The organism is Uliginosibacterium sp. sgz301328 (genome assembly GCF_041807905.1).
In the GTDB taxonomy this organism is placed as follows: domain Bacteria; phylum Pseudomonadota; class Gammaproteobacteria; order Burkholderiales; family Rhodocyclaceae; genus JBGVSA01.
Map to the genome: position 1 here is coordinate 1 of NZ_JBGVSA010000015.1, position 57671 is coordinate 57671.

The window sequence follows — 57671 nt, forward strand, 5'->3', positions numbered from 1 at the left end:
ACTCCCGCGACCTGACCGGCCTCACCGACAGGCTTCGCAGCTCGCTTCGCTCGTACGCCGTCTCTCGACAGAGACGGCGTTAGGTTGTGGCTTCGCCCCCTCCGATCGTTACCGCTGCTTACCGCGGAGAGCTTCGCAGCTCGCTTCGCTCGTACGCCGTCTCTCGACAGAGACGGCGTTAGGTTGTGGCTTCGCCCCCTCCGATCGTTACCGCTGCTTACCGCGGAGAGCTTCGCAGCTCGCTTCGCTCGTACGCCGTCTCTCGACAGAGACGGCGTTGGGTTGTGGCTTCGCCGCAACCCCGACTGCTACGCCTGCCTACTGGCAGGCTTCGCAGTCGGGGTTGTCAATGGAACAGAACTTCGCCGGTTCAGAGAGCTCGGCGTTGCTCGGCGTGGCTGCTGCACTTGAGGCTGCGGCAGAGACACCGCCAGAGACCGGCACGGCGTTGAGTTCGCCGCCGCGACCGGTCGACTTCTCAGCAGCGGTGGCCGACAGCGCGCGCAGGTAGTACGTCGTCTTCAGGCCGCGCAGCCATGCCAGCTTGTAGGTGTCGTCGAGCTTGCGACCGGAGGCGCCGGCCATGTAGATGTTCAGCGACTGCGCCTGGTCGATCCACTTCGAGCGACGCGATGCGCACTCCACGAGCCACTTCGGTTCGATCTCGAACGCGGTGGCGTAGAGGCGACGCAGGTCTTCCGGCACGCGGTCGATGCGGGCCAGCGAACCGTCGAAGTACTTCAGGTCAGCGACCATCACCTCGTCCCACAGGCCGAGCTTCTTCAGGTCGCGCACGAGGTTCTCGTTGGTGACGGTGAACTCGCCCGACAGGTTGGACTTCACGAACAGGTTCTGGAAGGTCGGCTCGATACAGGCATCCACACCGACAATGTTGGAGATCGTCGCCGTCGGCGCAATCGCCACGCAGTTGGAGTTACGCATGCCGACCTGCTTGATCCGGCTGCGCAGCGCGTCCCAGTCCATCGTCGAGGAACGGTCGACTTCGACGTAACCGCCGCGCTCCTGCGCCAGCAGTTCGAGCGAATCCAGAGGCAGGATGCCGCGATCCCACAGCGAACCTTCGAAGGAACTGTAGCGACCACGTTCTTCGGCCAGCTCGGTAGACGCCCAGTAGGCGTAGTAGCAGACGGCTTCCATCGAACGATCGGCGAACTCCACCGCCTCTTGCGAAGCGTAGGGAATGCGCTGGGCGTGCAGGCAGTCCTGGAACCCCATGATGCCCATGCCGACCGGGCGGTGGCGCAGGTTGGAGTTACGCGCCTTGTCGACGGCGTAGTAATTGATGTCGACCACGTTATCCAGCATGCGCATGGCGATGCGGATGGTGCTGCGCAGCTTGCCGTGGTCCAGCACCTTCTTGCCGCCCTCGTCCTTGAGGTGGGCAATCAGGTTCACCGAGCCGAGGTTGCACACGGCGATTTCGGTGTCCGAAGTGTTCAGCGTGATCTCGGTACACAGGTTGGAGCTGTGGACCACGCCAACGTGCGACTGCGGCGAACGGATGTTGCACGGGTCCTTGAAGGTGATCCACGGATGACCCGTTTCGAACAGCATCGTCAGCATCTTGCGCCACAGCGACAGCGCCGGCACGCGACGGAAGAGCTTGATCTCGCCGGCGTCGGCGCGGCGTTCGTATTCGACGTAGGCCGCCTCGAATTCCTTGCCCCACTTGTCGTGCAGATCAGGCACGTCGGACGGCGAGAACAGCGTCCAGTCGCGCGCTTCCATCACGCGCTTCATGAACAGGTCGGGAATCCAGTTCGCCGTGTTCATGTCGTGGGTACGACGGCGCTCGTCACCGGTGTTCTTGCGCAGGTCGAGGAACTCCTCGATGTCCAGGTGCCACGTCTCGAGGTACGCACACACCGCGCCCTTGCGCTTGCCGCCCTGGTTGACCGCCACGGCGGTGTCGTTGACCACCTTCAGGAACGGGATCACCCCCTGGCTCTTGCCGTTGGTGCCCTTGATGCGCGAACCCAGCGCGCGCACCGGCGTCCAGTCGTTGCCCAGGCCACCGGCAAACTTCTGCAGCAGCGCGTTTTCCTTGATCGCCTGGTAGATCCCGTCGAGATCGTCGTCGACCGTCGTCAGGTAGCACGACGACAGTTGCGAGTGCAGCGTGCCGGCGTTGAACAGCGTCGGCGTCGAGCTCATGAAGTCGAACTTCGACAGCACCGTGTAGAACTCGATGGCGCGCGCTTCGCGATCCTTCTCGCCCAGCGCAAGGCCCATCGCCACGCGCATGAAAAACACCTGCGGCAGTTCGATGCGGCGCTCTTCGATGTGCAGGAAGTAACGGTCATACAACGTCTGCAGGCCGAGGTAGCCGAACTGCAGGTCGCGCGAGTAATCGATGGCCGACGCCAGGCGGGCCAGATCGTATTCGGCCAGACGCGGGTCGAGCAGTTCCGCCTCGATACCCAGCTTGACGTACTTGGGGAAGTACTCGGCGTAACGGGTCTCCATCGCGCCCTGTGCGACTTCCTCGCCCAGTACCTCCAGGCGGATCACGTGCAGTTGCAGACGCGCCGTGACGTAGTTGTAGTCCGGGTCCTTCTCGATGAGCGTGCGGGCAGCCAGGATCAGCGCGCGACGCACTTCGTCGATCGGCACGCCGTCGTACAGATTGCGCAGGGCGGATTCCAGGATCGCCGCCGGGCTGACGTGGTCACCCAGGCCGATGCAGGCCGACTCGACCAGCGCATGGAGCGCCACCATGTCGAGCGGACGACGCACGCCGTTATCGACCACGTTGAGCGAAACCTGCCCCACCTGCGAGGCCACGCGTGCACGCTCGGCCGAACGCTTCTCGCGGTACAGCACATAGGCGCGGGCCACGTCGTGTTCGCCCGAACGCATCAGCGCCAGCTCGACCTGGTCCTGCACGTCTTCAATATGGAAGGTGCCGCCAGCGGGCTGGCGACGCACCAGCGCCTTGACCACTGCGTCGGTCAGTTGAGCGACCACGTCGCGCACGCGCGCCGACACGGCACCGTGCGAGCCTTCGACCGCCAGGAACGCCTTGGTCATCGCCACCGCAATCTTGTTCGGCTCGAACGGAACCACCGAACCGTTGCGGCGAAGGATCTTGTAGTCGGCGTATTCGGAACTCCCGCCGGCCGTGGTCGGGGTGCTGCCTTCGACCACGTGATTCGACGTGGTGGCAGGGTTGGTCGCAAGCTGCATGAATACTCTCCTCGGGATCTAAGACGCTCGACGGGCCATGCGGATGCGCATCCGAATGGCCCGTCAAGACGCTTGCTAGCTGACTGTGTTTTGTGCCTTGAGCTACTAGATGTAGTAGCCGAAGGCCGATATGCAACTAATTCTAGTGACGCTCGCTCGTTCTGACAAGAATGAAATGTTCTTCACTTCTTATCCACGGACTTATCTACAGGCGGGATGACTTGCCCGCCCAGCCACCAAGCGAGATTGAGGGAAGTCGACAAAAAAAACGGGGCGGCCGAAGCGGCACGCCCGTTGTGGATAGCTTTGGATCACGGCCGTCGATGCTGCGCCGCGAAATCAACGATCGGATTTACACCTAGACACCCGCGTAACGACTGAGCAGTTCCTCTCGCACGGCCAGCAACGCACGGAATCGTTGCCATTCAAAACACGGTCCGGGGTCGGTCTTGCGCCCAGGTGCGATGTCGCTGTGTCCGGCGATGTCGATCAGCGATGGATGCGCCAGGCGCAAGCGGGCCACGAGTCCGGCCAGCGCTTCATATTGAGCGGCCGTGAATGGCAGCGTGTCGCAGCCTTCCAGCTCGATGCCGATGGAAAAGTCATTGCAGCGCTCGCGCCCTTGCCAGGTCGACACCCCCGCATGCCACGCGCGTTCGGCGGTCGACACGAACTGCACCAGGGCGCCATCGCGCCGGATGACGAAATGCGCCGACACGCGCAACTGATGGATGCCTTCGTAATAGGGATGCTCGGCCGGATTGAGCCGGTTGGTGAACAACTGTTCGATGCCGGGGCCGCCGAACTGATCGGGCGGCAGACTGATGGCATGGATAACGATGAGGCTGGGTTCGACGCCATCCGGGCGCGCATCGAAATTCGGCGAATCGACGCGATGTGCGCCGGGGAGCCACCCATGTGATTCGGTCAATGCGAGGGACATGTTGGCAACGCCGCTCGATGGGATAACGCGATTATGCCTCGCGTCGCCCGCATGTGCCGCGCCCGATCGCCACCGCGCCGCCCATCGATCAGAAAACTCCCACAATCACGAGACGACTGCCGCAAAGCGCGTACTCTGGCAGCCGCCTAGCATCATTCCTTTTGCGCAGGCTCCATCATGAAACGTATCGCCCTCCTTTTCGGCGCCCTTCTTCTTTCCGCCTGCCAGACGCTAACGCCGCAGAGCACCGACGATCGTCTTACCGCCCGCCCCTATCGCGGCTACATCGAAAGCGGCGGCACCCTGGTCCCGGCTATCACGCGCTTCACCCAATCGGACGACGGCTCCATGACGGGCAGCTACTCGGCGCAGGAAGAAGACGAAGACGAACCGACGCCGGGTACGCTCACCCAATGCCGCGCCGTAGGCGAACGCCAACTCCAGTGCATCTGGAAGGACAAGTACGGCGATGGCAAGGCGAGCTTCGTCTTCGCCCGCGACTACTCGCAGTTCTTCGGTGCCTGGACGGCCGATCACGACGCCAGCGACACGCCGGGGCTGTACAAGTGGATGGGACGCCAGCGCTCTTCGTGCTGCGCCTGTGGTTGTGGCGGATAATCTGCCATCGCTCACTCGCCGGAGGCCTTCAATGAAACCCGTCGTCAGCATGATCACCCTCGGCGTCGCCGATCTCGAACGTGCCACGCGCTTCTATCAGGAGGGTCTGGGCCTGCCACGCCACCCGGTGGACTCGGAAGGCGTGGCTTTCTTCGAGCTGGCCGGCGCATGGCTGTCGCTCTTCCCTTGGGACGAACTGGCGCGCGACGCACAGGTCGCGGCCGACGGCTCCGGCTTCCGCGGCATCACCCTGGCGCACAATGTCGGCAGCCCGGAAGAAGTCGACGCCGTTCTCGCGCAGGCAGTTGCTGCCGGCGCAAAACTCATCAAACCCGGGCAGAAAGTGTTCTGGGGCGGTTACTCGGGCTACTTTGCCGACCTCGACGGTCACCTTTGGGAAGTCGCCCACAACCCATTCATGCACATCGGACCAGACATCGGTTGATGTCGGCCGACGCGCGCTGGACGAGATGCCTCAGACCGCCCGCGCCGCGATCCACGCATTGAGCAGGCGACGGCCGGCGTCGGCCAGTTCTCCCGCTGTCAGGCCGATCGGTCCGACGCCCTCTTTCAACAACAAGTCCGCGGCGGCGCCATGCAGATGGACCGCAGCGGGCAATGCGGCCTCCGCCGGCCAGCCCTGCGCCAACAGGGCCACGATAAAGCCGGCCAGCACATCTCCCGTACCCGCCGTCGCCAGTCCGGCATGACCGCTGGTGTTGATGGACCAGCCCCCTTGCGGCGTGGCGACGATGCTGCCGCACCCCTTGAGCACCACGTGCGCGCGCAAGCTCTGCGCGATCTCCACCGCAGCGGCGATACGACTCGCCTGCACGGCATGCGTATCACGTCGCAACAGGCGTCCCGCTTCGGCCGGATGCGGCGTCAACACCGTCGGCCGTCGCCGAGCCTGGAGCAACGTGACCAACGCCGGCTGCGCCCCCAGCAAATTCAGGCCGTCGGCATCGATGATCAGCGGGCCGTCGAAGGCCAGCGCCCGCCGCATGATCTGCAGCGCCGCCTCGCTCTGCCCCAGCCCACAGCCGACCAGCAGCGCACTGGCCAGTTGAGGCACGTCGCCCGCCGGCCGCAGCATCAGCTCCGGCTGGAGCACATCGACACTCAGCACTTGCGCATCGAGCATACCGACATACACGCGCCCCGCCCCCAATCGCAAGGCCGCGCGACCAGCCAGCAAGGCTGCGCCAGCCATGCCGGCGGCGCCGCCGACGATGCCGGCTTCGCCATGCGTGCCCTTGTGCGAATTGCGCGCTCGCGGCTTGAGCCAGGCTGCGAACGAATCCGGCTGGATCACCCGGCCGCCGCCGGCCTTGTCCAGATCGAGTTCGAGGTCGTGCACGCTGCACGTGCCGCAATGGTCCGGGCCATCGAGCGTGAGCAGTCCCGGTTTGGCGGCAATGAAAGTCGCCGTATGCGTTGCGCGTACTGCAACGCCGTACACGACGCCGGTATCGGCATCCAGGCCCGAAGGCACGTCGAGCGACAACACCGGGCACGAGAAAGCATTGATGCGCTCGATCCATTCCGCGAGCCGCCCTTCGACGGGGCGCGTGACGCCGATCCCCAATAGCGCATCAACCACCAATGCCCACTGGCCGCCGACGAAGTCATCGACGACGCTGCCGCCTGCTGCCATCCATGCGCCGTAAGCGGCAGCCGCATCCGGCGGCAGGCGATCAGGGTCGGCCATACTGGCGACCACCACTTCGCGCCCGGCTTCGCGCAGCAAACGCGCCACCACATAACCATCGCCACCGTTGTTGCCCGGCCCGGCCACCACCAGCACGACACCTTCACGCTCACCGAAAAGCGCCAGCGCGCACCGCGCTGCCGCCAGCCCGGCACGCTCCATGAGCGGGGGAGAAGCATTTACGCCTTGGGCGGCTTCGATACGGCGGATGTCGGCGACGGGAAGGATGCGTTGGGCAGTGTGCGCATTCACGGTGATGAGGTCCGGGCGGCTTTGATCAGGTCCTGAAGATACTTCGCCGGGACAGCATAACTGATGCCCGACGGCTGGCTGAGTGCACTTTCTCGCGTGCCCTTGATGAACACCATGTTCAGGATGCCGACCACCTCACCCGTTTCGGGTTCGAACATCGGGCTTCCGCTATGTCCAGGGTATGCCGTCGCGTCGAGCTGGAAAATGTCGAACGGGCCCGCCGACAATTGGCGCACCGTGCGTGCATCGAGATCGCGCGCGCGCGTGACAGGAATGCCGATGGGCGCGACGGCCGACACGATGCCACGATGCGTCACAGGAAAGAGCCCCAGCACATCGCCCATCGGAAAGCCCGTAAAAGCGATCGCGTCGCCCTCGTGCACCGCTGCGCTGTCACCGATCTTCAGTGCGGGCAGTGGCGCTCCACCAGCGAGCTTGAGCAGCACGAGGTCATGAGCCGGATCGGACGACACTTTGCTCACCTCGCGCACCGCGGCGACGGTTGCGCCCGCCACGGGGATCGCAATCGCGAGCGTCTCTAACCGGTTGGTATCGAGCAATTCGGGCACCACGTGGAAGTTGGTCGCCACCAGCGTGCCGTCGCCCACCGCGAAGCCTGTACCGAGTACGCGGAACTGTGGATTGCGCCCCGGTTGCACAGTGCCCACGGCAACGATGGACGCACGCATGCGCGCCACGCTCGTCGGCAGATCGGCCGCGACTGCGGCGCCACAGAGCAGCGGCAAGGACAGCGCGGCGAGCAGCATACGGCGACGGGCGAGGTGGACAATGGCAGTCATGCGGACTCCTGTCTGTATACATATAGAGGGATCGCGCGCAGCGCGTGAAAAAAGCACGCGCACGCCGGGCGATTCAGGGCTCGCCGATAGCCAGCGCAATGGGCGACGGTGTCGCCAGCGCGGCGTCGAACGGATGCGAGGACGGCTTGAAGAAGGACGTGATGCGCTTGACGTACAGCACGGTCTCCATGAACGGCGGAATGCCCTTGAACCGGTCGACCGCGCCTTCTCCGGCATTGTAGGCAGCAACGGTCAGCAACACGTCGCCCCGGTAGTACGACAACAGCCAGCGCAGATATGAAAGTCCGCCACGGATGTTCTGCCCCGGATCGTAGATCTTGCGCACCCCGAAGCGCGTGGCGGTATCGGGCATCAACTGCATGATGCCCTGCGCCCCCTTGTCCGAGCGCGCCATGAGGTTCAGGTTCGATTCCGCCACGGCCACGGCAAGCGCCAGACGCGGATTGATCTTGTATTGCGGCGCCAGCCCGCGCACCAGCTCGGCAATGCGCTGCTTGTCGCGCGGCAGGCCTGCCACGTAGGCATCCAGATCATCGGTATCGGCGAACAGTGCCGCGTTGTCCGCCGAAAGCGACACAGCACCCGGCGGTCTGGCCTTGGCCGACAGACAATCGGGCTTGCTGTCGCCGGGCGGCGGCAGATGCGTCAACGCCGTGATGGCGCCCTGGTGCCCCTGGCTCGCCGCCATGCCGAACAGCGTTGCGGCCACCGCTTCATCGCGCGGCACGCCACGGCCATTGGCATACATCCAGCCCAGACTGTATTGCGCCTCGCTCGACCCGTAGCGCGCAGCTTCGCAATACAGTTCGACCGCGCGTGCCGGATCGCGCGGCGCGCCTTCGCCGTATTCGAAAGCGGCCGCCTGCGACACCAGGCTCAACGCCAGTTGCTGCTGCACGCCCGGCGACAGGGTCGACGTCTGCGCCGAACAGGGCACCACCCACCACAACGCCGCCGGGGCGATGAGCGCTGGCCAGGAAATGCGCGAATGGGCGGCGGGGCGCATGTCGGCCTCCGGGGCAACTACAGGCGCCAGGGCACCGCGCCGGACTGCGTCAGCGCAGCCTCGTCGTACGAACTCTTCACGTCGACGAATACGCCGCCGCGCGTCAGTTTCTCCAGGATTTTCGGCAAGCCCATTTCGCGATACGCGTGGTGCGACACGGCGGCGACGATGGCGCCGGCGGTGGGCAACTCGTCCCACTTGGTCAGCGCCACGCCGTACTCGTGCTCGCACTCGGCGGACACCGCAATCGGGTCATGCACGCGGACGTCGACGCCATAGCTTTGCAGTTCGCGCACCACGTCGATGACCTTGCTGTTGCGGATGTCCGGGCAGTTTTCCTTGAAGGTCATGCCCAGCACGATCACGCGTGCGCCCTTCACCGGCTGGTCCGCCGCGATCATCTGCTTGATGGTCTGCTCGGCCACGTACTTGCCCATGCCGTCGTTGATGCGCCGGCCGGCCAGGATCACCTGTGGCGTGTAGCCGAGCATCTCGGCCTTGTGGGTCAGGTAGTACGGATCGACGCCGATGCAGTGACCGCCAACCAGGCCCGGACGGAACGGGAGGAAATTCCACTTCGTACCGGCCGCCTGCAACACCTCCAGTGTGTCGATGTTCAGCTTGTGGAAGATCACCGCCAGTTCGTTCATCAGGGCAATGTTCAGGTCGCGCTGGGTGTTCTCGATCACCTTGGCGGCTTCGGCGACCTTGATGCTGCTGGCCTTGAAGACGCCCGCCGTGATGACCGAGCCATACACCTCGGCCACCTTTTCCAGTGTGGCCGGCGTGTCGCCGGACACCACCTTGGTGATGCGGGTGACGGTGCGCTCCTTGTCACCCGGATTGATGCGCTCGGGGCTGTAGCCTGCGAAGAAGCCTTCCTTCCAGCGCATGCCGGACTCGCGTTCGATGATGGGGATGCACACCTCTTCGGTCGCACCCGGATATACCGTCGATTCGAACACCACGATGGCGCCTCGCTTGAGGTTGCGCCCCACCGACTGCGACGCGCTCACCAGCGGCGTCAGGTCCGGCTGGTGCGCCTCATCGACCGGTGTGGGCACTGCGACGATGATGAAGTCCGCAGCGCGCAACGCGGTCGGATCACAGGTGCACGACAACTGCGTGGCCGCGCGCAGATCCTGCGACGACACTTCGCCCGTGGGATCGATGAAGTCCTGGTACGACGCGACCTTTGTCGCCGACAGATCGAAACCGATGGTCGGGTGTTTTTTGCCGAATTCCACGGCGAGCGGCAGGCCTACGTAGCCCAGCCCGATAACGGCGATGGTTGTCATGCCAACTTCCCTTCTCTGCTGGCGCATTCAATGGCGCCGGGTTCGTCGTGGTAGGTGTTCAAAGCGTTTTCGCGAAAGCATCGATTTCGGTTCTGAGGGCGACGTTGCCGTCAGGCACTGAATCGGTGGCAGCCTGCAACTCCTTCCTGGCTGCGCTCTTGTCGCCGGTGTGCGCCAGCGCGCGCGCATATCCCAGGCGGATGTCCGCCGCCTTGGGCGCCAGCGCGACGGCCTGGCGCAGCAATTCGAGCCCCCGCTTTTCCTGGCCGTGCGCAACGAACACGCTGCCGGCGGTCTCCATCACTTCGGGAGCATTCGGCGCCGCAGCGAGTGCCTTTTCGGCGTACTCCACGGCGCGGGCATCGTTGGTCTGGTTGGCGATCCAGGCCATGTTGTTGAGCACGACCGGCGAATTCGGCGCGACCGCGACGACAGCCTGGTACTGCGTCATCGCATCGGCATAGCGCTTGTCGTCGGTGGCTCTCATGCCGAGGTAGGTGCGCACCGTCACGTCACGCGGATTGGCTGCGATCCACTCGTTGGCCACGCGTTGGGCGTCATCCTTGCGGCCTTCGGCCATGTAGGCGCTGTGCAATCCGATGGCCGCCGCCGCCGTCCTGGAACGCTTGTAGGCCTGTTGCCAGGCGGCCGTCGATTCGGACTTATGACCGGATTCAGCCTGCACGCGGGCTTCGAAGAGGTAGCCGCTGACATCGTTGGGATCGGCTTTCTGCAGCCCGCGTGAATAGGCCAGCGCGTCGTCATAGCGCTTGTCGGCAAGCATCAGCGCCAGCAGGCGCTGTTGCGCCTCGCGGAAATCGCCGTTCAGTTCGAGCGCGCGACGCAGGCTTTGCTCGGCGCCGGCCTTGTCGCCCGCGGCGAGCTGGGCCGTGGAGAGATCGGCCAGCAACACCGGATTGTTCGGTTGCAGCGTCTGCAACTTGCCGAACGTACTCACCGCTTGCTGCGGAACACCGGCGGCGAGCTGGGTGCGCCCCAGCAGCGCCATCACCTCCGACGTATCCGGATTGGCGGCCCGCGCCTGCTGCGCCACCGTCAGCGCCTCCTTGCTCTTGCCGCCCTTGAGCAGTAGTTGCACCAGGGCCACGCGGGCTTCGTTCTGCGTCGGATCGGCATCGACGGCCTTTTCCAGCGTTCCCTGCACTTCCTTGTCCGGCGCGCCAGTGTCTTGCTGGAGTCGCGCCAGGAGCGTCCAGGCACGCACGTTCTTCGGCTCCTTCTCGACGATGGCGATAAAGCGCTGGCGGGCCGCGTCCACTTTCTTGTCGGCCACGTCGAGACGCGCGAGCTGGATCGCCGCTTCGAGGTTGCCCGGCTGCAATTGCGCGGCGCGCTCGAACGCCGTGCGCGCATCTGCCGGCCGGTTGACCGCCAGCATCACCTGTCCCTTGATGGTGTAGGTCAGCGGATTGTCGGGCTGGCGCTTTTCCAGCGCGTCGAGCGTGGCGAGCGCCTCTTTCGTGTCGCCTTTGCGCAGTTGGGCGGCCACGATGGCGGCGTCGACCTGTACGCGCGTGGCATCGAGCTTGGTGGCCGCTTCCAGCTCATGCATGCCGGCGCTCTCATCGCCGGAATACATGCGCGCGAGCCCCAGGTTGATGCGCGCCTGGGCACTGTTGGGACGCAATTGGGCGAGCCGGGTGAAAGCTTCGGTGGAGCGTTCGAAATCGCCCTTCAGCAGGTACGCCTGTCCGACCAGATTGAGCAGGTCCGGGCTGTCCGAGGTCTCCGGCTTGAGCGGCGCCAGGGTCGCCAGCGCATCGTCGGCGTTGCGCGCAGCCACATACGACTCGGCCAGCAGGCGGCGCGGCATGGCAGCATCGGGCTGCGCCTTGACGACCTTCTTGAGCATGGCCTGTGCCTGCAATTGATCGTTCAGCCGGATGTTGGCGCTGCCCGCCACCACCAAGGCCGGCTGGTAATCGGGCACCGCACGCAGAACCTTGGCCGCGCCATCGCGCGCCGCCACCCACTTGCCCTGCCGCAGCGCCAGCACCGATTGGAAGTACACCGTCTGCAGCGTGCCGGGCGACACCTTGACCAGCGCTTCGACGTTCGTCTGTGCCTTGTCGAGTTCGTTGAGGCCGATGTACAGCGCGACCAGTCGCCCATACGCGCGCGGATCATCCGGGCGAGCCTGGGTGACTTTCTCGAACTGGGCGATGGCATCCGGCACGCGGTTCTGCACGATCAGCAATTCGGCGCGCAGCAGTTGGGGTTCGACTTCGTTCGGATGGCGTCCCATCACCATCTCGGTGATGCCGAGCGCAGTGGGCACGTCGCGATCCATCAGCGCGATGCGCGCCGCGCCCAGTTCGGCTTCGACGTTGTCGGGCTGCGCCTGCGCTGCGCGCTCGAACTGCCGGCGCGCATCCTCGCGCTTGCCGAGCATCATGTAGGCGCGCGCCACTTCGACGGCGAGGTTCGCGTTTCCAGCGGCTGTCTTGAGCTGCGTGTGGGCGAATTCGTCGACCACCTTCTGCCATTGGCCGCCGACGCCCAGCGCACGCGCGGTCAGCGGCGCCACCTGCTCCGGATCGAAGCCGGCCGATTGCGCCTTGCGCAATTCGTCGAGCGCACCGGTGGCGTCGCGCTGCTCGAGCAGGGCCTGCGCAAAGAGCACGCGGGCCTGACCGTTGCCTGCGTCCTGCTGCAGAACGTTCTTGATCTGGATGATGGCGGTCGCGTAGTCGCGCTTGGCGATCGCCTGGCGCGCCTCGCCCAGCAGCTTGTCCGGATCGCCCGATGAACATGCGGTGAGCATCGCCAGGACGGCGGTGAGGGACATCGTGCGCAGCAATGTGGTCATGGTGTGGAGGCTCTGAGAACTCATTTCATCAATCCCAGCGATTGCGCCGAGCCGGTTCCGGGATGCGGGGCTGGATGTGAGGTTCATGTCTGAGCGACGTCCTTGCGGATGCCAAAGCGGTTCATCAGGTCGTACAGCGTCGGACGCGACACACCGAGCACTTCCGCCGCGTGGGCGATGTTGCCGTTGACGCGCGCGAGCACGCGCACGACGGCGCGCCGTTCGGCCTCTTCGCGCACCTGCCGCAGGTTGAGCGCAGAGAAGTCCTCTTCGGCCGCCGTCAGCCCGACGTCCTCGGCCGCGATGCGATTGCCCTCTGCCATCACCACCGCGCGCTTGATGCGGTTTTCCAGTTCGCGGACGTTGCCCGGCCAGTCGTATTGCTCGATCGCCGCCACCGCGTCTTCGGTCAGCGTCATGCTGCCGCGACGGTTCTCCTGCGCGTAGCGCTGCACGAACGCATGCGCGATGAGACTGGCGTCGCCTTCGCGCACGCGCAGCGGGGGAATGTCCACCACGATCTCGGCGAGACGGTAGAAAAGGTCCTCGCGGAAGCTGCCGTCGCGGATCTTGGCTTGAAGGTTCTGATGCGTGGCGCATACCACGCGAACGTCTACCGGAATTTCCTCGCGCCCGCCGATGCGTTCCACGCGCCGCTCCTGCAGAAATCGCAACAGCTTCGATTGCAGCGGCAGCGGCAGATCGCCGATCTCGTCGAGGAACAGCGTGCCCTTGTGCGCCAGCTCGAACTTGCCCGGCGTCTGCTTGACCGCGCCGGTGAAGGCTCCGCGTTCGTAGCCGAAGAGTTCGGCCTCCAGCAGCGTGTCGGGAATCGCCGCGCAGTTGATGGCAACAAAGCGCTCGCCGCGACGCGACGATAGATCATGCGCACCACGTGCCAGCAATTCCTTGCCCGTACCGCTTTCGCCGAGCAGCATCACGGTGACATTGCTGGGGGCAACCTTCTCGATCGTGCGGCAGATGCGCAGCATGCCGGGGTCGCGGCTAAGCAGGCCCGACAGCGCACCAGCGCCCTGCAGAGCGGCGAGCCGACGGTTCTCCTGCTGCAGTTCGTAGTAACGATGCGCGCGCGCAATGGTGAGCTGGAGCATCTCGGGCTCGAACGGCTTGGGGAAGAAGTCGTATGCGCCGAGCCCCACCGCCCGCACAGCGTGTTCGCGGTCATGCTGGCCGGTGAGCACGATGACCTTGGTGTCGGGCGACAGCGCGAGGATTTCCTCCAGCAGGCGCATCCCCTCGGTCACATCGTCCGGCGCGGGCGGCAGCCCCAGGTCCATCGTCACCACCGCCGGCTCGAAGCGCCGCAACTGGGCGATGGCCGATTCGCGGTCCGAGGCCAGCACGACTTCGAAGTCGTCGAAGGCCCATTTCAGTTGACGCTGCAAGGCGGGATCGTCTTCGACGATCAGCAGCGTGCGCATCTTGTCGGGAGAAGCACTCATGGCGGATTCACGCAGCGAACCGCTCGACGCGGTCCGTCAAAGGCAGGTACAGGGTCACGCGCGTGCCCTTGCCGGGTGTGCTGTCGACGGCCACGCGGCCGCCCAGCTCGGATATGTATTGCTGCACCTCGAACGCGCCCAGTCCCATGCCATTGGTCTTGGTGGTCTGGAACGGCCGGAAAAGACGCTCGCGGATGAACTCGGCCGACATGCCGCAACCTTCGTCGGTCACGCGCACGACGGCCTGTGCCCCTTCGCGACGGACCTCGACGCCGACGCGTCCGCTCTCGGGTGTCGCTTCGCGGGCGTTCTGCACGACGTGGCCGATGATGCGTTCCAGCCGTTCGGCATGCGCCAGCACCGCAAGCTCCGTGTCGCACTCGAGCGAGATGCCAGGCCCGCGCGCGGCGACGATGCGCGTGCACACGTCGGCCAGATCGACCAGGCGGCGCGGCTCCATGGGCGATTTGTTCTGCAGTTGCTGCATGAGCGCGCGCATGCGCTCGGCAACGTTCTCGACCGTGAGCAGCATGTCGGCCTGGAACTCCGGGTTGTTCTTGTGCCGGTCCGCGTTCTTGAGCAGCAAGGCCAGTTGCGCCACGAGGTTCTTGAGGTCGTGCACCACGAAGGCCGACATGCGGTTGAACGAATCGAACTTCTGCGCCTCGAGCAGGGCCGCGAGTGCGGTGGCCCGGGCGAGGTAGCTTGCTGCCTGTCGACTCGCCGTCTTGAGCAGGTCGAGCACTTCCCAGTTCACGTCGACTGGCGCGCGCGCAGCGGCGAGCACGACGAAGCCGATCAATTCCTCTTCGCACAGCAGCGGCACCACCAGCCACGAATCGGTGTGCGCCACCAGCCACGCGGGCACGGCGATGCCGTCGTAGGCCTCGGGCCGCGTGCGCCATTCGTCCACGTTGACGATCCAGCCGCGCGTACGCATGAGCATGCAGAGGGGACCGTCCCCGGGTTCTTCGCCACCCTGATCGGTCTGGTACAGGAAAGCGCGCGGACGGAACATGCCGTCGGCATCGCGCTGCCACAGCACGCCGCCGGGGCTTTCGACCAGATTGGCGAGCGCCCCGATCAGCCCCTGCTCGCTCGTCTGTCCGGCCGGCGGAGAGGTGAGCGCACGGGTGAACTTGAGCCAGGCATTGCGGTAGTCGTAGCGATAGACAAAGAAATGCTTGCCCACCCAGACACGCAGCCGCGAACGAACCGAACCCGAGAACAGCACCACCATCAGCAGCAGCAGTGCGGAGAACAGCAGCACCATCTGGAGCGAACGACCCCAGTCCCCGCCGAACCAGCGCACGTAATACCCGGCGCCCGACACCAGCAGCAGGTACAGCCCGCAGGCGGCAAGCGCCGTGGTGTGGAACACCATCTCGCGCGAGACGGTGACGCGGAAGGTCCAGTCGTGGCTGCGCACCGCCGACATGGCGATCAGTGGCACCGCCAGCGCGTGCACCAATCCGCGGATGGCTGCCACGTCGGCATCGATGCGACCGAAGAGGAAGGCATCGGCAAACAGGTAGAGATCGAACGCGAAAGCGCAGCCCAGCCCGACGACCAGCGGCTTGATCCCCCAGCGCGAGGTCGGCGGAAAGTTGCGATACACCTGCTCGACCAGGGCCAGTTGCCAGATGGCGAACAGCAACGCAGGCAGCAACTGCCCCCGCCGGGACACATCCAGCGGTCCGCCAAAGAAGGTCATTGCGGCGAGCAGGCCGAACAGCACGAGGCCCGCTCCGGCAAAAATGCGCGGTGCGGCGCCCCGTGCATCGGCCGGTACCGCCACGCGAAGGAGCCCGAGCAGGAAGAGCGACCACAGCGCCTGGCGCGCCAGTCCCGCGACGGCCACGCCGGCGAGCATCGGCAGCGAAGGCGTAAGACGACCGAACAGCGCCGACAGCGCGCACCACAGGGCGGACGTCCCGACCGCGCCGAGGAGCAGGCCGCCCAGTCGACCGCCGCGCCAACCCGTTCCGAGATACAGCGCCAGCAGGCCGAACATCACCGCGGCGACGGCGAATGACCAGAAGAAGATCTGTTCGACAGCGGAGTGCATCAGTCCCCCAACGGCGCCCTGCGCGGTCGCGCCACGTCAGTGCGCACCTTCGCCCGTCATCACCACGCGCACCGTCTCGGCGAGCACCATCAGGTCGAGGAACAGCGTGTGGTTCTTGACGTAGTAGAGGTCGTACTGAAGTTTCTGCACGGCGTCGTCGACCGAGGCGCCGTACTGGTAACGCACCTGAGCCCAGCCGGTCACGCCCGGCTTGACCGAATGACGCACCGAGTAGAAGGGAATCTGCGCTGTGAGTTGATCGACGAAGAACTGGCGCTCGGGGCGCGGCCCCACCATGCTCATGTCGCCCACCAGCACGTTGAACAATTGCGGCAGCTCGTCGATGCGCGCCTTGCGGATGATGCGGCCGACACGTGTCACGCGGCTGTCATTGGTCTGCGCCCAGCGCGGTTTTCCGTCGCTTTCGGCGTCGCTGCGCATGCTGCGGAATTTGATGACGCTGAACAGGCGCCCACCCTGCCCCACGCGCTCCTGCGTATAGAGCATGGGGCCGCCGTCTTCGATGTAGATGGCGATCATCGTCAGCAGCATCACTGGCGCGGCCAGAAGCAGCAGCACGATGGCGGCCGACAGGTCGAACAGACGCTTGATCTGCGTACGCAGGAAACCCTGGCGGAAACCTTCGCCATAGATGAGCCAGCTCGCACGCAAGGTGTCGACCCGGACCTGGCCGCGCACGCGTTCGAAGAAGCACGAAAGATCCAGCACCTTGACGCCGGCGAGCTTGCAGTCGAGCAACTGCGCCAGCGGCAGTGCGCCGCCACGGCGTTCGCGAACGGCGATGATGATCTCGTCCACTTCCAGGTCGGCCACCGTCTGCAGAAGTGTGCGGCGCGCGGGCAGCACTTCGGACGGATGCACCTGCTGGTCGTCGGCACCGGGTACCGGGTAGAACCCGACGATCGACAGGCCGGCGTTGCTCGAGTGCTGCATGGTCTGCGCCACCGATGCGGCTTCCACGCCCGTGCCCATGACCAGCACGCGACGGCTCCATGGCGCACTCAAGGGTTTGCCGCGAGCAAGGCTGCGCGCCAGCAGCACAGCGCCCAGCAGCATGACCACGATGGCATCCAGCGCTTCGTGCTCCATGTGTCCCCATGGCAAGACATGGAAGACCCCGTAGGCAATGGGAATACTGATGACGAGCGTCAGAGCGACCCGCGCCAGCAAGATGCGCACGGAGCGCTCGCGTTGCGATCGATAGAATCCGAGCGCCGTACCCACGATCAGCATGACGATCGCGAAGAACAGTGCGGAAGGCCCGATGACGCCGAGCGATGCCGAACCGTCGCTGGTCGCAAAGGCAGCCACCACGATGGCCAGGAACAGGACGATCGTGTCGACCAGCACCTGGAACACCGCATTGGTTGGAAAATAGTGGTTGAACAGCCTGAGCATCGCCGCCCCCGGGAACTCACCGCAGACCTTCCGGCAACCGCGATCTGCGACGCCGCCGAACCTTCGGAAAACCGCCTTTTGCGTAGACTCCAGCATCGTTTGTCAATGCGCTGGAGCAGGCCAGACGCACCTTACGCGATGGTCGAGGATCATGCCGTGAAGTCAGTCACGCCATGCGTGGCACACCCTTCCCGAGTGGGCAGCTTGCCCGGTTGGACACGCATACCTGTCAGGCATGGCACGCTCCAGGGTGCATTCGTCATGCAATACGGCACAGGCGGTACGATGGAGAAGACGCTCGCGCGTCGAAAAGGAGCGACTTCCGGTGACCTGATGAGACGGTCACCTTCCCCGGCGGAAGCTGTAGGAGTATAGGAAGCGCGGGCAGCGGCGCCAGCCGAAATTGCGCAGCGCAGCGAAATTGCCCGAAGGTCCGCTCGGAGCGCTTCTTGCGCGAGAGACAGGTCCGAGCTGGGCGGCATGCGTTCCATCGCGAGTCTGGCGGGTACGCTCAGCGCGCCTCTTCCTCTTCAGCAGAACCTGCTGGCACGCCAGCATTCCCTCCTGGTAGATCGTGCACGCTGCTGCCGCGGGTAGAATCGGGCTTCGATGACTGCCGTCCGGCAGCCGGACCACCGATCCACTCTGACTCACGCAATGCCACACCACACCCCCGCCCCCTCTCCCACGCCCGGCAAGGTTCATCTGGTCGGGGCCGGTCCCGGTGCGGCCGATCTGCTGACCCTGCGCGCCGCGCGCCTGATTGGCGCCGCCGACGTGATCGTCTACGACAAACTGGTCGGGCCCGACATCCTCGCGCTGGCGCGCAAGGATGCGGAGTTCATCTATGCCGGCAAGCAGGCAGGCAACCATACGCTGCCGCAGCCTGACATCAACCGGCTGCTCGTCACGCTGGCGCTGGCGGGCAAGAACGTGGTGCGGCTCAAGGGCGGCGACCCGTTCGTGTTTGCGCGTGGCGGCGAGGAGATCGCCGAGCTGGCCGGGGCAGGAATCGCGTTCGAGGTCGTACCCGGCATCACTGCCGCGACCGGTGCGGCGGCATTCGCCGGTATTCCGCTCACGCATCGCGAGCACGCTCAGGCGCTTGTCTTCGTGACCGGCCATGTCAAGGACGGCACGTGCTCGCTCGACTGGCCCGCGCTGGTGCGCCCGGGGCAGACGGTGGTGATCTACATGGGCCTGGGCGCCTTGCCCAGCATCAGCCGCCATCTGGTCGAAGCCGGCATGGCGCCGGACATGCCAGCGGCATGCGTGCAGGATGCCACCTTGCCCAGTCAGGTCACGATCACCGGTGGCATTGCCGAATTGCCGGACAAAGTCATCGCGGCCGGCATCACCTCGCCGGCCCTCCTGATCATCGGCAGCGTGGTCAGTCTGCGCGACGCGCTGCAGTGGTTTGAAGGCGCGGCACCGCACTGATATCCATTGCGCGACGCGGGGCATTGCGGCAACTGCCGCGCACTGGGCTCTGATGGATTTTCGGACTCTACTGACAGCCCCTCTTTGCTCACCTGTGCCATACTCGCCCGGTTCTGTGGCGTAGGTTGTCCGCAAAACACGCCCCGATGTGGGGCCCCACCCTCGCAGGGGGCGACATCTCCTCCCAATACGGCAAGCGATACGGCGGCGCATCGGAATATCGATGCCTGTGCATGTCTTGAATGAGAATCACGCCGGCAAGCTTTCCCGTGCCGCAACAGTACATGAAGTCCGAGCACCAGCATTTCCAGAAGCGCGCATCGCCCGCCCCTTATCTTGAGAGCCGTCTGATCGCAGCGCTCGGTGTTCTGATGCCGGCACAGATTGCCCTTGCGCATATCTCGCACACGCACGGGGCGCATCTGTTCATCGGCGCGCTGATTCTGGTCTGCGCCGTTGCGATCGCTATCACGGACCATCGCAAGGCGCCCCCATGCGCAACGATGCCGCGCGTCGTGAGCCTGCCCCTGCTGGCGTGGTCCGGGTTCGCAACACTGTCGCTGCTGTGGTCGTTGCGCCCCGGGGCTTCCATCAGCCGCCTGGCGTCCGACGTGTGGATGCCCCTGGGCTGCCTGTTCGGCGCCTATTACCTTGGCCGCGCCGGCCAAGTGAGACAGACCATCATCGGCTTGCTGGCCGGACTCGCGCTCATCGCGCTGACGATGGTCATGACAGGTACGGCTGTTGGTATCGCCGCCATTGCGCAAGGACTCCCGGCCTCGCTGGCCGACTCACCGCTGCTGCGCTGGTTCCCCGGGCCCGGTAAGGCGTCGACCATGCTTGTCATCATGCTGCCGGTGCTGTGGTGGGCGACGCGCGCCCGCATCGTCGGGCGCGCCACTGGCGTGACGGCCATCGCGATCGCCGTCGCGTGCGGCGCGGCCACGCAGAACCGCATGTTCTGGGGTTGTCTGCTGGCTCAGTTCGCCTGCGTGGTGGCGTTCCGCATCCATCGCCGGGGAGTGCGCCGCGCCATGACGAAGCGCCTGTGCCTGGGCGCCTGCGCCGTCGCGGCTCTGTGCGGCATCCTGCTCGTCACGCTACTCAATCTGCGAGCCCCGAACGCGGCACATGGCGACGATAGCCTGTCGCGCGCGGCAAGCGCGATCGAGCAGGACCCACGTCGCATCATCTGGCGTTACTGGATCGACATCGGCGAAAAATCGCCGTGGATCGGCACTGGCTTCAGCAAACGCACCGCGTCGGCCGCCAACGAACCGGACCATCCTCTGTACGCTCCAGCCCGCCTTTATCGTGGATGGCATCCGCACAATCTGCTGCTGAGCATGTGGGTGCAGCTTGGTTGGGTGGGCGCTGCGCTCTTCGTCGCGTCGCTCGCCGGACTGCTCTACCAGAGCGTGAGGATGGCGCGAGCGAGTTCGCCCGATCGGATCGCCGGCATGGTGCTGTTCATGCTGGTCGTGACGCTGCTGGCGAAGAACGCGACGGACGACTTCTACGATCGTGAACTGGCAAACGTGTTTTTCTCGCTGGTGGGCCTGCTGGTGGGCGCCTGCCTGGCGACCGGGCGATCGGCCACGGAACTCGATCAGGCAACCATCGCGAGCAACTCGCGGGCACGGACGGTGTAGGTGTGGTGCTTGAGCACGTGCGCATGCCCTTCGGCCGCAATGCGCGTCCGCTCCGATTCGTGCGACAGGAACCAGCCGATCTTGTCGCGAAGCTCTTCGATGCTGCGCCAGCAGGCGATGTGCTTGCCCTCGACGAAGTGCTCATCGATCTCCTTCACCCAATCGGTGAGCAGAAAGCCGCCGGCCGCGGGGACTTCGAACAGGCGCAGGTTCATCGCCGTCCCCTGACCGAACCAGTTGTGGATGTTCAGGTTGACCTTGCTCGATGAAAAAACCTCGTTGAGCCTGTCGCCGAACACCTCGTGCCCGGCCTTCGCGGAGGGCATCCACGACTGCTTCTTCCAGCCGGAGCCGTAGGCGCAGATATCGAAATCCAGCACTTCGGTGATGACTTCCCGGCGGCGCGCCGACACCGTGCCGACAAAGCTGACCGACGCGCTGCCGTGTTTTGTCTCGCACGGCCTGAACAGCGTCTCGTCAACGGCCGAGGGGAAGTAACGGACGTTCTTCAGACCCGCTTCGCGGTAGTGGCCGACGCTGTGCGCGTCGTTGGTGAGATACAGGTCATATGCGCCCGCGTTGATGAGCGAGCGGGCGTGGTCGAGCGGATCATCGATCCAGTAGCCGATTGTCATGGCGCCCATTGCACCGATTTCGCGGATCGTCTCGCGGGACAACACCAGGCCTTTTACGCACAGAAAGTAATCCGGTCGCAGGCGCGCGACTGTCTTGATGAGCGATTCATTGACGCATGCTCTGGCGGCGCTCTCCCATCGTGCTCCCCGCAAAGGCTTCGGCACGCACGCCAGCGCGCCGCAATTGTCGTAGTCGAAGAAGTGAACCGTAAAGCCCAACCGTTCGAGCGCCCTGCCGAGGCAGCGGCCGTTCTTCGTACGATTTGCTCCGGTCGGGGCGGCCACCAGAAAGGTCTTCGACATGAGCGCAGGCGCAGAAAAAGCAAACGCTCAACGCTATTCAGGGCCGCCCCCCCGATCAATGGGAATCCTCTGAAAATGGAGAAGAACATCGCCACTCCGCTGTCTCCATTCTCTTGGTTTTGCTGCGACAAATAACAGTGGACTGCCGTTTGATTTCCGCCAAGAACGCAAGAGCGAAAGATCCGACAATCGCGCCCGACCCATTCATTTTCGCCCCTCGTCGCCATGAGCCACAGACATCGATGCACGCATTGCGCGAATGCCATCAGCGCTACGGCCAGCACCTGCGACAGGTGCAGTTCGACCGATCCTCGCGGCAGGAAGCGCCGTGTCGTACGGCTATTGGTGTCGATCGTCGTCCTGGTTCTTGCCGGCGCCAGCGTCGCCACGGCACTCGCCGGCGAAACCGCAGCCGTCACCTCGTCGAAAGTACGGACTGACGCTTGATGGCCGCAGGCGTCATCAATCTGCGAGGCAATCCAGCGTGAAAAAGCCCCTCTGCACGCTTGCGCGTGCAGAGGGGCTTTTGTTCTGGTGCAGGAAAAGCGTGGCCCCGCTGTGGGGGCGACGTCACATTCAGATCGGTTCGAGCTTCGCCACCGAGAGCGCCAGCCACTTCACACCCGCGCCGGCCCCGAAGTTGACCTGCACACGGGCGTCCTGTCCGCTGCCTTCGGCCGAGACGATCACCCCCGCGCCAAATTTGGCGTGCCGTACTTGCTGGCCGATGCGCAGTCCGCCGAGATCGCGGCTGTTGTTGCGCGGTGCGGCCGCACGCGATCCGGCGGGGAATTCCGCTGAATGATTGCGCGGCGTGGCGTAAGTGCCGAAGCCTTGTTGCACGCGCGGAGTGAGCCACTTGAGCAATGACTCGGGGATTTCGTCCAGAAAACGCGACTTGATGGCAAACCGCGTCTGTCCGTGCAGCATGCGGTTCTGCGCCAGCGACAGGTACAACCGCTGACGTGCGCGCGTGACGGCCACGTACATCAGGCGCCGTTCTTCTTCCAGCCCATCCATCTCGGTGATGGAGTTCTCGTGCGGGAAGAGGCCGTCTTCCAGCCCCGTCAGAAAGACCACGTCGAACTCGAGCCCCTTGGCCGCATGGACGGTCATGAGCTGGATCGCCTCCTGCCCGGCATCGGCCTGGTGTTCGCCGGCTTCGAGCGATGCATGCGAGAGGAATCGGCTGAGATCGTCGCCACCGGTGTCGTCTTCGGGCGCGTTCTCTTCGGCCGCGAAATTGACGGCGGCATTGATGAGTTCGTCGAGGTTGGCGAGGCGGTCCTCGCCTTCTTTCTCGTGCCGATAATGTTCGCGCAGGCCCGACGCATCGAGTACGTGGTCGATCATCTCGGCCAACGGCAGATCGCGCGTCACGCTGCGCATGTCTTCAATCAGGCGCACGAAGGCACCGATCGATTGCGCCGGCTTGCCGGACAGATGCGACACCGTTGCGTACAGGCTCGTGCCATATACACGAGCAGCGTCCGCAAGTTGTTCGAGCGAGCGGGCGCCGATGCCGCGCGTGGGGAAATTCACCACCCGGGCGAACGCGGTATCGTCGTCGGCGTTGGCGATCAGTCGCAGGTACGCGAGCGCGTGCTTGATTTCCTGTCGCTCGAAAAAGCGCAGGCCGCCGTACACACGGTATGGAATGCCGGTAGAGAAAAGCTGGTGCTCGACCACGCGCGACTGGGCGTTGCTACGGTAGAGGATCGCGATGTCCGAACGCGATGCGCCATCGCGCACCAGTTGCTGGATTTCTTCGATGATCCAGCGCGCTTCATCCTGATCGGTGACGGCCTCATAGACGCGGATCGGCTCGCCGCTGCCCTGGTCGGTCCATAGATTCTTGCCCAGCCGCTTGGCGTTGTTGGCGATGATGGCGTTGGCCGCGTCGAGAATGTTGCCGTGCGAGCGGTAGTTCTGTTCGAGCTTGATGACATTGGCAACACGGAATTCGCGTTCGAAGTCACGCATGTTGCCGACTTCAGCACCACGGAATCCGTAGATCGACTGGTCGTCGTCGCCCACGGCAAACACGGCCGCCGGCTCCGGCGTGCCATAGCCCGCCAGCAGCTTGAGCCATTTGTATTGCAGCACGTTGGTGTCCTGGAACTCATCGACCAGAACGTGGCGGAAGCGCATCTGGTAGTGCCGGCGGATCGGCTCGTTGCGCTCCAGCAATTCGTAACAGCGCAGCAACAACTCGGCGAAGTCGACCACGCCTTCGCGCTGGCACTGGGCGTCGTATTCAGCGTACAGCTCGACCTTGCGACGGGTGAAGTCGTCCCAGGCTTCGACCGCGGACGGGCGCAGGCCAGCTTCTTTCTGGGCCGAGATGAAGTACTGCAGCTCGCGCGGCGGGAATTTCTCGTCATCCACGTTCAGCGCCTTGAGCAAGCGCTTGATGGCGGCGAGCTGATCGGCCGTGTCCAGTATCTGGAAGGTCTGCGGCAACGCCGCGTCGCGGTAATGAGCCCGCAGCAGACGATTGCACAACCCGTGAAAGGTGCCGATCCACATGCCCCGCGTATTGATCGGCAGCGCGGCGGACAGGCGCGTGAGCATTTCGCGCGCGGCCTTGTTGGTGAAGGTCACTGCCAGGATGCCGCTCTGCCCGACCTGCCCGGTCTGCAGCAGCCACGCAATGCGGGTGGTCAGCACGCGCGTCTTGCCCGATCCGGCCCCGGCCAGGATCAGGGCGGGCTGCGGCGGCAGGGTAACGGCGGCGAGTTGTTCGGGATTGAGATTGTCGAGCAGTGTAGGCATGGGCGGAACCGGCGAGTCAGCCGCGCATTATAGCGGCCGACCGCCGTCGCCCTTCTGATGGCCGCCCGGAGCGGGCGGGGCGCGATGTCTCAGGAGCGCTTGCGAATCAATCCCACCACCGCCAGCACGATGATGGCGCCGACGATCGAGCCGAAGAATCCGGCGCCCTCGCCTGCCCGGTAGATACCGAGCGCTTGCCCACCATAGGTGGCGACCAGCGCGCCGACGATACCCAGAGCGATGGTCAGCAGCCAGCCCATGCTGTCGTCGCCGGGCTTGATGGCGCGGGCCACAAGGCCGACGACCAGGCCGATCAGGATCGTGTACAGGATGCCCATGTCTGTTTTCCTTTCTGATGCGCGTCATTTGCGCCGGCGCATTGTCTGGGCCCGGCTCCGCCGCCGGCTTGATCCAGAATCAAGAACCGGCGCCGCCCTGCTAAAATGCGCGTTTTGCTTTTCAACCGAGCCCATTCATGTCCGCGCAGCACATTCCGGAGAAATTCGAACCCACCGCCGTCGAAAAAGCGGCGCAGGCGTTCTGGGAATCCACCCAGGCATTCAAGGTGAGCGAAGACCCTTCGCGCCCCAAGTACTACTGCCTGTCGATGTTCCCCTACCCCTCCGGCAAGCTGCACATGGGCCACGTGCGCAACTACACCATAGGCGACGTGCTGACCCGCTTCCACAAGATGCGCGGTTTCAATGTGCTGCAACCGATGGGCTGGGACGCCTTCGGCCTGCCGGCCGAGAATGCCGCGATCCAGAACAGCGTGCCGCCGGCCAAGTGGACGCGCGACAACATCGCCTACATGAAAAAACAGCTTCAGTCGCTGGGTTTTGCCATCGACTGGAGCCGTGAAGTCGCCACCTGCGACGCCGATTACTACAAATGGAACCAATGGCTCTTCCTGCGCATGCTCGAAAAGGGTATCGCCTACAAGAAGACCCAGGTCGTGAACTGGGACCCGGTCGACCAGACCGTGCTGGCCAACGAGCAGGTCATCGACGGTCGCGGCTGGCGTACTGGCGCGGTGGTCGAAAAGCGCGAAATCCCGGGCTACTACCTCGCCATTACCGACTACGCTGAAGAACTGCTGGGCGACCTCGACACACTCGACGACTGGCCCGAGCGCGTACGCCTGATGCAGGCCAACTGGATCGGCAAGAGCACCGGCGTGCGCTTTGCCTTCCCGCACGACATCCGCGACGCATCCGGCGCACTCATCGGCGACGGCAAGCTGTGGGTGTTCACCACGCGCGCCGACACCATCATGGGCGTGACGTTCTGTGCCGTGGCTGCCGAGCACCCGCTGGCCACGCTGGCCGCGCAGAACAACCCGGAACTGGCCGCCTTCATCGAAAAATGCAAGCACGGCTCGGTCATGGAAGCCGACATGGCGACCATGGAGAAGGAAGGCCTGCCCACCGGCCTGACCGTGCGCCACCCGCTGACGGGCAAGCCGGTCGACGTGTGGGTCGGCAACTACGTGCTGATGAGCTACGGCGACGGCGCTGTGATGGCCGTGCCGGGTCATGACGAACGCGATTTCCACTTCGCGCAGAAATATTCGCTGCCCATCGAGCAGGTCATCAGCGAAAAGGACGCCGAAGGCCGCGACAAGCCGTTCTCCACGGATGCGTGGCAAGAGTGGTATGGCACCAAGGATGGCTACTGCGTCAATTCCGGCAAGTACGATGGACTCGGCTACACCGCCGCTGTCGACGCCGTGGCGGCCGACCTCAAGGCGGCACAGGCCGGCGACAAGAAGGTGCAATGGCGCCTGCGCGACTGGGGCATTTCGCGCCAGCGCTACTGGGGCTGCCCGATTCCCATCATTCATTGCGACGATTGCGGTTCGGTCCCGGTGCCGGACAGCCAGTTGCCGGTCGTGCTGCCCGAAGACTGCGTGCCGGACGGCTCAGGCAATCCGCTGAACAAGCGTGAGGACTTCCTCCACGTCGACTGCCCGCAATGCGGCAAGGCTGCGCGACGCGAGACCGACACCATGGACACCTTCGTGGATTCGTCCTGGTATTACGCGCGCTTCACCTGCCCGAACAACGATCAGGCCATGGTCGACGCCCGCGCGGATTACTGGATGCCGGTCGACCAGTACATCGGCGGTATCGAACACGCCATCCTGCACCTGCTGTATTCGCGCTTCTGGAGCAAGGTGATGGGCGACCTCGGACTGGTGAAATACCGCGAACCGTTCAAGCGGCTCCTCACGCAGGGCATGGTGCTCAACCACCTGTTCTCGCGCCGCAGCGACAAGACCGGCATCGAGTGGTTTGCGCCGGAAGAAGTCGAGTTGCAGCACGACGCCTCGGGCCGCGTCACGGGCGCCACCGCACTGCGCGACGGCCAGCCGGTCGACTACGGCGGCTTCGGCACGATGAGCAAGAGCAAGCGCAACGGCGTCGATCCGCAGTCGATGATCGAAACCTACGGGGCCGATACGGCGCGCTTCTTCATGATGTTCGCGTCGCCGCCGGAGCAGACGCTGGAATGGTCCGACGCGGGCATCGAAGGCGCACACCGTTTCCTCAAGCGCGTGTGGAACTTCGGCCATGTCGTGTCGACCGTGGTGCGTCCGCAGTTGCCGGCGCAGGCGACCCTGGGCTCCGCCAAGCTGCCGGACGATCTGGCCGCGCTGCGCCGCGAAGTGCACCTGTTGCTGCGCCAGGCCAACTATGACCTCGGCAAGCAGCAGTTCAACACGGTGGCATCTGCCACCATGAAAATGCTCAACGCCCTGGAAAAGGGGCCCCGCGACTCGTCCATCGCCGCCGAGGTGATCGTCGAGTGCTTCGGTATTCTGCTGCGCGTGCTCTCGCCGATCACGCCGCACGTTACGCACTACCTTTGGGACGCGCTCGGCTACAGCAAGGACATCCTCGCCGCCGAGTGGCCGGAACCGCTGGAGGCCGCGCTCGCCCAGGACGAAATCGAACTGGTGCTGCAGATTTCAGGCAAGACGCGGGGCGCGGTGAAGGTGCCGGCGCAGGCCGACCGCGCCGCCATCGAGGCCGCCGCGGTCGCCTCGGAAGCCGCGCAGAAATTCATGGAAGGCAAGCCGGCGAAGAAGGTCATCGTCGTGCCGGGCCGTCTGGTCAATATCGTCGTCTGACGTGGCATGCGCTCGGCTCCGGCCGAGCCCGTGCTTTCCCTAACGTGACGCTGCACTTTCGCCAGGACTGGCAAGGAATACGATGAATCGATCCGCCTCTTTGATTGCGCCGCGCACGTGGCGCATGGTCGCTGCCGCGTTGCTTGCGCTCACGCTGGCTGCATGCGGGTTCCAGTTGCGTGGCCCCCGCCCGATGCCGTTCTCCAGCATTTATCTGGCGATGAGCCCGTACTCGGAACTGGCCGTCGACATCAAGCGCCAACTACGTGCGAACGGTGGCGTGGTGATCGCCGAGAGCCCCGACCAGGCGCAGGTGCAACTGGTGGTCGCCAATGACAGCCGCGAAAAGGCGATCCTCTCGCTGAAGTCGGACGGCACGGTGCGCGAATATCAGTTGCGCCAGCACTTTGCCTTCCGCCTGCTCGATAGCAAGGGGATGGAATTGGTGCCGTACAACGACATCTACGTGTTCCGCGACATCACCTTCAACGATTCGCAGACGCTGGCGAAGGAACAGGAAGAAGCCCAGCTCTATCGCGACATGGAGCACGACGTGGTGCAGCAACTAATCCGTCGCCTGTCCGTGGCCAGGATTCCGGCGGCCGATCAGTCCGCGCCGGTCGTCGAGCAACCCGCCCCCGCCGGACGCTGATCGCAGCCCCATGCGCCTGGACCAGCTCGCCTCGCATCTGGAACGACAGCTCGCCCCGCTGTACGTGCTGCACGGCGACGAGCCCCTGCTCGTCATCGAAGCGGGCGATGCGATCCGGGCAGCCGCTCGCCAGCGCGGCGTAACGGAGCGCGAGGTACTCGTCGTCACGCAAGGCTTCAAGTGGGATCAGCTCGGGCTCGCCTCGGGAAACATGTCGCTGTTCGGCGAAGCCAAGCTGGTCGACCTGCGCATCCCCACCGGCAAGCCGGGGCGAGATGGCGGCGACGCGTTGGTGCGTTACGCCAAAGATCTCGACCCTTCCGGCGCGGTCATCACGCTCGTCACGCTGCCGCAGATGGATTGGGCGGCGCGCAAGACCTCGTGGTTCGTCGCCTTGTCCGAAGCCGGTGAGGCCATCGAGTGCAACGCGCCGCAACTGGCAGAGCTGCCGCAGTGGATCGCCGGCCGGCTGTCGGCACAAAGACAGACCGCGCCCCGCGATGCGCTGCAATTCATCGCCGACCACGTGGAAGGCAATCTGCTGGCAGCGCACCAGGAAATCCAGAAGCTCGCCCTGCTCTACCCGGAAGGCGCGCTCACGCTCGAGCAAGTCAGCGACGCGGTGTTGCACGTGGCGCGCTACGACACGGAGAAACTGCGCACCGCCCTGCTGGAAGGCGACGCCGCGCGCTGTGCGCGCCTGCTTGACGGACTCAAGGGAGAGGGTGCGGCAACCCCGCTGGTGCTGTGGGCGATGGCCAACGAAATCCGCACGCTCGCCAACGTGCGCGCGGCGCTGGATACAGGATCGTCGCCCGACGCGGCCTTGCGTGCCGAACGGGTATTCGGCCCGCGACAGGCGCTGGTGCGCCGCGCGGCCCAACGCCTGCGAGGTGCAGCCCTGCGGGCGGCCCTGATGCACGCAGCCCGCATCGACCGCATGGTCAAAGGACTGGTCACCGGCGACGTGTGGGACGAGTTCCTGCAGTTGGCCTTGCGCGTTCGCGCCTGACCCGCTGGCGCCTCACTCGCTGCACGCCGCCAACGCGGCAACATCCCCCGCTGCAATCACTTGGAGGTGCCGGGTGATTCTGTCGATCGGCCAATCCCACCACGCCAGTGCTTCGAGCATGGCTATGTCATCCGGCGAGAAACGATACCGAATGACGTCGGCCGGATTGCCGCCGACGATGGCGTAGGCCGGCACGTCTTTGGTCACAACAGCGCCAGCGGACACGATGGCACCATTGCCGATTTTCACACCCGGCATGATGAGAGCGTCATAGCCGATCCAGACATCGTTGCCGACGAGGGTGTCCCCTTTGTACGGCAGATCGGAAGGCGCAGGCATCACCTTCTCCCACCCATTGCCGAAAATCTGGAAGGGATAGGTCGATACGCCCGACATCCGGTGATTCGCGCCGTTCATGATGAAGCGGACGCCACGCGCCAACGCGCAGAACTTTCCGATCACGAGCCGGTCGCCAATGAAGGGGAAGTGATAGAGGACGTTGCGCTCGAAGTTCTCCGCGCCGTCCGGATCATCGTAGTAGGTGTAGTCACCCACCACGATGTTCGGATTGCGTACGGTGTTCTTGATGAAGCAGACCTGGGGGAAGCCTGCCATCGGATGCGGATTGCGAGGATCGGGGCCGTTCATCGCCGGATTCGACGCCGTTGCGCGTGGCCTTACTGCGGTGCCGGCGCGCGCTCGATGCCGGTGATCTTCGCCCCGGGCTTGATGTTCTTGCTCTTGAACCAGCCCGCGTTCATTTCCAGCGCGTAGCGGGCCGGATCGAGGGCGCAATGGGAATCCTCGGTCTGCGGTGCCATCTCTTCGATGTTGATGATCACGCCCTTGGCATCGATGAACGCCACCGAAAGCGGCAACAGCGTGTTCTTCATCCACATGCAGTGGCGCTGATCGGCCGGAAAGACAAACAACATGCCTGCCGCCGGCGGCATGGTCTTGCGATACATGAGCCCCTGCATGCGCGACGGGTTGTCGGCCGCGACTTCTGCATCGATGCGGAACATGCCGATCGACAGGTCCATGCGAGGCATCGATTGCGCCAGACTGGCACCGGCGGCCAGCAGAAATGCGCCGGCAACGAACATTGAACGGATCATCCACGACTCCATGTAATCAAAATCGCCGGCTCGACACCGACGGTCTCTGTCTGTAACGGTCCAAGGTGGTGCAGGTTGACGGCCATCGCCGCGTTACGCACCAGCGTCGCGCCACTGCCCCGGCGAAAGATTACCGAGTTCCCACGCACCGATCGACACGCGGATCAACCGCAAGGTAGGCAGGCCGACCTTGGCGGTCATTCGGCGCACCTGTCGATTGCGTCCCTCGCGCAGAACGATGCGCAACCATGCGGTCGGGATCGCCTTGCGCTCGCGGATGGGCGGATTGCGCGGCCACAGCCACGCAGGGTCGCCGGCCACGGTGGCCTCGCACGGCCGGGTCACGAAATCGCCGAGGTCCACGCCTCGTTGCAGTTGGGCAAGGGCGGCGTCCGACGGCACGCCCTCGACCTGCGCGAGATACACCTTGGGTTGTTTGTGTCGTGGATCTGCCAGGCGATGCTGCAAGGCGCCGTCGTCGGTGAGCAGCAGCAGCCCCTCGCTGTCGGCATCGAGCCGGCCTGCGGCGTAGACATCGGGGACATCGATGAAATCGGCCAGCGAGCGATGGCCTGCTTCGGGCGTGAACTGGCTCAGCACGCCGAAAGGTTTGTTGAAAAGTATGATCCGCGACATTCGCCGGACCTTACCAGAGACGGCCGGCCGGGCAAACCAGGGGCGGAGAGGAGCGAGGAAAGCCAAATGCTGCGTCCGCCCCCGGAGCGGACGCAGGCGGCTGGCCGTATGTGATACGACCCGCCGAGGAATATCAGCTGCTGCGCTGGATGTTCGAAGCCTGCTTGCCCTTGGGGCCTTGCAGCACGTCGAACGAGACCTTGTCCCCTTCCTTCAGGGTCTTGAAACCGCTCATATTGATGGCGGAGAAATGCGCGAACAGGTCTTCGCTACCGTCTTCCGGGGTAATGAAGCCGAAGCCCTTGGCATCGTTGAACCACTTAACAGTACCGTTTGGCATTGCAGGTTTCCTTCTATTCCTTTGGTTACATGAGTTGCTTTTTTTGTCCCGCGCAAGGCGGTCTCTCCGTGGGGCTGGCGGTGCGATTTTTCCCGATGAATCAGGTAGCTGCGCCACGCAAGCTGTCACAAGCGCGCTTTTACGCTAAACCAATGGAATACGTCAACGGTTCTAAAGGGCTTGTGTTGTAGGCGTCCGTCACCATATAGACAGAGAACCCCGCATCGACCTGTCAGGCAAGTTTGCCAAACGCCATTCGCACATCCGCGCGCGGCAGAGATGCCGTCCGGCGGACACATCGTCGCCACACGGGCCGACGTTGCGATGGGATGAAAGGGCAGAACGCGATTCAATGCAGAACACAACCGGCACACACGTTGCTAGGTGTCGGTGGGAGTGTCTTCGCGGGCGTCGGATGCGGCAGCCGAAACCCCACGGGAAACGTGGAATTAGCGCCACAGAAGACGCGAAATCTCGTCCTTGAAGTCTCGTTTGAAGCGATTAGAATGGGCCGCATGGCAACCCGCAGGCAACAGGATTCCGTGCTGGAAGCTGAGCGCACAAAGCTTCAGCCCCCTAAGCTCTATAAGGTAATCCTTCTCAATGATGACTACACCCCGATGGATTTCGTGGTGGTGGTTCTGCAACGATTCTTCTCGATGGACAGGGAACGCGCCACTCGCGTGATGCTCCAAGTTCATCAAGACGGAATGGGTATCTGCGGAGTGTTTCCGCGGGATATTGCCGCGACGAAAGTCGAACAGGTCAGCAGCTACGCACGTCAGCACCAGCACCCGCTGGCCTGTGTGATGGAGGAAGAGTAAATGATCGCGCAAGAACTTGAAGTCAGTCTGCACATGGCCTTCGTCGAGGCACGGCAGAAGCGGCATGAGTTCATTACTGTTGAACACCTGCTGCTTGCGCTGCTCGACAACCCCTCGGCGGCCGAAGTGCTGCGGGCCTGCGCGGTCAATATCGAGGAGTTGCGGCGCGAGCTGAACAATTTCATCGCAGAACATACCCCGACGGTGTCGGGCAGCGATGACATCGATACGCAGCCGACGCTGGGATTCCAGCGCGTGATCCAGCGCGCGATCCTGCACGTGCAGTCTTCGGGCAAGAAAGAAGTCACCGGCGCCAATGTGCTGGTGGCGATCTTCGGCGAGAAGGATTCGCACGCGGTCTACTTCCTGCAGCGCCAGGGCATCACGCGCCTGGACGTGGTGAACTTCATCGCCCACGGCATCACCAAGACGCCCCAGCAGCAGGCAGGCAACGCCAGCAAGCCGGCTTCCGATGCAGGTGATAACGAAGCATCCGATGGCGAGAACGCCACACCGGGCGGCGCACTGGAGAACTTCACCCAGAACCTGAACCAGCAGGCGTTGGTTGGAAAGATCGACCCGCTCATCGGCCGCGACAAGGAGCTGGAGCGCGTCATCCAGACGCTGTGCCGCCGTCGCAAGAACAATCCCCTGCTCGTCGGTGAGGCTGGCGTGGGCAAGACCGCCATCGCGGAAGGCCTGGCGCGCCGCATCGTGGAAGGCCGCGTGCCGGAGATCCTCGAAGGTGCGCAGGTGTATGCGCTCGACATGGGCGCGCTGCTGGCGGGCACCAAGTATCGCGGCGACTTCGAGCAACGACTCAAGGCAGTGCTCAAGCAACTGGTCGAAAACCAGAACGCGATCCTCTTCATCGATGAAATTCACACGCTGATCGGCGCGGGTGCCGCGTCGGGCGGGACGCTCGACGCCTCCAACCTGCTCAAGCCGGCGCTGTCGTCCGGCCAGCTCAAGTGCATCGGTGCGACAACGTACACCGAATTCCGCAATATCTTCGAGAAGGACCATGCCCTGTCCCGGCGCTTCCAGAAGATCGACGTGCACGAGCCGTCGGTGCCGGAGACGATCGAGATCCTCAAGGGCCTCAAGTCGCGTTTCGAAGAACACCACGGTGTGAAGTATTCGACCGCCGCGATCACCAGTGCGGCAGAACTCTCCGCACGCTATATCAACGATCGCCACCTGCCGGACAAGGCCATCGACGTGATCGACGAAGCCGGTGCGGCACAACGCATCCTGCCCAAGTCCAAGCAGAAGAAGACGATCGGCAAGGGCGAGATCGAGGAGATCGTCGCCAAGATCGCGCGTATTCCGCCGCGCAGCGTATCGACTGATGACCGCACCGCGCTGCAGAAGCTCGACCGCGACCTGAAGAACATGGTCTTCGGCCAGGATGCCGCCATCGATGCACTGGCCCGTGCGATCAAAATGTCGCGCTCGGGTCTTGGCAATCCGCAGAAGCCGATCGGCTCGTTCCTGTTCAGCGGCCCCACCGGCGTCGGCAAGACCGAAGTCGCCCGCCAGTTGGCCTACACGCTAGGCATCGAACTGGTGCGCTTCGACATGTCCGAGTACATGGAGCGCCACGCGGTCAGTCGTCTGATCGGCGCGCCGCCGGGATACGTCGGTTTCGACCAGGGAGGCCTGCTCACCGAAGCGGTGACGAAGAAGCCGCACTGCGTGCTGTTGCTCGACGAAATCGAAAAGGCGCACCCGGACATCTACAACATCCTGTTGCAGGTGATGGACCACGGCAAGCTGACCGACAACAACGGCCGGCAGGCGGATTTCCGCAACGTGATACTCATCATGACGACCAACGCCGGACAGGAAACGCTGACCAAGTCAACGATGGGTTTCACGGCCACCCGGCAGACCGGAGACGAAATGGGCGAAATCAAACGCCTGTTCACGCCGGAATTCCGCAATCGGCTGGATGCAGTCATTTCGTTCAAGGCGCTGGACCACGAGATCATCATGCGCGTGGTCGACAAGTTCCTGATCCAGCTCGAAGGCCAGCTCCAGGAGAAAAAGGTGGAGGTCGCCTTTACCGACAAGCTCAAGGACTGGCTGGCGTCCAAGGGCTTCGACCCGCTCATGGGAGCGCGGCCCATGGCGCGGCTCATCCAGGATACGATCCGCTCGGCGCTGGCCGACGAGTTGTTGTTCGGTCGCCTTGCCAACGGCGGACGCGTCACCATCGACGTGGACGAAGCCGGCGAGGTAAAGCTGGAGTTCGAAGACCAGTCGGCGGAAGCGATCGCCTGATCCGCTCCTTGCCGCGCGCAAGGCAAAGAAGGCCCTTCATTGAAGGGCCTTCTTTTTTTTGCCATTCTCGCTCGCTTCGCGCCCGCGACCTTACAGTCGCAGACGGCTGCGGCACTCGGCTTCAAGCTCTTCGGGCTGATCTGCATAGCGCAACGCGAGATACGCCCGCATGTTCAGCACCACGGGTAGCGCTCTCTTGAGTGCCGCCTGGACCCACGCAGCACTAAAGGTCTTCGGTGACGATGCGGGAAAGGCTTCTTCTTTCAGCTTGTCGTAACCCTCGTCGCACACTTTGGGTAACGGATAATTGCGCTTGGCGTCATCGAAATCGCTCGCCGCCAGTTCGTCAGTGCGACTCCATATCTGTTCGCCGTAAGCGCAGTATTTCGGGACGGCTTGCGGATTCGCCGCCTTCAACTGCAGCAGACTACTGTCGTGTTTGGTCACGCCCTGAGTCAACTTGCTTTCGTCTCCAAAGAGTTGCGCCTCCATCGTCTCCCGATATGCGGCTCGATACTGTCCGCAACTTTCCGGCAACAAGGCGTCGATCTCATCGGAGTAGCCGTCAAAGTTCTCTTGTAGTGTCATCAATTGCCCCGTCATCCAGCGGTTGCATTCCTTCTCGCTGTCGGTCGGTATGAATTTCAGCAACTGTGCGCGATACGCATCGCGAGACAGCTCTTTGGCCTTGAACGGTAGAGCGGTGGGCATACGCTCTTCGTACCATGCCGCTATGGTCGGTACGCTCAGCAAATCAACATAAGCCGAGCACGCAGGGGCAACTTCTTTGTGTTCGGTCGCGGATTGCGCGTGTGCAGTGGAAACAAAGCAACCCAGCATAAATGCGAGCCGCAGCGATACGGTATTGATAAACATCGGAGTCCTTTTTCACAACAGACGGCGCACACGCCAGAGGGCATGTCGCCGGCCCCCCATGGACCGCTCGCCCCACAAGCAGTTCTGCGCACGCGGTTCCAACGGAGCACACTTTTGACTTCACTGCGGCGAGCCGGAGAGGCCCGACGACGTGATCAGCGCGGTCTCTGTCAACAAGAGAACAATCAGACGCTGTTTTCCCTGCTCGGCCTGAGATTCCTGGACGTTGGTTTGCCGGAGAGCGGGCGGCCTTCCGAACATCACACGGCAACCGGTTCGATTTGTGCAAAGCGCAATTTCGTTTCACGTTGTGGGATGAAACCTGCATCCCTATGATTTTCAAGCATAAAACAAAATCGACTCATATATAAGACATAACACACAAGAGCCACAATCCCCCCTATACTGACCCAACCCGACCTGAGAGGAGAGTGGCCATGAACAGAGAGCAGCAAGCCGAAGCCCTGCGTCGTGACTGGGCAGAGAATCCCCGTTGGCGCAGCGTGCGTCGCGGTTATGAGGCAAGTGAAGTCGTCCGACTACGTGGATCGCTGCAGCCCGAAAACACGCTGGCCCGTCGTGGCGCGGAACGACTCTGGCAGTTGCTCCAGAACGAGCCCTTTGTCCCGGCACTCGGCGCGCTGACCGGCAACCAGGCCATGCAGCAGGTCAAGGCAGGCCTGAAGGCAATCTATCTGTCCGGCTGGCAGGTGGCGGGCGATGCCAATCTCGCTGGCGAGATGTATCCCGATCAGTCGCTCTACCCCGCCAACTCCGTGCCCTCCGTCGTCCGCCGCATCAACAACACCTTCGCGCGCGCCGACCAGATCCAGTGGGCCGAAGGCAAGGAGCCGACGGATGCCGATTACATCGACTACTTCGCCCCAATCGTGGCGGATGCGGAGGCCGGCTTTGGCGGTGTGCTCAACGCGTTCGAACTCATGAAATCGATGATCGATGCGGGTGCCGCCGGCGTGCACTTCGAAGATCAGCTCGCCTCGGTGAAGAAATGCGGCCACATGGGCGGCAAAGTGTTGGTCCCGACACGCGAGGCGGTCGCCAAACTGATCGCTGCACGACTGGCTGCCGATGTGCTGGGTGCTCCCACCTTGCTGGTGGCGCGCACCGATGCGGAAGCGGCGGATCTGCTGACGGCGGACGTCGACGACAATGACAAGCCCTTCTGCACCGGCGAACGCACGGCTGAAGGTTTCTATCGCACCCGCGCCGGCCTCGAACAAGCCGTTTCGCGCGGATTGGCCTACGCGCCTTTCGCCGACCTTGTCTGGTGCGAAACCGGCAAGCCGGACCTCGCCTACGCCCGCGCCTTTGCAGAGGCCATCCACCGCGAACACCCGGGCAAGATGCTGGCCTACAACTGTTCGCCTTCATTCAACTGGAAGAAAAATCTCGACGACGCAACCATCGCGCGCTTCCAAAAAGAACTCGGCGCCATGGGCTACAAGTTCCAGTTCATCACGCTCGCGGGCTTCCACAGCCTCAATTACGGCATGTTCGACCTGGCACACGGCTACGCCCGCCGCAACATGGCGGCATTCGTCGAATTGCAGCAGGCGGAATTCGCGGCGGCCGAGCGCGGCTTTACCGCAGTACGTCACCAACGCGAAGTGGGCACGGGGTACTTCGATGCCGTCACGCAGGTCATCGAAGGCGGGCAGTCGTCGACCACCGCGCTGCATGGTTCGACCGAGAACGAGCAATTTCTTGACCGGCATTAGGCGGGCCTGAAGCGGCGCTCGCCCCTTCGCGCGCGACATCTATAGTGAGTGGATGGGCGGGCGCCGGGCCACTCGTTGCAACCCCGCTGCAACAATCAGGGCGGCGCCTTGTCCCATCAGGACACACTGATCGGAGGTGCCGCCATGATGACAACCGAGGTCTTTCCCAGCCGCGTCGAGGTACGTGCGTTCGGGGAAATCACGCTCGCCGACTACAAGGTCTTCGAAGAACAAGCCAACTACCGCATCCGCTTCAACGGCGAGATCGACCTGCTGCTGGACTTCCGGGATGTGACAGGCGTCACCATCGATGCGTTGCTCGAGGAATTCCGCTTCAGCCGCGCACACAAGACCGATTTCGCGCGCGTCGCCGTCCTCACCAACGACAACCTCATGACCTGGGGCGCGTTTCTCTCGCAGGTCTACAGCAAGGCGGACATCCGCGTCTTCCAGGACGAGGAAAGCGCACGCGCCTGGCTTGGCGACCAGCCGACCGAGGCGCCAGAAGCCGGAACCCAACCCGCCGGCTGATCGATCGTCCGACCAACCGCCCGGGACAGGGTACGCACGCAGTACTTGCGCACCCGCCCGGGTGCCCCCCGGCCTTTACCGCTTGCCCAACGGCAATTGGCGCAAACGCGCGTCAAGCGCCTCCATCTGCGGACGCAGGCGCTGCGCTTCGGCGAGCGCACCGGCATCCCGCGTCTGCAGCCATCTGCCCAGCGCGCGCTGCAATTGCGCGCGCAATCGGATGTATTCCACGACCGTGTCACGCCACTCGGCGGCATCCACCGGCACATCGAGCCGCGCGATGACGTCCGCATGCCGTTGCAGCGAATCCGCCGCATCGAACAGGGCACGCGCCGCCGAGGGGTCGGCGGCGTCCGTCTGTTGTTGCGATACCAGTTTCGATGCGGCCGCATCCAGCGGATCGCGCGACATCGCATCGACAGCCCGGAACAGCGCTTCGCGCTTGGAATAGTCGCGCACGTCGGCCGATACGTTGGACCACAGCCACCAGCCCACCAACGCCAGCGCTGCCAACGCGAGCCAGGCACGCGGGCGTAGCCACGCGACAGACAGGCGAGAAGTCACTGGCAGAGCAAAACCCGCACCGGCGATGAGCCCGGCGAGCAGCCCTCCGCCGTGCGCCGCGTTGTCGATGCCCGGCACCGCCGCACCGGCAAACAACGAATAAGCAACAAAAGCCAGCATGCTGCCGCGCGTCTGCTGCAGCACGCTCACCGGCATCTGCCCCCTGCATACGAAGAGATACGCCAGCAATGCGCCGGCTACGCCGAATATGGCGCCCGAAGCGCCCACGCTCACCGTCAGCGGCCCCCACCAATTGCTGGACAGAGCCCCGACCACGCCCGTGACGAGGAATAACAACGCAAACGCCGCGCTGCCGAACAGGCGCTCGGCGATCTGGCCGATCTGCCACAGCGCCATCATGTTGAAGGCGATATGGATGGGATTGCCGTGCAGGAAAATCGAAGTGACCAGCCGCCACGGCTCGCCCGCGTGCACGAGCGGCGCAAAGTTGGCCCCCATGTCGCGCAGGACCGCGACAGGCATCGAGAACATCATGCCGGCGCGCAGGGTCTGCGCGGCATAGACCAGTACGCACAGCACCACGATCGCCGCAGTGGCCGGCGTGCGCGGCACGCGCGTATGAAGCGCCCGGAAGAAGTGGACTTCATCCACGATAGTGAACCTCCTGTACGCTCAGCCCCGCGAATGCTCGCGGCACGACCTAGTGGCTGATGAAGAACTTGAGCTGGAAGATGATGGCGCCATCGACGTAGGGCTTGACCGTCGGCACCACGTAGGACTGGATGGCGACCCACTTGCCGCGCCATTCGATCGTCGGCGCCAGCATCGGAATGATCGGCGACTGATGGTAGCCCGACATCAACCCGCCCGTGAGTCCGGCGCGAAATCCCGCGCCGAGATCGAACGGATAGTAGTTGCCCAGCAGATAGAAGCTTGCGCGCTTGATGCTGTTCTTATAGACGCCCGCTGCCCAGGTCCACTCGTCATTGATGTCGCGTTCGTATCCCAGTCCGTAGTTGGCCTCGTTCAGACCCAGATCGCGTTCGAAATGGTGAGAGCCGCCGCCGACGGAGATGAGTTCAGCAGCATGGGCCAGCGGGCTGCACGCGACAATGAGAACTGCGGCAGCGTAGCGCAGGAAAGAAAACATGGTGTCCTTGAATTGTTGTTATCCGGCCGTAAGACTGTCACTGCGCCGCAGCAGGATTTTGGCACAATGCGACGTGGAATTTATCACTCGAGGGCAGCGGACATGAAACGCGTGGTCTTCAACCAGAAGGGCGGCGTCGGCAAATCGACGATTGCCTGCAATCTCGCCGCCATTGCCGCTTCGCGCGGACTGCGTACGCTGCTGATCGATCTCGATCCGCAAGGGAATTCGACCCACTACCTGATGGGCGAAGCCGATGCGGAAGCGCCCACCATCGCTGGCTTCTTCGACCAGACGCTGACGCTGCGCTTCGACAGCCTGCCGCCGAGCGGCTTCGTACAGGCCACGCCCTTTGAGAATCTGTCGCTGATCGCTTCGTCGCCACGGCTCGAAGAACTGATGGGCAAGCTCGAATCGCGCTACAAGATCTTCAAACTGCGCGAAGCACTGGCCGATCTGTCCGAGGATTTCGACCGCATCTACGTCGACACGCCGCCGGCGCTGAATTTCTATACGCGTTCGGCGATGATTGCAGCCGACGCGTGCCTGATCCCTTTCGATTGCGACGATTTCTCGCGCCGCGCGCTCTATGCCCTGCTCGACAACGTCGAAGAAATCCGTGCCGACCACAATCCCGACCTGCGCGTCGAGGGCATCGTGGTCAATCAGTTCCAGCCGCGCGCCAGTCTGCCGCGCCAGATCGTCCAGGAACTGCTCGAGGAAGGCCTGCCGATCCTGCCGCACTACCTGTCCTCGTCGGTCCGCATCCGCGAGTCGCACCAGTTGGCGCGTCCGATGATCTATCTCGATGCACGCCACAAGCTCACGCAAGAATTCGTGGCCCTGCACGATGGGCTGGAAGCTGGCTGAACCTCCGTTCGCGGCCGCTATCGGCCACTCGCCGGAGGGGTCCTCTCCCGCTATAATTCACCCTTTTGCCTCAGGCATTTATGCTGGTTTATCGGGGCGTTCCGTCCGCGACTGACACACCGTGCGTGCTGACCATCGGCAATTTCGATGGCGTGCACCTGGGTCACAAGGCCCTGCTGGCGCAGCTCAAAAGCCGCGCGCGGGCGCTCGGCCTGCCGGCCAGCGTGCTCACGTTCGAGCCGCATCCGCGCGAATTCTTCGCGCCCGATGCGGCGCCCCCCCGGCTGACCAGCCTGCGGCGCAAGCTCGAATTGCTCGAAAACGAAGGCATCGACAACGTCTACGTACAGCGTTTTTCGAAGCGTTTTGCAGCACTGACCGCCGATGAATTCATCGACACGGTGCTGGTCCGCGGGCTGCGGGCGCGCCACCTGATCATCGGCGACGACTTCTGTTTCGGACGAGGCCGGCAGGGCAACTTTGAAACGCTCAAGGCGGCAGGCAGCCTGCGCGGCTTCCAGGTCGAGTCGATGCACACCGTCGAGCTCGAAGGCGAACGCGTATCCAGTTCGGCGGTACGCGCTGCCATGCAGGATGGCGACATGGATCACGCCAACCGCTTGCTGGGCGAGCCGTTCGACGTGATCGGGCGCGTCATGCACGGCGACGAGATCGGGCGGACGATCGGCTTTCCCACGGCCAACATCCAGCTCACGCAAAAGAGCATGCCGCTGTCGGGCATTTTCGCCGTAACGGTGGACGGCGGTCCGCTCAAAGGCGCGATGGGCGCTGCCAGCATTGGCGTGCGTCCCACCATCGGCGAGCGGCTGGCGCTGCGGCTGGAGGTGTACATACTGGACTTTGACGGTGATCTCTATCACCAGCGGCTGTCGGTGCGGTTTCTCAAGAAAATCCGCTCCGAGGCCAAATTCGCATCGCTGGCCGAACTGACCGCCGCGATCGAACAGGATTGCAGGGACGTGCGCAGCTTTTTCGCCGCGCGTCAGAACTGATTTGCAGGCCTACGCCGGGTGGCGCGGGCCGCGACTTGTAGCAGGACCACTAAACGACCATGGCTGAATATCGACAGACGCTGAACATGCCCGACACCCCGTTTCCGATGCGGGGTGATCTGCCCCGCCGCGAACCGGGCTGGGTCCAACAATGGCAACAGAAAAAGCTGTACGACAAGATTCGTACGGTCAGCGCCGGTCGCCCCAAGTTCATCCTGCATGACGGCCCTCCGTACGCCAACGGTAGCCTTCACCTGGGGCACGCCCTCAACAAGGTGCTCAAGGACATCATCGTTCGTTCCAAGACGCTGGCCGGCTTCGATGCGCCCTACGTGCCGGGTTGGGACTGCCACGGCCTGCCCATCGAACATAAGGTTGAAGTCACTCACGGAAAGAATCTGCCGGCCGACAAGGTGCGCGAACTGTGCCGCGCCTACGCCACTGAACAGGTCGCCATCCAGAAAGAAGGCTTCATCCGCCTTGGCGTGCTGGGCGACTGGGACAATCCGTACCTGACCATGGCGTTCGCCAATGAGGCCGGAGAAATCCGCGCGCTGGCGGAAATCGTCAAGGCCGGCTTTGTCTTCAAAGGCCTCAAGCCGGTCAACTGGTGCTTCGACTGTGGTTCCGCGCTGGCCGAGGCCGAAGTCGAATACGAAGACAAAAAGTCCGACGCCATCGACGTGGCCTTCCCGGTCGCCGATGCCGACAAGCTGGCTGCCGCTTTCGGTCTCGGCTCACTGCCCAAGCCTGCGTACGCGGTAATCTGGACCACCACGCCGTGGACGATCCCTGCCAACCAGGCGATCAACCTGCATCCGGAATTTGAGTACTCGCTCGTCGACGTCGGCGATAAGCTGCTGGTGCTGGCGGCCGAACTGGTCGAAGGCGTGCTCAAGCGTTACGAGGTCGAAGGCAAGGTCGTCGCCAAAACCAAGGGCGCCGCACTGGACGGCATCAACTTCCGCCATCCGTTCTATGACCGCCTGTCGCCGGTCTACCTGGCGGACTACGTCGGGCTGGATGCCGGCACGGGCCTGGTCCACTCCTCCCCCGCCTACGGCGCGGACGACTTCAACACCTGGCGGGCCTACGGTCGCGGTTTCGACGAAATCATCAACCCGGTCCAGGGCAACGGTGTTTACGTGCCAACGCTGGAGTTCTTTGGCGGCCAGATGATCTGGAAGGCGAATCCGCACATCGTCGAAAAACTGCGCGAAGTCGGCAGCCTGCTCAAGCACGAAGTCATCACGCACAGCTACATGCATTGCTGGCGCCACAAGACGCCGATCATCTATCGTGCCACCGCGCAATGGTTCATCGGCATGGACAAGCAACCGGTCAGTGGCGAGCCGCTGCGCGCACGTGCGCTCGAAGCGATCGAAGCCACCGCCTTCTACCCCGGTTGGGGCAAGCCGCGCCTGCACGCCATGATCGCCGGCCGGCCCGACTGGTGCATCTCGCGCCAGCGCAACTGGGGTGTGCCTATCCCGTTCTTCCTGCACAAGGAAACGGGCGAGCTGCATCCGCGCACTGTCGAGTTGATGGAACAAGTCGCACAGCGCGTTGAACAAGCCGGCATCGAAGCGTGGTTCAAGCTCGACGCAACCGAGTTGCTGGGCGCTGAAGCGAGCCAATACGACAAGATCAGCGACACGCTGGACGTGTGGTTCGACTCCGGCACCACGCACTGGCACGTGCTGCGCGGCTCGCATCCGGACGGCCATGTCGTCGGCCCGCGCGCGGACCTGTACCTCGAAGGCTCCGACCAGCATCGCGGCTGGTTCCACTCGTCGCTGCTCACGGGCGCGGCTATCGACGGCCACGCGCCTTACAAGGCGCTGCTCACCCATGGTTTCACGGTGGACGAGAAGGGCCGCAAGATGAGCAAGTCGCTCGGCAACACGATTCTGCCGGACGAAATCAACGACAAGCTGGGCGCCGAAATTCTGCGCCTGTGGGTCGCCAGCACCGATTACTCGGGCGAACTGGCCGCATCCAAGCAGATTCTCGACCGCGTGGTCGAGGTCTATCGCCGCCTGCGCAACACGCTGCGCTTCCTGCTCTCCAACACCGCCGACTTCGACATTGCCAAGCATGCGGTCCCGGTCGAGCAGTGGCTGGATATCGACCGCTACGCGCTGGCACTCACGCGCAAGCTCGCGGTGCAGTGCAAGGCCGACTACGACAGCTACGATTTCCATCGCATCGTGCAGGCGCTGCAGTTGTTCTGTTCGGATGACATGGGCAGCTTCTACCTCGACATCCTCAAGGACCGTCTGTACACCTCGGCACCCGACGCGCCGGCCCGACGCTCGGCACAGACCGCGCTGTGGCACATCACGCAGACGGTGGTGAAGCTGATGGCGCCGATCCTGTCCTTCACCGCCGAAGAAATCTGGCAGGTATTGAGTGGCAATGTCGATGACAGCGTCATGCTGCATACCTTCCACGTCCTGCCCTCGCCGGGTCAGAACGAAGAGGCCTTGCTGGAACGCTGGGGCCGCATTCGCGCCGTGCGCGGCGAGGTCGCCAAGGCTATCGAATCTGTGCGCACCGAAGGCAAGGTCGGCTCATCGCTGCAGGCGGAAGTCACCGTGCAGGCTACAGGCCAGACCTACGATGCGCTGGCCAGCCTGGGCGAGGATTTGAAGTTCGTCTTCATCACGTCCAAGGCGACGCTGGTGCAAGGGGACGAACGCATCGACGTACAGCCCTCTTCCGAGGAAAAGTGCGGACGCTGCTGGCACTATCGCGCCGATGTCGGCGCGCATGCCGAGCACCCAGAACTGTGCGGCCGTTGCGTGGCCAACCTTTACGGCGCGGGCGAAGTCCGCTCGCACGCCTGAGACCGATGTACCTGGATTGCGGCATTGCGAGCGTGCGCGACTGGGCGCCGGGCGACATTGCCGCACTACCGCAGTTGGCGAACAATCCGCGCATCGCGCGCAACATGCTGGTGCTGCCGTCGCCGTACCAGTTGCTGCACGCGGTGTCGTGGGTCGGCCAGTGCATGGATGGACGCCAGCGGACGGCATGGGCCATCGAGGTGGACGATGCCCTGGCGGGCGGAGTGAGCCTGATGTTGCGGGGCGAGCCAGAGGCCCACTCGGCGGGCATCGCGTACTGGCTCGGCGAGCCGTTCTGGGGCCGGGGCATCGCAACGGCAGTGGTTGGCGGCGTGTGCAACTACGCCTTCGACGAGTTGGGCCTGAAACGGCTGGACACCGCGGTGCTGGAATGGAATCCTGCCTCGATGCGGGTGCTCGAAAAATGCGGCTTCGCTCGCGAAGGCGTCCTGCGCCGGAGCGTCACCAAGGAAGGTCGGCTGGTCGACCGCATGATGTTCGCCAGACTGGCGGAAGATAACGACGACTGACATGAACAACCTCAACAAACGATTCGCCCTGTGGCTAGGTCTGGCCGGCGCCGTCGTTGTGATCGACCAGTTCACCAAATGGTTGATCCAGCAAAGGCTTGCCTACGGCGACGCCATCCGCGTGACGGATTTCTTCGACATTGTGTTCGTCTTCAACCGCGGCGCGGCATTCAGCTTTCTCGCCAACCATTCGGGCTGGCAGCGGTGGTTCTTCGTGATCCTGGCCGTGGTGATCTGCGGCTGGCTGCTTCAGTTGCTGTGGCGCCATCGCGGCGAAACCCTGCAGCCGCTGGCGTTCTCGCTGGTCATCGGCGGCGCCATCGGCAACGTCGTCGATCGGCTGGCGCATGGCGCCGTGGTCGATTTTCTGTATTTCCACGCGGGCAGCCTCGGCTGGCCGGCATTCAACGTGGCCGACTCGGCCATCTGCGTCGGCGTGGCGCTGATGGTGCTGGCGCAACTGCGCGAGGGTCAGGCCGCCAAAAGAACGAAAGCGAGCAGCACATGATCGGCCCCAACAGCCTCGTTACTCTGAACTTCCGCGTCATGCATCCGGAGTCGGGCGCGGTGTTCATCTCCACCTTCGAGTCGACCCCGGCCACCATGCAGATGGGCGCGGGCGAGCTGGCGCCGTCCATGGAAGCCCACCTGATCGGGCTGGCCCCCGGTGCCCACAGGACCTTTGACATGGCCGCCGGCGAGGCTTTCGGCCAGTACAACCCGCAGTTGGTCGAGCGCGTCAGACGCAGCGATGTGCCTCCCGAGTTGTACCTGGAAGAGCACACGGTGCTGTCGTTCCCGGCCCCCGACGGCAGCAGCTATCCCGGGCTGGTGCGCGAGCTGACCGATACCGAAGCCGTCATCGACTTTAACCATCCGCTCGCCGGGCGCGCGGTAAAGTTCGAAGTCCAGATCATCGGCGTCATTTGAACGCCGGAATGGAAGACCCAGCATGAACGAAGCCGAAATCATCCTTGCCAATCCGCGCGGCTTTTGCGCGGGCGTGGAGCGCGCCATCGAGATCGTCGAGCGCGCCATCCGGATTCATGGCGCGCCGATCTACGTGCGCCATGAGGTCGTGCACAACAAATTCGTGGTCGATGATCTGCGCAACAAGGGTGCGGTCTTCATTGAAGAACTCGACGAAGCCCCCGCGGGTGCCACGGTGATCTTCAGTGCTCACGGCGTGTCGCAGAACGTGCGGCGCGAAGCCGCCGAGCGCGGCCTGCGCGTATTCGACGCCACCTGCCCGTTGGTCACCAAGGTCCATGTCGAAGTGCAGAGAATGCGCGACGCCGGCCGCGAGATCATCATGATCGGTCACAAGGGCCACCCGGAAGTCGAAGGCACCATGGGCCAGTCCGAAGGCGGTATGTTCCTGGTCGAAACCGTCGACGATGTCGCAGCGCTCGTTGTGAATGATCCGGACAAGCTGGCGTACGTCACGCAAACGACGCTGTCGGTCGACGATGCGCAGACGGTGGTCGACGCGCTGCGCACGCGCTTCCCGAACATCCTGGGGCCAAAGAAAGACGACATCTGCTACGCGACCCAGAACCGCCAGGACGCCATCAAGTTCATGACACCGCAGGTCGATGTGGTGATCGTGGTAGGTTCGCGCAACAGTTCCAACTCGAACCGCCTGCGCGAAGTCGCCGCGATTCGTGGCGTGCCGGCATATCTGGTCGACAATGCCAGCGGGATCGATCCGGCATGGATCGAAGACAAGCGCCGCTTCGGCGTCAGCGCTGGCGCGTCGGCGCCCGAAGTGCTGGTCAACGAAGTCATCGAACGACTCAAGGAACTGGGCGCCAAGAACGTGCGTACCCTTGAGGGCGTCACCGAAAACGTGACTTTCCCGATTCCGAAAGAACTGCAGGTGGCACCGTGAGCGATACGCAAGACACCGCCCTGCTCCGCCTGGCCGAACTGCGCCGGGGCATCGACGTGCTCGACGCACAACTGATCGGCATTCTCGGCCAGCGGTTCGGCCTGACCGCAGAAGTCGGCAAGCTCAAGAAAGAGCATTCCCTGCCGCCGCAAGATCCTGCGCGCGAAGCCCAGCAGATGGCACGCATCGCCGAACTGGCAACCGGCGCGGGCCTCGACCCGGCGCTTGCCCAGCGCGTATTCCGCGCGATCATCGATACCGTGGTACAGAACCACAAGCAGGTGTAGGCGTCGCTGTCCTGCTCAGACCATGAAAAAGCCGCCCTGGGGCGGCTTTCTTTTGGCCGAAAAAATCATCAGGCGGCTATGCCATTTGCGTTGCGCCGCAGGTATTGGAGCAACGGCAGCAGCATCGCCTCGCCCATCCGCATGCTGCGCGCGCCGTTCCAGCCGTATCGGGCATCGGGTGCGTTGGCGTTGTCCTTGAATGGCATTTCGAGCGTCAGGCCGACGCAGTTGAATGTATGGGCCACCCATTTCGAGGCAAGCGTCAGCAGTTCGCTGTCGAAACGGTTGTCCGTGTAGCCATGTTCAAGCTGGAAGTCGGGCGCGGAGAGCAGCAGGTCTTCGAGGAAGGCATGCTGGATCGCTAGATTGCGTTCGCCATAGCCGGGCACCATGTGGCTGCCGTCGATGAAGACATAAGGCAGCGTTTCGTCGCCGTGGATGTCGAGGAAGAAGTCCACGCCGCTGGCCCGCATCGCGCGCTGAACGGCGAGCACTTCCGGGCTGCGGTCGGGCGACGGGTCGCCCCACTCGCGATTGAGGTTGGCGCCAGCGGCGTTGGCGCGCAGATTACCGTTGAAGGCGCCGTCCGGATTCACGTTCGGCACGACGTACAGGCAAGCGCGTTCGCGGATCTCGCGCGCCACGCCGTCGAACGGATCAAGCAGGCGCGCGAGAAAGCCCTCAACTAACCATTCGGCCATCGATTCGCCCGGGTGCTGTCTGGCGATCATCCAGACATTCTTGCGGCCAAATGCCGGCTCGCCGACGCGAACGAGGTCGATGTCACGCCCTTCCACGCTGCTGCCCAGGCGCTCGATGCGGGCAAAGAGCGACGCAGCGCAACGTCCGATGAAGTCCTGGTGGCGTTCGTGTGAATAAGGTTGGAAATACGCCAGCCAGACGGTGTCGCGCTCGGGCGTGAAGTCGATCATCAGGCGCTGGCCGTCGTAGCGCGTGGCGGCGATGCGAAACCAATCGGAGCGATCGTAGCTTGCTGCGCACTGATAGCCATACCAGCCGTCGGCATAGCTGCAATCGCCCGCGTTATCGATCGAAATCCGCAACGGTCGGCCGGCCACGCCGCTGATGCGGAAGTGGAACCACTGGGAGAAATCGCTGTTGGTGTCGCGGCGGATGGCAAGGTGGATATCCGAGGCGCTATGCGCCGAAATGACTTCGATGTTGCCGCTGTCGAACTGGCTGCTGATCTCCACACCGCTCTCCTTATGCTTCCTTGCGTCGGAACACCCAGGTCGCATCGTCCGATGCGTCGGGGGCAAAGGCGTAGCCTTCAACGTCGAAGCGCTTGAGCGCTTCCGCGTCATCGATGCGATTGACAATGGCATAGCGCGCCATCAGACCCCGCGCACGCTTCGCATAGAAACTGATGATTTTGTACTTGCCGGCCTTCCAGTCTTCGAATACGGGATGCACGATCCGTGCTCTGAGAACCTTCGGCCGCACGGATTTGAAGTACTCGTCGGACGCGAGGTTGACCAGTACTGGCTCGGGCTTGCCCTTGCCTGCCTTGAGTTCAGCATTGAGCGCTTCGCTGATGCGGTCGCCCCAGAATGCATAGAGATCCTTGCCGGCGGGGTTCGCCAGGCGCGTGCCCATTTCCAGACGATAGGCGCGCATCAGGTCGAGGGGACGCAGCACGCCATACAGCCCGGACAGAATGCGCAGATGTTTCTGTGCGAAGGCCAGGTCCTCGGCCGACATGCCCGGCGCATCGAGCCCGCCGTAGACGTCGCCATCGAACGCGAGCGCGGCCTGCTTGGCATTCCTGGCGGTGAATGGACGCGACCATTCCGCAAAGCGGGCGACGTTCAGATGCGCCAGTGTGTCGCTGATCCCCATGAGTTCGGAGAGCTGTTGGGGCGAGTAGTCGCGCAGTACGCCGATGAGCGATTCAGCCGCGTCGAGAAACTGCGGCTGCGTGTGGGTCTTGGTGGTGGGCGGCGTTTCGAAATCGAGCGACTTCGCCGGAGAAATGACCATCAGCATGAGAAAATCCCGTAAAACACTCCCGGCCAATGATAGCCGGTTTGCCACCCGACTCGTCCCCGCCCGCCATGAGCAATAACGATCTTCTCAATCGATCCCGCAACGCCGTGTGGCACCCCTGCACGCAGATGAAGCAGCACGAGACGCTGCCGATCGTGCCGATCGTCCGCGGCGAAGGACCATGGCTCATCGACGCCGACGGTCACCGTTACCTGGATGCGGTCAGTTCGTGGTGGGTCAACCTGTTCGGCCACTGCAACGAGCACATCAACATGCGCCTGCGCGAACAGATGGAAAAGCTCGAACACGTGATCCTGGCCGGCTTCACGCACCAGCCGGTGGTGGAACTGTCCGAGCGTCTGTCCGCAATGACGGGCGGTGCGCTTGGCCATGCGTTCTACGCATCCGACGGCGCTTCGGCGACCGAGATCGCGATGAAAATGAGTGCCCACTATTGGCGCAACGTTGGACGCAACGGAAAGAACGGCTTCGTGAGCCTCGCAGGCAGTTATCACGGAGAGACCGTCGGCGCGCTCGCGGTGACGGACATCCCCCTTTTCCGCGAAGCGTACGGGCCAATGGTACGTGCCGCGGCAACCGTCCCCTCCCCCGACGCACGACGGGCAAACGATGGTGAGGGCGCAAAGGACGTCGCCGTCCGCGCCGCCCGCGCATTGGAATCGTACCTCGCCGAACATCATGCCAGCATCGCTGCCTTGATCGTCGAGCCGCTCGTGCAATGCGCCAACGGCATGACCATGTATGACCCGGAATACCTCCGACTGGCCCGCGCGATCTGCCATCGTTACGACGTCCACCTCATCGCGGACGAAATTGCCGTCGGTTGTGGGCGCACGGGGAGTTTCTTCGCTGTCGAACAAGCGGGAATCTGGCCAGACTTTCTGTGCCTGTCGAAGGGTATCTCGGGCGGCTACCTGCCGCTGTCATTGGTCCTCACGACCGACCAGGTGTTCGACGCGTTCTATGACGACGACGTGACGCGTGGTTTTCTGCATTCGCATTCGTACACCGGCAATGCACTGGCGTGCACCGCAGCGCTCGCCACGCTTGAACTGTTCGAGCGCGATGACGTACTCGTCGCCAACCAGCAGCGTGCACAGTGGATGGCGACCGCCGCGCAAGCCTTGGTCGACCATCCGGCGGTGAGCCACGTGCGCCAGCGCGGGACGATCCTGGCGTTCGACGTCGACGCCCGACCGGGCTTTTCGCGCACGTTCTACCGCCAGTCGCTAAAGCGCGGCCTGCTGCTGCGCCCGATCGGCAACACGGTCTATTGGATGCCGCCCTACGTACTCGACGAAGATCAGTGCGATTGGCTGGGCAGACAGACGCTCGAAGCATTGGACACGGCGCTCGCCTGATCGAGACGAAAAAAAAACGGCGCCCGCGGGCGCCGTTCTTCTTTTGGCCAGGCAGGATCAGCCGCGATCGAAGCGACCGCCGCCGCGCCCTTGGCGATCGTTGCCACGTCCTTCAAAGCGAGGACGGTCACCCGACGGGCGACGGTCGTTGCTCCACTGACTTTCGCGGCGCGGACGATCACCAAAACCACCCGCGGCCGGACGGGCGGTGTTGCCACCGTCGCGACGCGCGAAGCTGTTGCCACGATCATTGCTGCGTTCGCCGAAGCCACCGCGATCGCCATACGTGCCGCGATTGCCCCAATTGTCGTCACGGCGGGCCGGCGCGCCTTCGCGCTGCGGACGGTCGCCCCATTGGCGGCCCTCGCCGCCACGCTGACCACCACCCTGCCCACGCGAACCTTCGCCACCAAAGCCGCGGCCGTTGCGACGGTCGCCGAAGCGACGGTTCGGGTCACGCGGCTGGGGCTTGAAGTGCGGCTCGAGACCCTCGATCACGTGAACCGGAATGTTCTGCGTGGTAAAGCGTTCGATGGCCCGCACCTTGCCACGCTCAGCCGGGCCGGCCAGCGTGATTGCCACACCGCTGCGCCCCGCGCGGCCCGTACGACCGATACGGTGCACGTAGTCTTCGGCACGCATCGGCATGCCGTAGTTGATGACGTGGCTGATGGTCGGAACGTCGATGCCACGAGCGGCAACGTCGGTCGCGACCAGCACGCGCACTTCGCCGCGGCGCAGGGCCGTCAGCGTGCGATTGCGCTTGGCTTGCGGCATATCGCCATGCAGGGACGCAGCGGCAAAGCCATCGGTCGCCAGGCGGTCGGCCAGGAATTCGGTATCGCGCTTGGTTGCGGCGAAGATGATCGCCTGCTGCACGTCGTTACCGCGCAGCAGATGGTTGAGCAGACGCCCCTTGTGCGCGTCGTCATCGGCAAAGTGCAGGCGCTGTTCGATGTTTTCGTGCGTGTCGCGGTGCGTGGCGAGTTCAATGCGCGTGGGTTCGCGCAGCATCTCTTCGGCAAGACGGCCGACCTGTCCTCCGAAGGTGGCAGAGAACATCACCGTCTGGCGCTCTTCGGGCAGCGCGGCAGCGATCTGCTCGATGTCTTCAATGAAGCCCATGTCGAGCATGCGATCGGCTTCGTCCAGCACCAGCATTTCGAGGCGCGAGAAATCGATGCGGCCACGGTCGATGTAGTCCAGCAGACGGCCCGGCGTGGCCACGAGCACGTCGACATGCTGACGCAGCAGGCGAATCTGCGCGGGGTACGGCATGCCGCCCACGACAGACACCACGCGCACGCGACGCATCGCACGGCCGTAGGTTTCGGCGGCCTTGGTCACTTGCAGCGCAAGTTCGCGGGTCGGGGTCAGCACCAGAATGCGCGGACCGATGCTGCGAATGGGCGACTCCATCGTCAGGCGATGCAGCGCCGGCAGCATGAAAGCCGCAGTCTTGCCGCTACCCGTGGCAGCCGACACCATCAGGTCGCCCCCTGCGAGCGCCGCCGGAATCGACTGGGCTTGAACGGGGGTCGGCTCTGTGTAGCCTGCCGCACGAATGGATTTGAGCAGGACGTCGTGGAGTCCCAGGGTTTCGAATGACATTATTTTCTTTCGTTATGGCAGCACAGGACCGCGGCCCGGGGGAAAGGGCAAAGCGGCACCCACTGCGCAAGTGGGCGCGATTGGCGCGCAAGCATCGGCGCCAAACCTGACAAGACACGGAGCTTCCGGATTGAACGGAATGTGCAGCGGAGGGGTCGGGAGCGGATGAATTCAGGCAGGAACCCAAGGTTCCAGCAAGTGCATGATTATACGGGCATCCCCTTAGGGCCGCCAGTACTTTTTGCGATGCGTCAACGTAAGTCTGCCGTGCCAGCATGCTGCGCCAGCACGGACCGCGGCGGATCAGTCGGTCGATGCACCGGCGATGGCCCGGTAAGCCTGCACGCCCGCGTAGATTTCCTGGCGGGCAGCGTCAGGCCCGTCCCAGCCGAGCACTTTGACCCACTTGCCGACCTCCAGGTCCTTGTAATGCTGGAAAAAGTGTTCGATCTGGCGCAGCAATAGCGGCGGCATGTCTTCATATGTAAACACGCGGTCGTACAACGGCGTGATCTTGGGCACGGGCACGGCCAGCACCTTGGAGTCGTCCCCGGCTTCGTCCTGCATCAGCAGCACCCCCACCGGCCGGCAGCGGATCACCACACCCGGGATGAGCGCGAAGGGCGCGACCACCAGCACATCCACGGGATCCCCGTCGCCCGCGACGGAGTGCGGCACATAACCGTAATTGCAGGGATAGGACATCGACGTACCCATGAAGCGGTCCACGAACACCGCACCGCTGTCCTTGTCGATCTCGTACTTGATGGGGTCGGCGTTGGCCGGGATTTCGACGATGACGTTGATGTCATTGGGCACGTCCAGCCCGGGGGAAACGCTCTTGAAACTCATGGAATCTCTCTGTGGTTTTGGGGACCGCGCCCGATTATGACAGGCCGTCCTGACGGAAAACTTGCGGTACGGGATATCCACGAGACCACCCATACAACACCGTATGGATGCACCGCAGCGTACCGCTCGCGTCGTTCGGCGGCCTTGTGGGCCGGCCGAAAGAACTCTTACTGAGCTTCGAAGCCGGCGTCGCGCACGGCCTGCTTGAGCTGCTCCGGCGTCACTTTTGCCGAATCGATATGCATCGATGCGCGAGCGGTCTCAAGGCTCACCTTGACGTCTTCCACCCCGTCGAAAGCCGACAGCACACGCGTGACCGAGCTGACGCAGCCCCCACAGCTCATACCTTGAACCGAAAAATCGAGTGATTGCATGATTCCTCCAGAAATATGCCAGTCGCCTCAGCAGATGACGCCTTCCCATAGGCGCCCACCCAGATGAGGCGCACGAATCAAGCCGAAGACACCGAATCCGATGACAACGGCGCCGGCAAACAGTCGCACCCCGGTGCGTCGGATCAGGTCGCGGAAGCGCGCCAGCAGAACGCCGGCCAGAAAAAGATTGGGCAAGGTGCCGAGGCCGAAAGCCAGCATCAAGGCACCGCCCCGCAACGCAGAGCCGCTCACGAGAGCCGTACTGAGAATACTGTAGGTCAGCCCGCAGGGCAGAAAGCCCCACAGCAGGCCAAGCGGTAGCGCGTGGCGCCATGACTGCGCCGGCAGAAATCGGCGCGACAAGGGTTGCACGCGCGCCCAGAGACGGTGGCCTGCGCGTTCGATCGGTGCGAGCACGCGCGTGAGGCCAGTCAGATACAACCCGAGCCCAACCAGCATGAGGTTGGCCAGCACGTACAGGGACATCTGTATCGGCAGCCAGCGATTGAAAAGCAATGTCGCGGAGCCGATTGCGCCGACGGCAGCACCGATAGCGGCATAGCTGGTGACGCGGCCGATGTTGTAGGCCAGATGCAGCGGCCACTTCCGTCCGCCTTGCCCGGGCACGCCGACCGTGAGGGCGCCCACGACGCCGCCGCACATGCCAATGCAATGCGCGCCGCCGAGGAGGCCGATGAGGAAGACTGCGATGTAACCCGTTTCGAGCATGGGCGAACGCCCGGTCAGTGCATTAGCCTGCCATGGTAGCGCGCGCCCGCCCTGGAGTGAAACCCGCGCAGCGCGCTTGCCGCCACGAGGTCAGATGACTTTGGAGTACCGTGTAGAGCCCTTGTCGGCCCGCAGATAGGCATCGAACGCCATGGCGATTACGCGTACCAGATAGCGGCCAGCCTCGGTAACCACTAAACGGGAGGGCTCAATGCGAACAAGTCCGGCCCCTTCAAGCGCGCGCAAGTCTTCGAACTCGGCCGCGAAATACTCGGCAAACCGGGCGTCGAACGGCTCGCCCTTCCGGTCTGTGAAAAGATGCCCGAAGTCACGCTCCAGTTCAGTGAACGTCAGTTCGAATTGGCACATCAGGGACTGGATGATGGCACGGCGGAGTTCGTCCTCCTCCGACATGACCCAGCCACGAATGATGGGGAGCTCATCGCGGTCAAGCGCCGCGTAGTAGCCGTCCAGCGTACGGTCATTCTGTGTATAGACGCCGTCCGCCAGCCCAATGGCCGATACGCCGAAGGCCAGCAGGTCGCAATCGGCGTGCGTGGAATAGCCTTGAAAGTTGCGGTGGAGCGTACCGGCACGCTGGGCGATGGCCAATTCGTCGTCGGGGCGCGCAAAGTGATCCATGCCTATGTACACATAGCCCGCGCTCACCAGGCGTTCGACCGCCGATTGTAGGATCGCCATTTTTTCGGTCGGCGGAGGCAACGCATCGCCGTTGATGCGCCGCTGCGGCATGAATTTCGCCGGCAGATGCGCGTAGCTGTAGAGCGACAGGCGGTCCGGCTGCAACGACAATACATGCGCGAGCGTATTGTCAAAACTCCGAGCAGTTTGGTGAGGCAATCCGTAAATCAGGTCAATGCTCACCGAGCGAAACCCATAATCACGGGCGGCGTTAATAACTGTTCTCGTTTCTTCAATGCTTTGCAGGCGATTTACCGCCTTTTGCACCGCTGGATCAAAATCCTGAACGCCTATGCTGACACGATTGAAACCGGCCTCCGCCAGAATTTTCATACGCGTCACATCTGCGCGCCTGGGATCAATCTCTATGGAATGCTCACCCTCGGGGTCAAGCGCGAAAATTTTACAAATACCATCGACCAGGCGCTGCGTATCTTCGACCGTCAGGAAGGTTGGGGTGCCCCCGCCCCAATGCATCTGCGAAACGCGTTGCTTTCCCGGGAGATCACGGGATTTGAGCGACATTTCCCTCAAAAGGTAGTCGACATACCGGGTCCCGAGGACGCGATTTTTGGCCGCAATCTTGTTGCAGGCACAATAAAAACAAACGGTGTCGCAAAAAGGAATATGGAAATATAATGATAGCGATCGACCCATAGAGGGTCTGGCCTGCGATGCTGAACGGCTCGTCAGGGCGGACAGGTCGGAGGCATCGACAAAGCGGTCTGCCGTGGGATACGAAGTGTATCGCGGACCGGGTATATCGTATTTACCAATTAATGCCGGATTAATAAGAGTATTCTGACTCACGGCTACCAAATGTTATCAGCGATGGAACATTTTGTCAGAATAACCTGATCGTAATTTGACGGCAAACAAGGGAAACGTATCGTGGATCAGATCGTTACTACACCGCTCACTCTTGCTGCGACCCGCGTCGCTTGTTCCCAATGCAGCCTGCGCGAACTGTGCCTGGCCGGCGGTCTGGACGATTCCGACCTGCATCGGCTCGACGAGATGGTGCAACGTCGCAAGGTCAAGCGGCAGCATCAGATGTTCCGCGCCGGCGACCCCTTCGAAGCCATCTACGCAGTACGTACGGGCTTCTTCAAAACCGACATCCTGACCGAAGAAGGTTTGGAGCAAGTCACAGGCTTCCACATGGCAGGTGAAATCCTCGGCCTGGACGGTATCAACACCGATCACCACGTCTGCAATGCAACCGCGCTGGAAGATAGCGAAGTCTGCGTGATGCCCTATGCGCAACTCGAAGAGATCTCGCGCGCCATCCCGTCCTTGCAGTTGCAGTTCCACAAATTCATGAGCCGCGAGATCGTTCGCGACCAGGGCCTCATGATTCTGCTGGGTTCCATGCGCGCCGAGGAGCGCATCGCCGCCTTCCTGATCAATCTGTCGCAACGCATGAAAGCGCGCGGCTATTCCGCCTATGAATTCCACCTGCGCATGACGCGTGAAGAAATCGGCTCGTACCTGGGGCTGAAGCTCGAAACCGTCAGCCGCACCTTCTCCAAGTTCCATGACGAAGGTCTGATCAGCGTGCAGCAGAAGCACATCCGCATCCTTGACGCGGACGGCCTGCGCGCCCTGCTCAACCATACGACCTGCTAAAGTTGCACGCCTCTGGCACTTGCAAGCCCGGCAATGCCGGGCTTTGTCTTTTTTGGGCGCCGCGAGCAGCCCCAGTGGTCCCGTCGAGGTGCCATACCAGTAGAGTTTCAGCGATTGACCCGCATCAATCGGCTTGTCCCATCGGCGAGGCTGATCGAGATATAGTCATCATGTGATCGTCAAAAAGGAGGGCTTTGAACCATGTACAAACACATCCTTGTCCCGACCGACGGTTCCGCGCTGTCTACGCATGCAGTGGAAAGCGCAATCAAGTTTGCCGCGTCGATAGGAGCACGCATCACGCTGCTCTACGTACAGCCAGACTACCCTCGCCCCATTGTCGGCGAAGGCGCGTTGATCGCCCCCGAGAATCGCGAAGAGTTCCAGGAAGAAACCTCCAAGCAAGCGAACTCGATCCTGGCCTCTGCGCAGGCTGCCGCCCGCGCGGCAGGCGTGACTGCGGTGAGCTACACGGAAGTCAGCGACATTCCATTCCAGATCATCATCGACACGGCTGAGCGGGAAGGCTGCGACCTCGTCTTCATGGCCTCGCACGGCCGGCGAGGTCTGGCGGGCCTATTGATTGGCTCGGAAACCAACAAGGTGCTGACACACAGCAAGATTCCGGTGCTGGTCTACCGCGAAAGCTGATCCGTCCGACCGGGCATAACGGCCACTTACGAGTGGCCGTTTATTTGTTCACGACTGCGCTCAAAGAACAGCGTGGCGAGGCTCGATGCGATGCAGACGAGCCATAGGGCAAAGAAGCCAATGGTATAGGTGGCCATGGCGGAGAAATTCACCGGTTGGCCAAAGAAATACAGCGTCTGTGGATCGACCACGGTGAAGAAGATGATCTCGGCGATGCCCGCCATCAAGAATGACGGCCAGAGCACCAGAATCCATTTGTTCATCGCACCCTCCTCGCATCGGGTTCGGGGGCGCACCAGATGCTCTGGCGCGGAACGGGGCCGTCAGGTGGCGGGCTGTATGAGCAGCTTGGTCGAGCCCGGCAGGCGCGCTTCCTGAACCATGCGCCAGCTCTTGCTTTCGTCTTCCAGGCTGATGTCCCATCGCCCTGACTGGACAGGCTTGAAACTACCGACGTAGCGTCCGTTTTTCAAGTCGAGGACGACGTCCTGGTCGAGGCCCTGTCTCGTAGGATGCAGAAGTGTCACGTGCAATCGAGCGGGAAGGCTCACACCCTCTCGCGCGAACAGCTCGACACTCATCTGATCCGTCGTCGGATCCATCGACAATTGCGCGCGTAGTCCGAGCTGACGCGCCATGTTGTCGCGCGCAATGGTCTCATTGATAGCAAGCCCGCGCTGATAGTAATCGTCTGCGACTACGCCATCATCGCTACGAATCGCGAAGAACAGTGTAGCAATGCCCGCCACGACGGCGGTTGCGGGCAGCCCCATCAATATCCAGGGCCACGGCTCCCGGTACCACGGTTTGGTGGCACGAATGCTGTTCAAGGGGGTTGGGGGCACAGCTTTCTCTCTCTCAGGGCATGATAAATACGGCTTTTTCGCGCACGAATTCGTCGGCGTACCCTTCGGCACGCACTTCGAAATAGATGGCGTGCGATCCCTTGCTTGCGCTGTCGACCGGCACGCGAACGCGCAGGGTGGCCGTGCTGTTCTCGGCGGGATTGATGTCGAAACGCGTCCGACCGT

Annotated in this window: 53 protein-coding genes (1 of these 53 running past the window's edge); 23 read left to right on the forward strand and 30 right to left on the reverse strand. The window is 63.4% G+C overall.

Annotated features, from left to right (window positions below; translation table 11 throughout):
- Positions 1-318: 318 nt before the first annotated feature.
- Positions 319-3207, reverse strand: a complete 2889-nt coding sequence (locus ACDA63_RS12495) for a ribonucleoside-diphosphate reductase subunit alpha (RefSeq protein WP_373663586.1) — start codon at positions 3205-3207, stop codon at positions 319-321.
- A 358-nt stretch (positions 3208-3565) separates the two neighbouring features.
- A complete protein-coding gene (gene ampD, locus ACDA63_RS12500) occupies positions 3566-4150 on the reverse strand; it encodes a 1,6-anhydro-N-acetylmuramyl-L-alanine amidase AmpD (RefSeq protein ID WP_373663587.1) in 585 nt (194 codons plus the stop codon).
- Positions 4151-4327: 177 nt separating this feature from the next.
- Between ampD and ACDA63_RS12505 the strand changes: the two genes are divergently transcribed.
- Both ACDA63_RS12505 and ACDA63_RS12510 read left to right on the forward strand, forming a co-directional pair.
- Positions 4328-4768, forward strand: a complete 441-nt coding sequence (locus ACDA63_RS12505; RefSeq protein ID WP_373663588.1) for a hypothetical protein — start codon at positions 4328-4330, stop codon at positions 4766-4768.
- A gap of 31 nt (positions 4769-4799) precedes the next feature.
- Positions 4800-5213 carry a VOC family protein gene (locus ACDA63_RS12510; protein ID WP_373663589.1) on the forward strand — a complete coding sequence of 138 codons (414 nt, stop codon included), beginning with the start codon at positions 4800-4802 and terminating at the stop codon, positions 5211-5213.
- Between the two features lie 30 nt (positions 5214-5243).
- Here the strand turns inward: ACDA63_RS12510 and ACDA63_RS12515 are convergent, their stop codons facing one another.
- From ACDA63_RS12515 to ACDA63_RS12550, 8 genes are all read right to left on the reverse strand, one after another.
- Positions 5244-6731 carry an NAD(P)H-hydrate dehydratase gene (locus ACDA63_RS12515; RefSeq protein WP_373663590.1) on the reverse strand — a complete coding sequence of 496 codons (1488 nt, stop codon included), beginning with the start codon at positions 6729-6731 and terminating at the stop codon, positions 5244-5246.
- Complete coding sequence (locus ACDA63_RS12520) at positions 6728-7531, reverse strand: serine protease (RefSeq protein WP_373663591.1); 804 nt, start codon at positions 7529-7531, stop codon at positions 6728-6730. The genes ACDA63_RS12515 and ACDA63_RS12520 overlap by 4 nt, the downstream gene beginning before the upstream one ends.
- A gap of 73 nt (positions 7532-7604) precedes the next feature.
- On the reverse strand, positions 7605-8558 hold the full coding sequence (locus ACDA63_RS12525) for a lytic transglycosylase domain-containing protein (RefSeq protein ID WP_373663592.1): 954 nt from the start codon (positions 8556-8558) through the stop codon (positions 7605-7607).
- A gap of 17 nt (positions 8559-8575) precedes the next feature.
- Positions 8576-9856, reverse strand: coding sequence for a nucleotide sugar dehydrogenase (locus ACDA63_RS12530; protein WP_373663593.1), 1281 nt, complete (start codon positions 9854-9856; stop codon positions 8576-8578).
- A gap of 58 nt (positions 9857-9914) precedes the next feature.
- The gene (prsT, locus tag ACDA63_RS12535) at positions 9915-12710 is read right to left on the reverse strand and encodes an XrtA/PEP-CTERM system TPR-repeat protein PrsT (protein WP_373663594.1); all 2796 of its coding nucleotides are present in this window, start codon (positions 12708-12710) and stop codon (positions 9915-9917) included.
- A 59-nt stretch (positions 12711-12769) separates the two neighbouring features.
- Positions 12770-14149, reverse strand: a complete 1380-nt coding sequence (prsR, locus tag ACDA63_RS12540; RefSeq protein ID WP_373663595.1) for a PEP-CTERM-box response regulator transcription factor — start codon at positions 14147-14149, stop codon at positions 12770-12772.
- A 7-nt stretch (positions 14150-14156) separates the two neighbouring features.
- Positions 14157-16217, reverse strand: coding sequence for an XrtA/PEP-CTERM system histidine kinase PrsK (gene prsK / locus ACDA63_RS12545; RefSeq protein WP_373663596.1), 2061 nt, complete (start codon positions 16215-16217; stop codon positions 14157-14159).
- Between the two features lie 36 nt (positions 16218-16253).
- Positions 16254-17636: a TIGR03013 family XrtA/PEP-CTERM system glycosyltransferase gene (locus tag ACDA63_RS12550; RefSeq protein WP_373663597.1), complete on the reverse strand. Its 1383-nt coding sequence runs from the start codon at positions 17634-17636 to the stop codon at positions 16254-16256.
- 657 nt (positions 17637-18293) lie between these two features.
- Here ACDA63_RS12550 and cobA point away from each other — a divergent pair.
- Together cobA and ACDA63_RS12560 are read left to right on the forward strand one after the other, a co-directional pair.
- Positions 18294-19076 carry a uroporphyrinogen-III C-methyltransferase gene (gene cobA / locus ACDA63_RS12555; RefSeq protein WP_373663598.1) on the forward strand — a complete coding sequence of 261 codons (783 nt, stop codon included), beginning with the start codon at positions 18294-18296 and terminating at the stop codon, positions 19074-19076.
- A 242-nt stretch (positions 19077-19318) separates the two neighbouring features.
- Positions 19319-20728: an O-antigen ligase family protein gene (locus tag ACDA63_RS12560; protein WP_373663599.1), complete on the forward strand. Its 1410-nt coding sequence runs from the start codon at positions 19319-19321 to the stop codon at positions 20726-20728.
- Here ACDA63_RS12560 and ACDA63_RS12565 read toward each other — a convergent pair.
- Positions 20686-21666 (reverse strand): glycosyltransferase, encoded by a 981-nt coding sequence (locus ACDA63_RS12565; RefSeq protein WP_373663600.1) that lies wholly within the window; start codon positions 21664-21666, stop codon positions 20686-20688. The genes ACDA63_RS12560 and ACDA63_RS12565 overlap by 43 nt on opposite strands.
- Positions 21667-21891: 225 nt before the next feature.
- Between ACDA63_RS12565 and ACDA63_RS12570 the strand changes: the two genes are divergently transcribed.
- Positions 21892-22113: a DUF2116 family Zn-ribbon domain-containing protein gene (locus ACDA63_RS12570; protein ID WP_373663601.1), complete on the forward strand. Its 222-nt coding sequence runs from the start codon at positions 21892-21894 to the stop codon at positions 22111-22113.
- Positions 22114-22242: 129 nt separating this feature from the next.
- On the opposite strand, the gene ACDA63_RS12575 is transcribed toward ACDA63_RS12570, so the two are convergent.
- Complete coding sequence (locus tag ACDA63_RS12575) at positions 22243-24441, reverse strand: 3'-5' exonuclease (RefSeq protein ID WP_373663602.1); 2199 nt, start codon at positions 24439-24441, stop codon at positions 22243-22245.
- A gap of 89 nt (positions 24442-24530) precedes the next feature.
- Positions 24531-24779, reverse strand: coding sequence for a GlsB/YeaQ/YmgE family stress response membrane protein (locus ACDA63_RS12580; protein WP_373663603.1), 249 nt, complete (start codon positions 24777-24779; stop codon positions 24531-24533).
- A 152-nt stretch (positions 24780-24931) separates the two neighbouring features.
- Here ACDA63_RS12580 and leuS point away from each other — a divergent pair, with 152 nt between their 5' ends.
- The 3 genes from leuS (at position 24932) to holA (ending at position 29238) form a co-directional block, all read left to right on the forward strand.
- Complete coding sequence (leuS, locus tag ACDA63_RS12585) at positions 24932-27574, forward strand: leucine--tRNA ligase (protein WP_373663682.1); 2643 nt, start codon at positions 24932-24934, stop codon at positions 27572-27574.
- Positions 27575-27656: 82 nt separating this feature from the next.
- Positions 27657-28226, forward strand: a complete 570-nt coding sequence (gene lptE, locus ACDA63_RS12590) for an LPS assembly lipoprotein LptE (RefSeq protein WP_373663604.1) — start codon at positions 27657-27659, stop codon at positions 28224-28226.
- 10 nt (positions 28227-28236) lie between these two features.
- Entirely contained in the window at positions 28237-29238 is a 1002-nt protein-coding gene (holA, locus tag ACDA63_RS12595; protein WP_373663605.1) for a DNA polymerase III subunit delta, read from the forward strand.
- Between the two features lie 12 nt (positions 29239-29250).
- Here holA and ACDA63_RS12600 read toward each other — a convergent pair whose 3' ends face one another.
- From ACDA63_RS12600 to ACDA63_RS12615, 4 genes are all read right to left on the reverse strand, one after another.
- The gene (locus ACDA63_RS12600) at positions 29251-29886 is read right to left on the reverse strand and encodes a Vat family streptogramin A O-acetyltransferase (RefSeq protein ID WP_373663606.1); all 636 of its coding nucleotides are present in this window, start codon (positions 29884-29886) and stop codon (positions 29251-29253) included.
- Between the two features lie 29 nt (positions 29887-29915).
- Positions 29916-30356 carry a DUF192 domain-containing protein gene (locus tag ACDA63_RS12605; protein WP_373663607.1) on the reverse strand — a complete coding sequence of 147 codons (441 nt, stop codon included), beginning with the start codon at positions 30354-30356 and terminating at the stop codon, positions 29916-29918.
- Positions 30357-30449: 93 nt separating this feature from the next.
- Positions 30450-30992: an rRNA large subunit pseudouridine synthase E gene (locus ACDA63_RS12610; protein WP_373663608.1), complete on the reverse strand. Its 543-nt coding sequence runs from the start codon at positions 30990-30992 to the stop codon at positions 30450-30452.
- Between the two features lie 133 nt (positions 30993-31125).
- Positions 31126-31332, reverse strand: coding sequence for a cold-shock protein (locus ACDA63_RS12615; RefSeq protein WP_373663609.1), 207 nt, complete (start codon positions 31330-31332; stop codon positions 31126-31128).
- Positions 31333-31847: 515 nt separating this feature from the next.
- Here ACDA63_RS12615 and clpS point away from each other — a divergent pair.
- Positions 31848-32156: an ATP-dependent Clp protease adapter ClpS gene (gene clpS, locus ACDA63_RS12620; RefSeq protein ID WP_373663610.1), complete on the forward strand. Its 309-nt coding sequence runs from the start codon at positions 31848-31850 to the stop codon at positions 32154-32156.
- On the forward strand, positions 32157-34442 hold the full coding sequence (gene clpA, locus ACDA63_RS12625) for an ATP-dependent Clp protease ATP-binding subunit ClpA (protein WP_373663611.1): 2286 nt from the start codon (positions 32157-32159) through the stop codon (positions 34440-34442).
- Positions 34443-34532: 90 nt separating this feature from the next.
- Here the strand turns inward: clpA and ACDA63_RS12630 are convergent, their stop codons facing one another.
- Positions 34533-35318, reverse strand: a complete 786-nt coding sequence (locus ACDA63_RS12630; protein ID WP_373663612.1) for a hypothetical protein — start codon at positions 35316-35318, stop codon at positions 34533-34535.
- Between the two features lie 431 nt (positions 35319-35749).
- On the opposite strand from ACDA63_RS12630, the gene aceA reads away from it, so the two are divergent.
- On the forward strand, positions 35750-37057 hold the full coding sequence (gene aceA / locus ACDA63_RS12635; RefSeq protein ID WP_373663613.1) for an isocitrate lyase: 1308 nt from the start codon (positions 35750-35752) through the stop codon (positions 37055-37057).
- Positions 37058-37201: 144 nt separating this feature from the next.
- Positions 37202-37588: an STAS/SEC14 domain-containing protein gene (locus ACDA63_RS12640; RefSeq protein ID WP_373663614.1), complete on the forward strand. Its 387-nt coding sequence runs from the start codon at positions 37202-37204 to the stop codon at positions 37586-37588.
- A 75-nt stretch (positions 37589-37663) separates the two neighbouring features.
- Here ACDA63_RS12640 and ACDA63_RS12645 read toward each other — a convergent pair whose 3' ends face one another.
- Together ACDA63_RS12645 and ACDA63_RS12650 are read right to left on the reverse strand one after the other, a co-directional pair.
- On the reverse strand, positions 37664-38764 hold the full coding sequence (locus tag ACDA63_RS12645) for a rhomboid family intramembrane serine protease (RefSeq protein ID WP_373663615.1): 1101 nt from the start codon (positions 38762-38764) through the stop codon (positions 37664-37666).
- A gap of 49 nt (positions 38765-38813) precedes the next feature.
- Complete coding sequence (locus ACDA63_RS12650; RefSeq protein ID WP_373663616.1) at positions 38814-39263, reverse strand: hypothetical protein; 450 nt, start codon at positions 39261-39263, stop codon at positions 38814-38816.
- Between the two features lie 102 nt (positions 39264-39365).
- On the opposite strand from ACDA63_RS12650, the gene ACDA63_RS12655 reads away from it, so the two are divergent.
- The 8 genes from ACDA63_RS12655 (at position 39366) to ACDA63_RS12690 (ending at position 46703) form a co-directional block, all read left to right on the forward strand.
- Entirely contained in the window at positions 39366-40133 is a 768-nt protein-coding gene (locus tag ACDA63_RS12655; protein WP_373663617.1) for a ParA family protein, read from the forward strand.
- An 80-nt stretch (positions 40134-40213) separates the two neighbouring features.
- Entirely contained in the window at positions 40214-41146 is a 933-nt protein-coding gene (locus ACDA63_RS12660) for a bifunctional riboflavin kinase/FAD synthetase (protein WP_373663618.1), read from the forward strand.
- A 59-nt stretch (positions 41147-41205) separates the two neighbouring features.
- Positions 41206-43995, forward strand: a complete 2790-nt coding sequence (gene ileS, locus ACDA63_RS12665) for an isoleucine--tRNA ligase (protein ID WP_373663619.1) — start codon at positions 41206-41208, stop codon at positions 43993-43995.
- Between the two features lie 5 nt (positions 43996-44000).
- Positions 44001-44525, forward strand: a complete 525-nt coding sequence (locus tag ACDA63_RS12670) for a GNAT family N-acetyltransferase (RefSeq protein ID WP_373663620.1) — start codon at positions 44001-44003, stop codon at positions 44523-44525.
- Between the two features lies 1 nt (position 44526).
- On the forward strand, positions 44527-45033 hold the full coding sequence (gene lspA, locus ACDA63_RS12675; RefSeq protein WP_373663621.1) for a signal peptidase II: 507 nt from the start codon (positions 44527-44529) through the stop codon (positions 45031-45033).
- A complete protein-coding gene (locus tag ACDA63_RS12680) occupies positions 45030-45455 on the forward strand; it encodes a peptidylprolyl isomerase (RefSeq protein ID WP_373663622.1) in 426 nt (141 codons plus the stop codon). Before lspA ends, ACDA63_RS12680 begins: the two co-directional genes overlap by 4 nt.
- 22 nt (positions 45456-45477) lie before the next feature.
- Positions 45478-46416 carry a 4-hydroxy-3-methylbut-2-enyl diphosphate reductase gene (ispH, locus tag ACDA63_RS12685; protein ID WP_373663623.1) on the forward strand — a complete coding sequence of 313 codons (939 nt, stop codon included), beginning with the start codon at positions 45478-45480 and terminating at the stop codon, positions 46414-46416.
- Positions 46413-46703 carry a chorismate mutase gene (locus ACDA63_RS12690; protein ID WP_373663624.1) on the forward strand — a complete coding sequence of 97 codons (291 nt, stop codon included), beginning with the start codon at positions 46413-46415 and terminating at the stop codon, positions 46701-46703. The genes ispH and ACDA63_RS12690 overlap by 4 nt, the downstream gene beginning before the upstream one ends.
- A gap of 68 nt (positions 46704-46771) precedes the next feature.
- On the opposite strand, the gene ACDA63_RS12695 is transcribed toward ACDA63_RS12690, so the two are convergent.
- Positions 46772-47917 (reverse strand): M14-type cytosolic carboxypeptidase, encoded by a 1146-nt coding sequence (locus ACDA63_RS12695; RefSeq protein ID WP_373663625.1) that lies wholly within the window; start codon positions 47915-47917, stop codon positions 46772-46774.
- A 10-nt stretch (positions 47918-47927) separates the two neighbouring features.
- A complete protein-coding gene (gene yaaA, locus ACDA63_RS12700; RefSeq protein WP_373663626.1) occupies positions 47928-48710 on the reverse strand; it encodes a peroxide stress protein YaaA in 783 nt (260 codons plus the stop codon).
- A gap of 68 nt (positions 48711-48778) precedes the next feature.
- On the opposite strand from yaaA, the gene bioA reads away from it, so the two are divergent.
- Entirely contained in the window at positions 48779-50092 is a 1314-nt protein-coding gene (gene bioA, locus ACDA63_RS12705) for an adenosylmethionine--8-amino-7-oxononanoate transaminase (protein WP_373663627.1), read from the forward strand.
- Positions 50093-50149: 57 nt separating this feature from the next.
- Here the strand turns inward: bioA and ACDA63_RS12710 are convergent, their stop codons facing one another.
- From ACDA63_RS12710 to hemN, 5 genes are all read right to left on the reverse strand, one after another.
- On the reverse strand, positions 50150-51703 hold the full coding sequence (locus tag ACDA63_RS12710) for a DEAD/DEAH box helicase (RefSeq protein WP_373663628.1): 1554 nt from the start codon (positions 51701-51703) through the stop codon (positions 50150-50152).
- 303 nt (positions 51704-52006) lie between these two features.
- Positions 52007-52555, reverse strand: a complete 549-nt coding sequence (ppa, locus tag ACDA63_RS12715; protein ID WP_373663629.1) for an inorganic diphosphatase — start codon at positions 52553-52555, stop codon at positions 52007-52009.
- Positions 52556-52722: 167 nt separating this feature from the next.
- Positions 52723-52929: a heavy-metal-associated domain-containing protein gene (locus tag ACDA63_RS12720; RefSeq protein WP_373663630.1), complete on the reverse strand. Its 207-nt coding sequence runs from the start codon at positions 52927-52929 to the stop codon at positions 52723-52725.
- Between the two features lie 27 nt (positions 52930-52956).
- On the reverse strand, positions 52957-53658 hold the full coding sequence (locus ACDA63_RS12725) for a sulfite exporter TauE/SafE family protein (RefSeq protein ID WP_373663631.1): 702 nt from the start codon (positions 53656-53658) through the stop codon (positions 52957-52959).
- Between the two features lie 90 nt (positions 53659-53748).
- On the reverse strand, positions 53749-55170 hold the full coding sequence (gene hemN / locus ACDA63_RS12730) for an oxygen-independent coproporphyrinogen III oxidase (RefSeq protein WP_373663632.1): 1422 nt from the start codon (positions 55168-55170) through the stop codon (positions 53749-53751).
- Positions 55171-55251: 81 nt separating this feature from the next.
- Between hemN and fnr the strand changes: the two genes are divergently transcribed.
- Together fnr and ACDA63_RS12740 are read left to right on the forward strand one after the other, a co-directional pair.
- Complete coding sequence (gene fnr, locus ACDA63_RS12735; RefSeq protein ID WP_373663633.1) at positions 55252-55989, forward strand: fumarate/nitrate reduction transcriptional regulator Fnr; 738 nt, start codon at positions 55252-55254, stop codon at positions 55987-55989.
- Positions 55990-56190: 201 nt separating this feature from the next.
- A complete protein-coding gene (locus tag ACDA63_RS12740; RefSeq protein WP_373663634.1) occupies positions 56191-56640 on the forward strand; it encodes a universal stress protein in 450 nt (149 codons plus the stop codon).
- Positions 56641-56666: 26 nt separating this feature from the next.
- On the opposite strand, the gene ACDA63_RS12745 is transcribed toward ACDA63_RS12740, so the two are convergent.
- The 3 genes in view from ACDA63_RS12745 to ccoG are tightly spaced (at most 60 nt apart) and all read right to left on the reverse strand, a layout consistent with a single transcriptional unit that may run on beyond the window.
- Positions 56667-56903, reverse strand: a complete 237-nt coding sequence (locus ACDA63_RS12745; protein ID WP_373663635.1) for a hypothetical protein — start codon at positions 56901-56903, stop codon at positions 56667-56669.
- Positions 56904-56963: 60 nt separating this feature from the next.
- Positions 56964-57470 (reverse strand): FixH family protein, encoded by a 507-nt coding sequence (locus tag ACDA63_RS12750; protein ID WP_373663636.1) that lies wholly within the window; start codon positions 57468-57470, stop codon positions 56964-56966.
- A 28-nt stretch (positions 57471-57498) separates the two neighbouring features.
- Positions 57499-57671, reverse strand: the 3' end of a protein-coding gene (gene ccoG / locus ACDA63_RS12755; protein ID WP_373663637.1) for a cytochrome c oxidase accessory protein CcoG. Its footprint extends 1294 nt past the window's final position; the window shows 173 of its 1467 coding nt (coding positions 1295-1467); the start codon falls outside the window, past its right edge — the gene reads right to left on this strand; its stop codon occupies positions 57499-57501.

Bases quoted from the DNA above. Each gene is read 5' to 3' on its own strand.
- ACDA63_RS12495 (WP_373663586.1), bottom strand. From the start codon at position 3,207: ATGCAGCTTGCGACCAACCCTGCCACCACGTCGAATCACGTGGTCGAA.
- ampD (WP_373663587.1), bottom strand. From the start codon at position 4,150: ATGTCCCTCGCATTGACCGAATCACATGGGTGGCTCCCCGGCGCACAT.
- ACDA63_RS12505 (WP_373663588.1), top strand. From the start codon at position 4,328: ATGAAACGTATCGCCCTCCTTTTCGGCGCCCTTCTTCTTTCCGCCTGC.
- ACDA63_RS12510 (WP_373663589.1), top strand. From the start codon at position 4,800: ATGAAACCCGTCGTCAGCATGATCACCCTCGGCGTCGCCGATCTCGAA.
- ACDA63_RS12520 (WP_373663591.1), bottom strand. From the start codon at position 7,531: ATGACTGCCATTGTCCACCTCGCCCGTCGCCGTATGCTGCTCGCCGCG.
- ACDA63_RS12525 (WP_373663592.1), bottom strand. From the start codon at position 8,558: ATGCGCCCCGCCGCCCATTCGCGCATTTCCTGGCCAGCGCTCATCGCC.
- ACDA63_RS12530 (WP_373663593.1), bottom strand. From the start codon at position 9,856: ATGACAACCATCGCCGTTATCGGGCTGGGCTACGTAGGCCTGCCGCTC.
- prsT (WP_373663594.1), bottom strand. From the start codon at position 12,710: ATGAGTTCTCAGAGCCTCCACACCATGACCACATTGCTGCGCACGATG.
- prsR (WP_373663595.1), bottom strand. From the start codon at position 14,149: ATGAGTGCTTCTCCCGACAAGATGCGCACGCTGCTGATCGTCGAAGAC.
- prsK (WP_373663596.1), bottom strand. From the start codon at position 16,217: ATGCACTCCGCTGTCGAACAGATCTTCTTCTGGTCATTCGCCGTCGCC.
- ACDA63_RS12550 (WP_373663597.1), bottom strand. From the start codon at position 17,636: ATGCTCAGGCTGTTCAACCACTATTTTCCAACCAATGCGGTGTTCCAG.
- cobA (WP_373663598.1), top strand. From the start codon at position 18,294: ATGCCACACCACACCCCCGCCCCCTCTCCCACGCCCGGCAAGGTTCAT.
- ACDA63_RS12560 (WP_373663599.1), top strand. From the start codon at position 19,319: ATGAGAATCACGCCGGCAAGCTTTCCCGTGCCGCAACAGTACATGAAG.
- ACDA63_RS12565 (WP_373663600.1), bottom strand. From the start codon at position 21,666: ATGTCGAAGACCTTTCTGGTGGCCGCCCCGACCGGAGCAAATCGTACG.
- ACDA63_RS12570 (WP_373663601.1), top strand. From the start codon at position 21,892: ATGAGCCACAGACATCGATGCACGCATTGCGCGAATGCCATCAGCGCT.
- ACDA63_RS12575 (WP_373663602.1), bottom strand. From the start codon at position 24,441: ATGCCTACACTGCTCGACAATCTCAATCCCGAACAACTCGCCGCCGTT.
- ACDA63_RS12580 (WP_373663603.1), bottom strand. From the start codon at position 24,779: ATGGGCATCCTGTACACGATCCTGATCGGCCTGGTCGTCGGCCTTGTG.
- lptE (WP_373663604.1), top strand. From the start codon at position 27,657: ATGAATCGATCCGCCTCTTTGATTGCGCCGCGCACGTGGCGCATGGTC.
- holA (WP_373663605.1), top strand. From the start codon at position 28,237: ATGCGCCTGGACCAGCTCGCCTCGCATCTGGAACGACAGCTCGCCCCG.
- ACDA63_RS12600 (WP_373663606.1), bottom strand. From the start codon at position 29,886: ATGAACGGCCCCGATCCTCGCAATCCGCATCCGATGGCAGGCTTCCCC.
- ACDA63_RS12605 (WP_373663607.1), bottom strand. From the start codon at position 30,356: ATGATCCGTTCAATGTTCGTTGCCGGCGCATTTCTGCTGGCCGCCGGT.
- ACDA63_RS12610 (WP_373663608.1), bottom strand. From the start codon at position 30,992: ATGTCGCGGATCATACTTTTCAACAAACCTTTCGGCGTGCTGAGCCAG.
- ACDA63_RS12615 (WP_373663609.1), bottom strand. From the start codon at position 31,332: ATGCCAAACGGTACTGTTAAGTGGTTCAACGATGCCAAGGGCTTCGGC.
- clpS (WP_373663610.1), top strand. From the start codon at position 31,848: ATGGCAACCCGCAGGCAACAGGATTCCGTGCTGGAAGCTGAGCGCACA.
- clpA (WP_373663611.1), top strand. From the start codon at position 32,157: ATGATCGCGCAAGAACTTGAAGTCAGTCTGCACATGGCCTTCGTCGAG.
- ACDA63_RS12630 (WP_373663612.1), bottom strand. From the start codon at position 35,318: ATGTTTATCAATACCGTATCGCTGCGGCTCGCATTTATGCTGGGTTGC.
- ACDA63_RS12640 (WP_373663614.1), top strand. From the start codon at position 37,202: ATGATGACAACCGAGGTCTTTCCCAGCCGCGTCGAGGTACGTGCGTTC.
- ACDA63_RS12650 (WP_373663616.1), bottom strand. From the start codon at position 39,263: ATGTTTTCTTTCCTGCGCTACGCTGCCGCAGTTCTCATTGTCGCGTGC.
- ACDA63_RS12655 (WP_373663617.1), top strand. From the start codon at position 39,366: ATGAAACGCGTGGTCTTCAACCAGAAGGGCGGCGTCGGCAAATCGACG.
- ACDA63_RS12660 (WP_373663618.1), top strand. From the start codon at position 40,214: ATGCTGGTTTATCGGGGCGTTCCGTCCGCGACTGACACACCGTGCGTG.
- ileS (WP_373663619.1), top strand. From the start codon at position 41,206: ATGGCTGAATATCGACAGACGCTGAACATGCCCGACACCCCGTTTCCG.
- ACDA63_RS12670 (WP_373663620.1), top strand. From the start codon at position 44,001: ATGTACCTGGATTGCGGCATTGCGAGCGTGCGCGACTGGGCGCCGGGC.
- lspA (WP_373663621.1), top strand. From the start codon at position 44,527: ATGAACAACCTCAACAAACGATTCGCCCTGTGGCTAGGTCTGGCCGGC.
- ACDA63_RS12680 (WP_373663622.1), top strand. From the start codon at position 45,030: ATGATCGGCCCCAACAGCCTCGTTACTCTGAACTTCCGCGTCATGCAT.
- ispH (WP_373663623.1), top strand. From the start codon at position 45,478: ATGAACGAAGCCGAAATCATCCTTGCCAATCCGCGCGGCTTTTGCGCG.
- yaaA (WP_373663626.1), bottom strand. From the start codon at position 48,710: ATGCTGATGGTCATTTCTCCGGCGAAGTCGCTCGATTTCGAAACGCCG.
- bioA (WP_373663627.1), top strand. From the start codon at position 48,779: ATGAGCAATAACGATCTTCTCAATCGATCCCGCAACGCCGTGTGGCAC.
- ACDA63_RS12710 (WP_373663628.1), bottom strand. From the start codon at position 51,703: ATGTCATTCGAAACCCTGGGACTCCACGACGTCCTGCTCAAATCCATT.
- ppa (WP_373663629.1), bottom strand. From the start codon at position 52,555: ATGAGTTTCAAGAGCGTTTCCCCCGGGCTGGACGTGCCCAATGACATC.
- ACDA63_RS12720 (WP_373663630.1), bottom strand. From the start codon at position 52,929: ATGCAATCACTCGATTTTTCGGTTCAAGGTATGAGCTGTGGGGGCTGC.
- ACDA63_RS12725 (WP_373663631.1), bottom strand. From the start codon at position 53,658: ATGCTCGAAACGGGTTACATCGCAGTCTTCCTCATCGGCCTCCTCGGC.
- ACDA63_RS12740 (WP_373663634.1), top strand. From the start codon at position 56,191: ATGTACAAACACATCCTTGTCCCGACCGACGGTTCCGCGCTGTCTACG.
- ACDA63_RS12745 (WP_373663635.1), bottom strand. From the start codon at position 56,903: ATGAACAAATGGATTCTGGTGCTCTGGCCGTCATTCTTGATGGCGGGC.